The following is a 56,579-nucleotide window of genomic DNA, read 5'->3' as shown; positions in this document are numbered from 1 at the left end:
GTTCACATAGTTGCCGACCTGCAGGTCATCGACCTTGGCCACGATGCCGTCATCCGGCGCATACACCGTTGCGTAGGAGAGATATAACTGCGCTTCGTCGAGCTGCGCCTTGGCTTCGCGAACGCTGGGATGACTGTCGACTTCGATATTCGGGTTGCCGTTCAAGGCGACCACGGTGCTGGCGATTTGCTGTTCGATGGAGGCAATGCGTTGCCTTGAGACTTTGACGTCGGTATCGGCACGTTCGTAAATGGCACGGGAGACGAACTCCGAGGCCACCAGCGCCTTCTTCCGGGCAAACTCTCGCTGATCGAAATCGGCTGATTCCTTGGCCGATTGCAATTCAGCCTGCTGTTGCCGGTAGCTGGCCTTGAGCCCGTCGATGCGCAGCCGTGCCACGCTCAGCTGTGCTTCGGCACGGTTGACGGCAATCTGGAAGGGCTTGGGGTCGATACGGAACAGCACCTGGCCCTTGTGAACCGGTTGATTGTCCTCGACCGCGATTTCGATCACTTGCCCGGAAACCCGTGCGTTGATCGAAGCTTTTGCCACCCGGGCGTAGGCGTTGTCGGTCGAAACGAAAGGCTGGCCGGCCATGTAATGGGTGTAACCCGCTACCGCGAAGAGGGCGGGTACGCCGAGCATCAGCCATGGGCGCAGTTTTTCCTTGAGCGACTTTTTGGCCGGTCCTGGGTGTTCAATGGCTTGGGAAGCCGGGATGTCGAACTGTTTAGTCATGATCGAATACACCTTTAACCGGGAAATCGGGCTAACAGCTGCAAAAATCGCCTGTGGCCCTAACGTTGATAATTGCCGTGAGAAAGCCAACCGGTGGGCAGTGGGGAGGGTGGCTCCGCTGCCGCTGTTTCGTCGCCGCAATACCCGGTTCGAGCTTCGCTTCAACAAACCTGACGCCGAGGAACTTTTGGTTCCTTAATTTTGTGCGATGGTGTAAGAATATCCCTGCACTCACCTTCATTCAAGGATTTTGTACGACATGGCACAAAATAAAGTTCCAGAGGGAAAAGGCCGGGGCCGGCCTCGCGCCTATGACCCGCAGACAGCGCTGCAGCAAGCGCTTGGTGTGTTCTGGAGCACCGGTTATTCCGGCGCTTCGCTCGACAGCATCGCCACTGCGGCAGGCATGAATCGCCCAAGCCTCTATGCGGCGTTCGGCGACAAACACTCGCTGTACATCAAGGCGCTTGAGCAGTATTGGGAGTTCGCCGTGGCGTCCATGCACGAAGCGTTGACGGACCCCGCACTGACCTTGCGCGAGGCGCTGACGCGGTTTTATGAGGGGCAGTTGTCGATTTACTTTTCGGGCGAGGGCCAGCCCCGTGGCTGCTTCGCCATCGGCACGGCGACAACCGAAGCGGTGGAGGACCCGGAAATACGCGACGTTCTTTCCGATCGTCTCAGCAGGCTCGATGCCGATCTGGAAGCGCGTCTGCGGGTGGCCATTGATCGCGGCGAATTGAAAAGCGATGTCGACACCGGAGCCCTTGCCGTTCTCGCGGCGTCCCTTCTGCACAGCATTTCGATTCGTGCCCGGGCGGGCAAATCCCGCGAGGAGTTGACGGAGCTGGCACGCAATGCGGTCAGCGTGATCTGCGGTGGGTGAAGGACTTGAAGATATTCTGGCCGAACACCTTGCCGTGATTTTCTGCGGGATCAATCCAGGCGTGACGGCCGCCACCCAAGGGCATCATTTTGCGGGTCGCGGCAATCGCTTCTGGCGCACACTCCATCTCGCCGGTTTCACGCCGCAGGAGGTGCGTGCGGAAAACGACCGGACGATCCTGCAGTACCGATGTGGTTTGACGGCGGTGGTGGAACGGCCAACGGCGCGTGCCGATCAGCTGTCCTTCCATGAGTTCACTGCGGCCGCTGCGGCCTTCGAGCAGAAAATCACGCGCCATGCGCCACGATTCGTGGCGTTTCTCGGTAAGGCGGCGTATTGCGCATTATCGGGCCAGCGAGACGTTGCCTGGGGGCTCCAACCCAAGACCTTCGGCAATGCCGCGGTCTGGGTTCTGCCCAATCCCAGTGGCCGAAATCTCGCGTTCACCCTCGATCAACTGGTGGAGGCGTACCGTCAGCTCAAATTGGCATCAGGTATATGAACCAGGCAAGGAGCTCCGCGTCGGTTTTCCGCCATCTACTCAGCCGACGAACGTAACAAGCTTTGACAGGCGGGAGACGGCATCGAACAGTGGGGTTTCTACAGGCCGCAGTGAGGGGTAAAGGCAACTTTTTGTGGCGACTTGAGCGTTATCGCTTCTCATGTAACCTACGGAAATCTTGATGTTTGTTTTCGAAACCATCGCTAACTTTCGAGAAGATAACAATAAAGTTATTTGAGAGCGTTTCTTGTTGCTGAGGAATGCTCGAGGCGGGGCGATGGCCGGGCAAACAGTTCATTTGTCTGGCGACGGAGCAGTTTGTTCTGTCGATTATTTGACGCCATTCTCCCTCGGTTTTTATTTATATTTATTATCGTGACGAGCTATTGACGTACTGGCTATGTGCTTATACGCTCAATTCAAGCCGAAGAAAAATACCTCCATCCAAAAAAAGAATCACCTCTGTGCAGGGAGGCTCTCCTATGCGTCCGACACTTGTCATTAAATCCGTTTTGGCTCTGATGCTCGTTAATGGTGCGGCGGTTTTTAATGCGCAGGCGACCACTTTTGTCAATGAATATAATCGCATGAGTAACGCTTGCGATACATTAAGGTCGCAAGTCGGAGCGGGTCCCGAAGAGGCTTCCGGTAGCGAGCTACTTACTTTCGGAAACGGCCTTGGCGTGCCTTCATTGGTTACCGATGTCTATTTCGATGGCACTCAATCGGCTAAATTCAGCAGTGTCATTCATCATTCCGGCTCGGCGGAAAGTGTCAACGTTTCATCTTGCGACGGTTTAATGACGGCGAGTGCCAACGACCGGGTCGCGGTAAACTTGACTAGCCAGGACACGGGTTTGACCGGTGTTTCTGATCAGCCGAAGGCAGTACCGTTATCGGCGGTCGCCTGGTTATTTTCTTCCGCGCTATTTGGTTTCATCATGGTTGCGAATCGACGGAAAGTATAAGTTCGGTCGGCCCTGCTGCAGGGTTTGATGGGGATTTAGTTGAAGTCGATTTACTGAATCTAAATAGCGTTTGATTAGTTGAACGTGATTCCGGTTAGTTGTTCTGGATAAATTACATGGGGGGCGGTGGTGCGGGTGGGGGCCGTTTTTCGCTAAGTAAAAATGGCTGGCGACTATAACGCAATAAAATTGACGAAGTTGCTGTGGGTTGATTTGTTTTGTTGTAAGTTGTTGTTTAATAAAAAAAAATTTCGCTGTCTGAGGTAGTGTCAGATGAAATTATCCGCCGATAAGCTCGATCCGATTGCTCTCTTATGTTTTTTTGGACATAAGAGGGAAGAGCGTGATTTGACTCCGCTTTTGTGTGAAACTCCTGGCAAGGCTACTTAGGCGGAGGGATCCCGATGTTGCGTTTACTGCTACCTGCGCTCTGTGCGCTGTCTGTCTGGTCAGGCATTACCACTGCCAGCGAAAATAACGCGGCTTACCTTCTCAATCCAGGGGACGTCGTTTTTGTTTCCGTTTGGCGAGAAGACACGCTCAAGGAGGAGGTGCACGTACTTCCCGATGGCAGCATCAACTTCCCGCTGGTGGGGCGAGTCGCAGTAGCCGGGCTTGATACATCGGCCGTCGAAAAACTGATTGCGAAAAAACTGGAAGAGTTCATACCCGACCCGAACGTCAGCGTGGTCGTGCGTGATCCCAAAGGCAATCTCGTCTATGCCCAGGGTAAAGTGATGAAACCCGGGTCGGTGCAGTTGGCGGGGCCGACGGCGGTACTGCAAGTACTGAGTATGGCGGGCGGGCTCGACAAATTCGCCGACAAAGATGGCATCAAGGTCGTGCGGAACAAGCAGGTGCTCCCTGTTCATTACAGCGATCTGATATCCGGGCGTGACATGTCCACCAACTATGAACTCCAGGCCGGCGATACGTTGGTCGTGCCTTGACCTTGCGCGACGTATTGGGGTTAAGCTTTCTTATGCTACGAACCACCGGGGCTGCCACAGCCATTCTCATGTTGCCGTATTCGGGGGTGGCCTATGCCGCCACCTGGCAATCGTCAATCGCATTGCCTTCGACCGTCGAGTACGACAGCAATCCGGTACTTCTCGGGGACGACGCCAAAAAGGCCGTGACCCGCACGATCATCGCCCCCGATTTCAGCCTCGTCGGAACCTCTGATCTTGATCAGTTGCGCATCGGTCTCGGATTGAATGTCGTTCGTTCCTCTGACACATCCATCGTTCGTGATCGTGAAGACCCGAAACTGTTGCTGGGCTGGCAGCGAGATACCGAAAAGGGTGCCTACGGGCTGACGGCGAGTTATGTCGAGAGCTCGACCCTCTCCAGTGCGGTTCAGGAAACCGGCGTGATTGCGACCGATGGCACGCAGAAACAATCGACGCTGGGCGGCAACTGGCGTACTGCGGTCACGGAGAGAAGCTCGCTGATCGACGAGGTTGAATACACGAACGTCGATTACGATATTGGTTCGCTGACCCCTTATGATGAACTGTCGAACCAATTGAGCTGGAATTACACCTGGAGTGAACGCGTCGAGCTCTTCACGCGTTTGTCCGTGCGACGCTATGAGCCCAAATCGGGTTCCGGGGTGGCCTCCTCAAACAGCTACACGCCAACGACCGGTTTTAACTACAAGATCTCCGAGCAGCTCGAGGTCTCGGCGTATGTGGGGGCCAACCAGGTTTCGGACAGTAACAGCGGCCCCACCGGTCAGGGCGGGTTCAACCTGCACTATGCCGGTGAGCGTTTTGACACGACCCTCGACGCCAGTCGCAGCACGATCGCCAACGGTAATGGTGGCTTCGTCGAGTCGAATAATCTGCGGGGTACGTGGAGCTACTCCATCGACGAGCTCAGCCGTACCGGCATTGATACCTCGTGGCAAAAAACCAAGGGGCAATCGCCGAGCACCCTGCGCAACTTTAATGTCTGGGCCAGTCGAGAGCTCTCGCCTTTTTGGGTTGCGCGCCTATCCTACACCTACAAAGAACGCCTGCAAGACGGCTTGCCGGATGCCAGCGCCAACATCGTCGGGTTGACTTTGACCTATAGTTATCCCGAACTCTGAAACCCAGCTGTGTGAGTATTTATGGCCTCTGAATACGAAATGTCGGTCAACGACTACATAGCAATACTCAAGCACCGAGCGGTGCTGGTAATCGTGAGTATCGCGGTGATTTTTGCCGTGAGCGTGTTGGTCGCGATGTACATCCCTCCTGTCTATCAGTCATCCGGCACGATTCTGGTCGAGTCTCAGCAGATTTCGCCCGATCTGGTGGCGGCGAATAACAATACCTTTGCCGACGAGCGTATCGAAGTCATTCGCCAGCGCGTGATGACCCGCGAGCACCTGGAAGGGATCATCGACAAATACAATCTTTTTTCCTCGGAAAGCCGGCGGTTGAGCGTTACCGAAAAGATCGAAGAGATGCGCAATGCAATCAGCGTTTCCTTGGTCAGTGCTGCCGTGAAGGGGCGCGGGGAGGTGACCATCGCTTTCCGCCTGGGCTTTGAGCACAAGCAGCCAGAAATCGCGAACAAGGTTGCCAAGGAGCTGGTCACGCTGTTTCTGGATGAAAACATCAAGCAGCGCACCGAGCGAGCCAGTGAAACGACGGAGTTCCTGACACAGGAAGCGGACAAGCTCAGGGTTGAACTGGAAACCCTGGAGAACCGTCTGGCGGACTTCAAGCAGGCGCACAGTAACGCGCTGCCCGAGCATCAGGAATTGCGCATGAATATGCTGTCGCGCGCCGAAACCGAGCTCAAGGAAATCGACCGTGACTACAAGGCTGCCCGCGAGGAGTTGCGCTTCAACGAATTGGAAGTTTCCGCGGCCAGCGCCGGTGTCGTGAGCAAGCCGGGCGCAACGGGTGCGGAAGCTGAAAAGCCGCAGGATCTGGGCAGTCTCAAGGCTGAGTACACAAGATTGCTGTCGCTCTATACCGAAGCGCATCCCGATGTGCGCGCCGTCAAGCGCAAGATAGCCGCACTTGAGGCCGCTCAGGGGCCGGGGGCGAATGCGGTGAGCTCCGTCAGTCTGGAGGTGGCCAAGGCTCAGGCCCGTGTCGCCGCTTCGGAAGCGCGCATCAAGTCGCTGGCCGACCAAAAGCGTGAAATCCTTGCCAAGATAGACGCCTACGAGGCGCAGATTCTGGAGACGCCGCAAGTCGAGCGCGGCTTGGTCACGTTGATGCGCGACCATGACAACGCTCGCAAGAAGTACGAGGAAATTCGCACCAAGGAAATGGGGGCGAAGATCTCCGAAAGCCTGGAGCAGGAAAACAAGGCCGAGCGCTTTGTGCTTCTTGAGGCGCCGTTGATGCCCGAGAAGCCCGTCAGGCCCAACCGCAAGAAAGTCGTTGCCATGGGCTTTGTGCTCGCCCCGGTAGGCGCTGGTGCGCTGGTGATGCTGCTGGAGATGTTGAATCAGCGTGTACGCGGTGTTGAAGCCCTGACCAGTGTGCTGGGTCGACGCGTACTGGGCACTATTCCCTACATTCACACCAAGGCAGAACTTGAGCGCCGCAAGCGATTGCGAACACTGCTCATCCTCTGCGGATTTGTGTTGATCGCATGCCTTCTGGTCCTTTTGCATTTCTTCTACATGCCTCTGGACCTGCTGGTGTTTAAGGCTCTGGCGCGATTTGAATAAGGAATATAGCCATGGAAATAATCAAGCCCGCGGGCGATAAAGCCGAGCAACCGGCGACATCGAGTCTCGTGACCACATCGACTGGGCATTCCGCAACGCTCAATGCCCTCAGCTACGTGCAAACCAAGGTTGTGCCCTTGAGGGCAGACCATCTTGAGCGCAATCGCATCGTGGCCTACAACAAGAATTCGAGCATGGGCGGGGCTTTCGATTTGCTGCGCACGCAGGTTTTGAAAGCCATGGAAGAAAACGGCTGGCGCACGCTTGCCATCACTTCTCCGACCCCGGACTCAGGCAAAACGGTGTTGGCGATCAACCTGGCGATGAGCATCGCCCACCACACCACCAAGACGGCGTTGCTGGTGGACTTCGATTTGCGGCGTCCGAAGGTGGGTGCCTGCCTCGGCCTTCCGATGGAAAAATCGCTCAATGAGTTGCTGGCCGATGAAGCCGAACTGCAGGACGTGCTGGTCAACCCGACCTTGCCGCGTTTTGTGGTCCTGCCGACACGAGAGCCGATTCCGTTGTCCACGGAGGTGCTGTCATCGCCCGCCGTGAGCCATTTGATCAGCGATCTTCGCGAGCGCTACAACTCGCGTATCGTGATTTTCGACTTGCCGCCGGTGTTGAGTTCGGACGATGTGATTACGGTCTTGCCGAAATTCGATTGCGTTTTGCTCGTGGTCGCCAACGGGATGAACAGCAAGAAAGAGATCGAGGAAAGCCTGCATCATCTGGCAAACGCCAACCTGATTGGCACGGTGCTGAACAAGGCCGAACCCCAAAACCGCTCTTACTACTAGCGCTCACCTTCAGGCGCTCGGCGTTTTGCGTCAGCGCCTGCTTTCAATGCCAGGGATGCTTGCACTCCCAGTTCCAGGCGTGCGTCACAATCTGCTCAAGCGTGGCAAATCTCGGTGTCCAGCCCAGCAGGGTATTGGCCCGTCCCGGATCGGCCACAAGACGTGGTGGATCGCCGGCACGGCGTGGTGCATCGTTGACGCAGATATCCTGGCCAGTCACCCGGCGCGCGGTGTCGATCACTTGTTGCACCGAGAAACCCAGGCCGTTGCCGAGGTTGAACGCGGTACTGGCTCCCCCCTCCAGCAGGTAATCCACGGCCAGTGCGTGAGCCGCGACGAGATCGGTAACGTGGACATAGTCGCGAATGCACGTGCCATCAGGGGTGTCGTAATCGCGGCCATAGACGGTGATCGATGTGCGCCGGCCCGAGGCGGCTTGCAGGATCAGTGGCAGCAGATGGGTTTCCGGTTCATGGCGTTCACCCAACTGTCCTTCAGGATCTGCCCCGGCGGCGTTGAAATAGCGCAGGCAGACCGACTTGAGACCGTATGCACGGTCAAAATCTTCAAGCGTCTGCTCCACCATCCACTTGCTGCGCCCGTACGGGTTGATCGCGGCCTTGGGGTGTTCTTCGTCGATGGGTACGTACACCGGGTTGCCATACACGGCGGCGGTCGAAGAGAAAATGAAATGCTTGACCCCAGCACGCACCATGGCTTGCAGCAGTGTCAGCGTGGCAGCGAAGTTATTCTGATAATACTTGGCAGGTTCAGTGACGGATTCGCCCACCTGTATAAAGGAAGCGAAGTGGAACACGGCATCGAAACGGTGCTCCGCAAACAGAGCGTCCAGCGCCTGCACATCAGCGATGTCCAGTTCAACCAGTTGCCCGCCCGTCAAGGCGCTGCGGTGGCCCGTCGAGAAGTTGTCGGCCACCACCAGATCGTGGCCCGCAGCCAGAAGTTGCTTGACCATGTGTGAGCCGATATAGCCCGCGCCACCCACCACCAAAAATTTCATCCTGATCTCCGAACTCCTGGAAACTATTTCAATGCAAGCACAGATTGGAACGTCAGCGCGTTTCAATTGAGCACTATGTTAAGTAATTTAGCCGTTGAGTTGCATTAACAGGGTTTGGCCGTGCTTTGCCCTGTGACGCCTTGCTCAAAAACAACCTGTCCAACGCCTGGTTTTATGAGCGACGGCGAATGGAAATGGCTAAAGGCGACTATAGTACGTTTTGTGTCATTGAGTACGCACCTGTTGTTGAGTTGTTGATTGATCTCTTGCAATCGCCCAGCCTGGGCAGGCGAGCGATTGCTGCGGGGCATGGGATCCGAGGGCGTTGATTACATCTCCCTTGGGGCGGCAAGTGAGTATTTCACGAGAATAATTATAAAATGAAAAAAAACCCAAAAATTGCCGAATGCTCATTAAAGGTGTTAAAGGCCGAATGGCCGAATGGCCGAATCTGGTGCTGTGGGCCTTTTTGCTGTCGCCGCTGACCATTAAACTAATCACGAGTTATCGATATTCGAAAATTGACTTGCTGGTTTTCTACACGATTGCCATGTCGGTGTTATGGCTGTTGGCTATTCGGTTTGTTTCGTCCAATCAATTCAGGGTCCACGTCATTCTGTTGCCGTTCTATCTGGTCGCGACGGTTGATCTTTTTCTGGTGTTGAATTTCAACTCGAGATTGACAGCGGCTTACGTGTTCGTTGGCTTGACCAATTACAAGGAGGCGAGCGATTTTCTGCCGACTTATTGGCGGTCCATCAGTATCGCTCTGCTGATTTTCATAGTGTTTTACGGGGTGGGATTGGCAGGGCTGTACAAGCGCACGTTGTACAGGAAAAACGGTATTTTTCTTTTGGTCTTTAGCGCCTTGCTGCTGGGGTATGGGGCGTATTTTTATAAAACCGTCAAGATGAATTCTTTCGGGAAATCTGCGGTCATGGATCTCCTGGCAAAAGATCAAAGCATACCCATAGGTTATTTGTCGCAATTGGGGCTGACTGCAGACTTGTATTCGAACTCGGGGACATTTATCCAGCGACGTCGAGAACATGAAGTGAACATCACCCGCCTGTCGGATCAATCGAATATCGACACCGTTGTGTTCGTGATTGGCGAGTCATCACGGCCACACAGCTGGTCGCTCTATGGCTATGACAAACAAACGACCCCCTATCTCGACAAACAGACGGGGATTTTCAAATTCAAAAAAATGTGTACCACGGCTCCCTATACTTCGTACGCGGTTCCTTCAATGCTGAGCCTTGATCCGATATCGGATTGGGACACTATTGCGTCGACAAAATCATTGGTGGGTATCTATCGTGCAGCCGGGTACATGACGTATTGGTTGTCTGTACAGGAAGTGGATAGTTTTGGCGGAATCATTCCGAACATCGCTGCAGAAGCTCAATACCGTCAATATTTTTAGAGGAGTTACGACGGCGCATTGATTTCGGAGTATGAAAAAATACTGCAGAAAAAAGACACGGAAAAGAAAGCCATATTTATTCATATCAAGGGGAGCCATTTCGAGTATTCACGTCGATACCCGGCAAGCTTTGATCAGTTCAAGCCTGCAACAAACAGCATGAAGGATAAAATTACCGCCGAGTATGACAATACTATCCTGTACACGGACTGGCTCTTGAATGCGTTTATTGGTGCGTTGGAGTCAAGCGGGAAAGCTGCTGTCCTGTTTTATGCGTCGGATCATGGTGAGAATATGATGGATGACAGTCAAGGGTTATTGGGGCATGGGATTGGTAATAAACATGATCTCTCGGTGTCGGCATTTATCTGGGCATCGCCCAATCTTTCAAGTCAGCAATCCCTGACGCTTTCAAAACTGAAGGACAGGGAGAGTCAGAAGATCAGCATATCTTCCTTTCCACATACGCTTTTAAATATCACGGGTGTTTTCACGGATAAGTATAAAGGCTCGGAAGACTTGTTAAGTGATGAGTTCATGCCGTCTCAATGTCCACATCTGCTCGGCGCAGGCTATGTACCATCGTTTGACTTTGACCGCCTTTGAACAGTCCTGATTGAACAACGCCGCAAGGCTTTGTTCAATCAGGTTGACTGGCCGATTATTGGCGGGTGGAGGAGGGGGATGCGGCTGTCTCGACAGGGTTTGACTTCGCGTCGCCCTTTCTCAAAAACAACCAGTTCGACGCCTGCAAGCCGTCGAAGTTGATCTTGTAGTGCCCATCGGCATAGGTCGCGGGCAGCTTCTTCATTTGCCCCATGATGCCTTGAGTGAACAGTGTCAAACCCTGCGGCGCCTGGAGGGTCAGCGTGCCCTCGAGGGGCTCAACGTAAAACGGTGTTTTGTCGTTGTCTTGGGGGATGGCCCGAGTGCCCAGGGATATCATCAAATTCTGCGACCGGCCCAAAGGTGCTTCATCCAGACTCTGCACCACCACGCTGGCGTTGAGGGTCTTCACTTGAACCTGAATGTTGCCCAGGCTGATCGACTCGCCGCCGATCCAGCCGGTAGCGGCCTGGGTGCGCGGCGTATTGATGGTGTAGACACCTTGTTTCCAGTTGCGCTTGAGTTCACCCGTGTCGGTCGTGGATTCGTTGGCATTGGCGTCCAGCAGCGACTGCCCGGGGTCATGAAACACCTGCGCATTGCTCGGGATAACGCTCTGTTGCAACCAGGGCAATTCCGGTGTCGGCGGCATCGCGATTTCCAGCTTGCCTTTCTCCATGGCGGTGCGCAGTAGAGCAGAGTTGGCCGGTGTGATCATCTGGTTGAACAGGGTGCCTGGCGTCGGCGCAAAGACATAGGTCGTCGTTGCTTCGTGAACGTCTGCACGGCGATACAGCAAGGCGGCGGCAGGCAGGGTGGCCAGCATTGCGGGGTCGTTATAGGCGTGCCAGTTGCTGGCGCTCATCCCTTCGCCGCCCAGTGGCTCCTGGCTGTAGGCATATTGCATCAGTGCATCCCAGCCTTGGTGGCTGGCGGTGCCGGCGATATAGAGTGGCAGCGAGTGACGGTCTGGCGTCGGGAAGGGCTCGTTGTTCCACTCGGTGACGGTCAAGGGCTTGCCCGCGACCTGGCCGGCGGCGATCCAGTTCACGATGCCGTCGCTGTACAGTGGGTTTTTTTCTATCTGCCCGGCGCCGCCGTAGCTGTGGACGTCGATGACGTCGCCGACGGTAAGGGCGGGCAGGGAGTTCAGGCTGTTGCCGCCCCAGGTGCTGGTCGTGGCGATGGGGACTTTCACCCCCAAGCCACGCAGGTGCTCGATCATATCGACGTTGAAACGTCGTTCCAGGTCGTTCAGGAACAGCTTGGAGGGACCAGGCTCCCAGGAGCGCCAGGTCTGGTCTGCGGAGAGATTGTGCTGGTTGGCAAAGGCTTTGGCCTCCGCCATGTAGACGCTGTTGTGCTTCGGTACGTTCTTGTCTGGTAACAGGGCGTTGCCAAAGTGGTGGGTGAGGTCGTTTTCGTTGGTGATCAGTACGGCGGCGATCGCCGGGTCGTCTTTGTAGGCCAGGCCGGTGTAGGGGTTCACATGGGTCAGGTAGTCTTCGGTAAAGCGCTTCATGGCTTTCTGAATGGTGAGATTCACATAGGCATAGCCCTTGAGATAGGCAAAGTTCTGCTCTTCTTTCGGCAATTCATCGAAGCCGTAAATGTTGTCCTTTTCCAAAAGAGCTCGCTGGACGTGCATATCGAGCCACACATAAATGCCTTCGTCTTTCAGGCACTTGATCCACCAGTCGATTTTTTTCAGCGACTGCGGGCTCAGTTCCTGGGTGCTGCGCGTGATCCGGCTGTCGCCAAAGATGTTCGGGAGCACCCACGGCGAGTCATGGTGGTGCAGTCGTACGAGATTGAAGCCCAGTGCCGACAGCCGTTTGGCCTGCAGCTTGATGGCATCGTCTGGCGTGGCGAACAGCGTATAGGCCGACAGGTTGGTACCCCAGAAGCGCGCCGGGGTGTTGTCCGCAAATAGCAATTGTTCGCCGGAGGCTTTGACGAATCCGCGCTTGCCGGCAGGTTTTTCCTCGGCATTGAGAAAGGACAGATCGACCGGCGAGGTTTTCCAGTCGAGCTTGTCAGTGGGCCAGCTCTTGGGGTCCGTCAGTCCGAAGCGCTCGCTACTGGTGGGGCCGATCGCCACATCGCCGGAAACGCTCAAGGTGGCGGTGAACTCCTGGCGGCCAGGTTTGATCGTGTTCTTGTAGAAAAAGGCACGCACCTCCGATTGATCGCCCGGTTCAAAGTACACGCCTGCCAGCGCGGGCTCGAAACGCATTTCGATGCGTCGCCCCTGCGCATTGCCCCAGGACCAGCCGCGGTTGTCGGGCAGCAAAGCGGGCGGGCCCATTTCTCCCGCGAACAGTGAGGGGTCGAAGTTGAAGACGATGCCGCCACCGGACAAGTCCGACTTCATGCTGCGAGCATCCAGGGCAAACTTCCAGGTCAACGATTGCGGGTCTTGCTTCTGAATCTGCGCATTCAAGTCGAAATCCAGCGCGGTGTTTTTACCCGCGAGGGTGTACCGATAAGGTCCGTTGGTCTTGAATTCGGTTTGCAGATACGTCCAGTCCCAGCTCCTCCCGAAGAACGAAAATGTCGTGGTAACCGCCGGGCTGCCACCGCGCATCAGCGTGGGCAGGCCGTTGCGCTCATCCACACTGGCGACCCAGCCCGACGCCCAGGTACGAAGCGGCCAAATAGCGAAAAACAGCAGGAACGCGAGCAGTATCCGGGAACGTCGGAGCAATGGGATCATGGGGCTACCTGAGTTGGAGATGGGCACTCGCCGTGACCGCCGTCGAGGTCTGCCTGAGTCTGCGGGCCATCTGCGCGTAGGCCACGCCCAGTCCGGCTATCGACCAATACACCACGGGGATGACGGTGATACTGCTGACGGTCACGATGGTGATCAGGATCCCGGCCAGTGTCGCCAGGAGTGCACGCCCAAGTCGGCGTGCCTCTTCATCTTTGTTGGAGAACGAGCGCATCCCTTTGCGGATGCCAAGCAGAACTGCGGCGAAAAAACACACGAACAGCATCAATCCAATCAAACCCACCGACAGGGCTATGCCGATATAGGTGTTCACGATATCGATGATCCCCTGACCCTGGGTCAAGGACTGCATTTCCGGTGTGCTGCGGTAATCGAATGAGCCCAGCCAGGGGTTGCGCTGTATAACGATCACGGCGTTATCGATCAACTGTTGCCGATACGTGATGTTCTCGGTCTCCACCGTGCCGATGAAAGGAAGCAGATCGAGCACTTTTTGTCCGCCCGGTACGACGGCCAGCAACGGAAGGGCTAGAACTCCGGCGAGCGCCAGCAGCATCAGGCGTTTGACGGCCTTGCGACCGGTGCCGATGAACACGACGATCATGACGGCGGTACCGACCCAGGGACCCCGCGACAGCGGCGCGTACAGCCCACCGGCGAGCAACAGCGCGCCCAGGCCTCTTTGCAGCCGACTGCGTACATCTTCCTGCAAGTACAGGTACATCCCGCAGGCCACGCTGATGACGAAGCCCAGCGCAATGGCCTGTCCGGTGGTGACGCTGGCGCGTAATGAGCCGCCGCGAGTCAGGTAAGTGGACATATCCCATTGCATGCCCAGGGCGTTGTTCAGCCCGCTGTAGAGCAGCCAGTTACGGGAGTATTCGAAGAGGCCAATAAGCGACATCACCATGGCGGCGAGTACAAATGCAAACAGAGCGTCCTTGAAGTCGCTGAGGGTCCTCAGCGCTCGGCTGGCAACGTAGTAGGGCAGAAACACGTCGATGAACAGATAAAGCGTCTGGCGCAATGCGTCGGTGGCGGTCGTATCGCGCAAATAAAGCAGGCTTGTCAGCACGATGTTGGCGGCCAACAGTTTGTCAGGCCAGGTGCGCCCGAAAGGAAGGGTGTCCGGTCGCCGGCGCAGCGCCAGAAAAGCTGGCAGCAGCACAAAAAACGCCAGCAGGCGAACATGGTTAAGGACAAAGAAATAGTTGACCACGCCGAAGCCGGGAATCTCCGCTCCCGATGGCGGCATGAGAAACAGCAGCATGAAAAACAGCGCGACAGGGTTACGTTCGCGTTTCTGCGCGACGGTCAAAATGATCGCGGCGATGCCGGCGTACAGCCAGAAACTGTGCGCAAAAAAGGCCAGTAGCGTCAATGCGAACCACAGATTGCGCCGACGCGTGAAGTGTCGGTCGGGGATCAGGTCTTCTGCCGGCCGGCGCGCCATGAAAAACACAACGCCGGCAAGGACCAGAATGACGATTAACGCTCGTAAGTGCTCAGGCATGGGCGATTGGACTTATTGATTGATGAGCGAAGGCTAGTGGAATGGCCAAATGCGACTATAGTACCTTTCGTGCCATTGAGTCCGGAGTTGATGTTATGTCGCTAGCTGATTTCTCGCCATCATCCCGCCTTCGTGGGCGAGCAATCTCTGCTGGGGTCTGGAATCTGGGGGCTCTGGTCACATCACAAGTCTTCCGCTTGGGCGGCAACCTGATAATGGCCCGTCTGCTGATGCCGGAGATGTTCGGCATCATGCTGATCGCCATCACCGTTTCGCTGGTACTGCATTTACTGTCCGATGTCGGCTTGCGCCAGAACATCATTCAGAGCCCGCGTGGCGACGATCCGGTGTTTCTCAATACCATCTGGACCGTGCAAATCCTGCGTGGCTTTATCCTCTTCGCTTCAACGCTTGCGCTCGCAGCCCTCGCCTGGTTTGCGCAGAGCCTCAATCTTTGGGCGGTCAATTCCACCTACGCCGCACCCGAGTTGCCGCTGGTGTTGGCCGTGACCGGTTTCTCGGCAATCATCGTTGGTTTTCAGTCGACGAAAGTCGACCTGGCAGTGCGCGCCTTCCAGCAAAAGAAAGTGGTACTCACCGAGTTTGCCTCCCAGGTCGTCGGGCTGTTGGTCATGCTGGTGGTCGGATACCTCACCCGGTCCATCTGGTCGCTGGTGATTGCCGGTCTGGTGCAATCGCTGGTCAACACGTTGCTGGGGCATATCTGGTTCGAGGGCCCGTCCAACCGTCTAAGGTGGGAACGTGCTGCGCTCGATGAGTTGGTCGGCTTTGGTCGCTGGATCCTGTTGTCATCGGCGGTGGGCGTGCTGGCCATGTACGGCGACCGTGTCTGGTTCGGTGGCAGCATGACGGCCAGTGAACTGGGCGTTTACTCTATCGCCGTACTGATTTTGGGAGCCGTTCAGCTTGGGTTGCAAAGGATAGTCGGGGCGGTGGCTCTGCCAGCCTTCAGTGAGGCTTCAAGAACCCATGACACCGCACGGCTCCACGCGTTGTACTTCCGCTTGAAGATGATGTTCGATCTCGCCTGCCTGTTTTTCTGCGGACTGTTCCTGACCGGCAGCCCACTGCTCATCAGGGTTTTGTACGATGAGCGTTACGCCCAGGCCGGCGACATGCTGGCGATCCTCTCACTCTCCTTTTTCACCATGCGCTACCTGGTGGCGAATCAGATCTGGATTGCCTTGGGGCACACCAAATACCAGGCCATGGACAACATTATTCGCGTGGTCTCGTTGTGGGTGCTGGTGCCTTTGCTGCTGGCCATCGGCGGGGTCAAGTACGCGATCTGGGGGGTCGCCCTGCATACGTTCCCTACGCTTATCCTGGTGTTTTACGTGAACTATCGTCTGGGGTTGTTCAGCCTCAAGCGCGAGCTTGTGGTGTTGCCTATGCTTGCTGTGGGGGCTTTGTGCGGGGAGCTATTGACGGGCCTTGCCAAGTGGCTTTGATTTGATCTGTCTCTCTTGTTGAATCCATCGCTGTGGCACGACGTCGCCATTGAGGTATCGATGGTTGGCGCCAATGAATTGTGGCCTTGGTATGTAGTTGAAATTCCAATGCAATCTCGATGTCGTGGAGCTTTGAATCATGAGAGAAACTGATTTGAATACCTCTGTGATGGGGCGCAGAGGCTTCCTTCAGGCGTTTGCCCTATTGAGTCTCGGGGGGCTCGCTTTTGGATTTTCCGAAGCGGTTGCCCGGCCTGCCGCCGCCAAATCGGAATTTGTTGTGATCAACGGATGGGTGTTGCCTGCCCAGCATTTTCGGCAAGCACAATCATGATCAAAGATTACCAATCGCAGAAAGAACTCCGCGATCACTATGACATCTGCATTATCGGCGCAGGGCCGGCCGGCATTACGCTGGCCTTGCGTTTAGCCGGTAATGGGCGGCATGTCGTGCTTATCGAAGGCGGTGGGCACGAGTATTCACCGGTTTCGCAGAATCTCTACCAGTGCCCGTCGACAGGCCTTGAAGTCTACGCACAGGAAACACGCCTGCGCTTTCTGGGCGGTACCTCCAATCACTGGGCCGGACGATGCCGTCCATTCGAGCGCTCGGACTTTGCCGTGGGTCCTCCCGTGGACCTGCCCGGCTGGCCCATCGCGTTTTCCGAGATCGAGCGCAATCTGGCGGCGGCCATGGAGATTGTCGATCTCCCGCCGAACTCCGGATTCAAGGCAATCAATGCCAATCTGGATGGCAAAGACTTCGAAGCTGACCGATTCCTGCTCAGCCCGCCAACGCGATTTGCACAGAAATATGCCAAGGAGCTCAATGAGACCGAAGGGCTCGATGTCTTCATCAACTGCAACTGCGTCGACCTGGAGTTCGATAGCAAGACCGGCCGCATCGAGACGATCCTCGTGTCGGACTACCAGTTGCATCATGAGCGAGTCAGGGCCAGGCACTTCATTCTGGCAACGGGCGCGATCGAAAATGCCAGGCAACTGCTCAACAGTGAGTCCCTTTCCGCTGGCGGTATCGTAAAGAAGGATGGATTTGTCGGCAGATGCTTCATGGAACATCTGAACGTGGAAATGGGCACTTTCATTCTGAAGGACGGGCAGGGTACCGATGCCCGGCAGTACTTCACGACGGATGCCTTCGTGCAGGAACACGAATCGGGAAAGGGCAATGTGACGGCCTCGCTTGTATCCGAGGTGAAAGCCTATGGGCGAACGGCGGCGATCAAGGACTTTTTCGAGAATCTCATCTGTGACATCGGGGCGGCGCGCAAGATCGAGTTCATTACCAAATTCGATTGCCCGGGGGACGGGGTACTCGGCACGCTGATCGAGCAATTCCCCAACCCCAATAGCCGCATCGTGTTACTCGAAGAGCGCGATGCGTTGGGCGTGAAAAAAGTTAACATTCACTGGGAACTGACCCCGGTAGACAGAAATACCGTCAAGTCCATAGGGCTCGAAGTGGCCAAGTGTTTTGCCGACACGGGGCTGGGTTTCGTCAAGCTGGATGCGTGCGTTTATGACGTCGATTTGCCGCTGAAGGTCAATCCCCATGCCCACCATATGGGGACCACACGGATGGCGGCCTCGCCTGAATTTGGCGTTGTCGACGAAAACTGCAAGGTGTTCGGGGTCGAGAATCTTCACGTGGCGGGCAGCAGCGTCTTCGCTACCGGCGGTGCCTGCAACCCGACGATGCCCCTGCTGCAACTGGCGCTGAGGCTGGCCGATCATCTCAACCAGGAAATGGGCCCCGCAGTGGGAAGGTATTCCGGAACAGGAGAGTTTATTGATTTTCCGAGTTGATTTTTTAGGAGGGGGCTACGCTTAGAGTAGTGGTAATAAAGAATCAGGGTGTATGAACCCTGGCACAGATGTATATCGCTGAATTTGAGGCTGACAGGATGATTGGTCTACTAAAACGCGCTATTGCTCATTACGCCAGAACAACAGGGCGTGGCACCTCACTCTATAAAAAGTTTTGTAAACCTGACGGGTATGAATGGGCCCAGCACATGGGGCGATGGGGAGGACTGCACTCCGTCGGCAAAGGCGCCTGGATCAACCTGGGGTGCAACATCACCGACCCGGCGATGCTTCGACTCGGTGACAACGTAGGTTTATCCGACTGCACAATATTCGGCCACGATGGCATCGTCCATGTCATCAACGCGCGTGACGGAACGAAGCTCGACTCTGTCGGCGGCGTCGATATCCGTGCCAATTCCTTTATCGGCCACGGTGCCATCGTCATGCCGCGCGTAACGATTGGTCCTGATTCGGTGGTGGCCGCCGGCGCTGTTGTATTGAGAGACGTTCCGCCCGGGATGGTGGTCGGGGGGAATCCAGCCAGGGTTATCTGTACGATGGAAACGCTGGTGAAAAATATCAAAGAGCGTTGCGCCGAGTACCCATGGATTGACCTGATCGAGAATCGGGACGGTTTGTTTGACCCGGAACTGGAACCGAAGCTGCAGGCGATGCGCGCAGAGTATTTTTTTGGCGAACAACCCAATGGTTAGTGCCGACCTCGATGTATTGGTCGTTAACTACAACACAGCCTCTTTGTTGCAGCCGATGTTTAATGCGTTGCGTCAGTCAAACGACACGCAACGCACGCGTTATCTGGTGGTGGACAATGCCTCTGCGGATAATTCGCTGGAGCGTCTGGCCAGTGTTTGTCCAGAGGCATTGCAACTGGCCAATCATACGAATGTCGGTTTTGGTCGTGCCAACAATCAACTCGTTGAACACCTGCAAGGCAAGTACGCGTTGTTGCTCAACACCGACGCCTTCGTTGCCGCCGACACCCTGAGCAAGACCCTCGAATACATGGAGGCTCATCCGGATTGCGGGGTCCTGGGCGTTCGATTGGTCGGGCGTGAGGGTGATTTGCAACCCTCCTGCCGCTATTTTCCGACGCCGTTGAATGTCTTCCTGGCACGCACCGGGCTGGAGCGTTTTTTCCCTGGCGTGAAGAAGGTCGACGACATGACCTGGGACCATGACTCGGTACGTGAATGCGACTGGGTGCCGGGGTGTTACTACCTGATCCGACGCGAAGTCATCGATAAGGTTGGCCTGTTCGATCCGCGCTACTTTCTCTATTACGAAGAGGTCGACCATTGCAAACGGGTCAAGCAGGCGGGCTGGAAAGTGGTGTATTACCCGCATACCACCGTGGTGCACATCGGTGGTGAAAGCGCCAAGTCCGTCGACGAGCTCAACACGGCCAGTCGACAAATTCCCAAGTTGCAAATCGAAAGCGAGCTGTTGTATTTCCGCAAACATCACGGTTTGTCCGGGCTGGCCGGGCACATGCTGCTGGTCAGCCTGGGCGATCTGATTCTGGCGCTCAAGGCACTGTTGAAGGGACGCGGCCGTGCCGCCATCGGGGCATGCTGGCAGCATGCGCGTGTGACCTGGGCGCTGCTGGGTGAAACAAAACTCGCAACCCAACCAACACGGTAGATAAACCATGTTCGAAAACATACGTGCGGACTTGCGTGCATATGCGGGTGATTGGGCCGCCCAGGGTTTCTGGGTGATGTTGGTTTATCGCTTCGGACGCTGGCGCTACGGCGTGCGTCCCGCGCCATTGCGCAAAGTATTTTCCTTTATCTACAAAGTGCTCTTCAAATTCGTGCAGATCATCACGGGCATTGAATTGCCGTGCGAGGTGGTGGTCGGGCGCAACTTCGTCATCGACCATTTCGGCGGCATCGTGATCAGTGGTTATGCGCAGTTCGGCGATGACTGCCGTATTCGCAACGGCGTGGTCGTGGGGCTCAAGAACGTCAACGATCCGATTGCCCCGGTGTTCGGCAACAATGTCGACATCGGCACCGGTGCCAAGGTGCTGGGCAATATACGCATTGGCAACAATGTGGTGATCGGGGCCAATGCCGTGGTGCTGATCGATGTACCGGATAACTCGATTGCAGTGGGGGTGCCTGCGACGATCAAGACCCGGCAGGGCGCACCCGCCAGGGAATGCTCTTGAACGCCATGGCCACCGGCATCGGCGTCGTTGTGATCGGTCGCAATGAGGGGCCGCGATTGCAGCGGTGCCTGGCTTCGCTGCTCGGTATGGCGCAGCAGATTGTGTATGTCGATTCCGGCTCGACCGATGGTTCCGTGGAGATGGCGCGCGGGCTCGGCGTCGAGGTGGTTGAGCTGGACATGGCGATTCCCTTCACCGCTGCGCGTGCGCGCAACGAAGGATTCGCCTGCGTGCAACGTTTATTGCCGCAAGTGCGTTATGTGCAGTTCGTCGATGGTGATTGCGAGGTCGTCGCTGGCTGGCTGCCCCGGGCGCAGGCCTTTCTGGATACGCAGCCGCAGGTGGCGGTGGTCTGTGGACGGCGCCGTGAACGTTATCCGCAACATTCGATATATAACTTCATGTGTGATCTGGAATGGGACACGCCGATAGGCGAGGCCAGGGCGTGTGGTGGCGATGCGCTGATGCGGGCCGACGCCTTCACCTCGGTGTCTGGATTTCGTCCGGATCTGATTGCCGGTGAAGAGCCGGAATTATGTGTGCGACTGCGCGCCAAGGGCTGGAAAGTCTGGCGTCTGGCTGAAGAAATGACCTTGCACGATGCGGCCATGACTCGCTTCGGCCAATGGTGGCGGCGCACCCTGCGCGGTGGTTACGCCTTTGCCGAGGGCGCTTTTTTACATGGCGCCACGCCGGAGCAGCATTGGCGGCGTGAGTCGCGCCGTGCCTGGTTCTGGGGGTTGGGAATCCCGCTGGCGACGGTGCTTGTCAGCCTGATGGCGGGATGGTTCGGGCTGTTGGTGTTGTTGGTTTATCCGCTGCAAGTCGTGCGCCTGGCCCGTCGAGGTCAAGCATCGACGGGCAAAAAATGGCTGCTGGCTTTCTTTCTCGTACTAGGGAAATTTCCCGAAATGTTCGGGCAAATAAAGTTTCTATTGAACAGATTCGGCGCCGGCAAGTCGGCGTTGATCGAATACAAGTGAGACTTCTATGAGTGATTGGCTGGCACTGAAAAGCATGTTTTCGTTACATGCCGGGTATTCCCCCAGGGCGTTGAAAAACAAACTCAAGATGCTGGTGCAGGTGGCGAAGAACCGGGCCGAACTGAAGTTGTTTTTGTCGCGCATGTCGAGTGCTCTGGGCGAGGCGGGTTTCAAGCGACTCGGCGCAGATTGCCTGGGGGTGGTTCATTGGCCCTACATCAGTAAAAGCTGGAGTGCCGGGGACCGACTCGGGGTATTGGCCTCGCATTACGAAGTGGTCACAAAAAGCTGTCCGCAGTTATTGCTCTATGGGCGGGACGACAGGCTGGTACTGAGCGATCTGTCGGCGTTTTCTGCCCATTGTTCCCTGGTTCTGGATCGCCCGATCTGGTTCATGCGCGAAGGGGAATTGGTGCTGAACCTGTTTCAGGAGGATTTGCGCATCGCCTCGATCGCTTTCACCTTGTGTCGTGTGGAGGGTGCGCTTTGTCTGTTCATCGGCGCGGTGCAGGGGATACACAAAGGCGTCGAGAGTGAAAAATCCCTGGGCATCTACAGGGACCTGACCAAGGATTTCGAAGGCCTGCGACCGAGAAGCTTCTTGATTGAAGTCATCAAGTACATCGCGACCCATATCGGCGTCCAGAAAATGTATGCCGTCGGCGATGGATACCGTCACCATCGTCATCCGTATTTTGGCGCCAGTAAGGCTCAGGAGCTGTTGGCTGATTATGATTCGATATGGTTGGAGCATGGTGCCACACCGTCGGAGCGCGAAGACTTTTTCGAGATACCCATGGCCCCGTCCAGAAAGCCGCTTGACGCCATAGCCTCAAAAAAACGGGCCATGTACCGCAGGCGATATGAGCTTCTGGACAGCACCTTTGCGCAAGTGGATCAGGTACTGAAAGGTTGCCATGCAGCGAATCGCGCTCAAGGTTCCTGCACCACGGCGCAAGTACCTGCCGTCACCACCCTCCGTACTGACCACTGAGCCGGGTTCCCATGCGCATCGCTTATTTCATCAATCAATACCCCAAGGTCAGCCATAGCTTCATCCGTCGCGAGATCCTGGCCCTGGAGCGCCAGGGTTTCGAGGTACAGCGCGTGGCCCTGCGGGGCTGGGATGCCGAATTGGTGGATGCCGAAGACGTGTCTGAACGCGATAAAACCCGCTACGTGCTGCAGGACGGCGTCAAAGGCTTGTTGGCGCCTGCGCTGCAGGTACTGCGCGCCCAGCCGCGACGCTTCTTTTCGGCGCTGGGGTTAGCGCTGCGCATGGGGCGGCGGGCCGATCGCTCCTGGCCTTACCATCTGGTCTACCTGCTTGAGGCGTGCCGCCTGCTCACCTGGTTGCAGGCGTTTGGCGCCAGGCATGTGCACGCGCATTTCGGCACCAACTCCACCGAGGTGGTGATGCTGGCCAGCGCGCTTGGCGGGCCGGCGTACAGTTTTACCGTGCATGGCCCGGAAGAATTCGACAAACCGCAGTTCATTCATTTGGGCGAGAAAGTGCGGCGTGCAGCGTTTGTCGCGGCCATCAGCGCTTATGGACGCAGCCAGCTGTTTCGCTGGGTGGATCATGCACATTGGTCAAAGGTCAAAGTGGTGCATTGTGGACTGGAACAGGCGTTTCACAATGTGCCGGCGGTGGCCGTGCCGTCCGCGCCCCGGCTGGTCTGCGTAGGGCGCTTGTGTGAGCAGAAGGGCCAATTGTTGTTGCTTGAGGCCGCCCGCATCCTGGCGGCACAGGGCGTGGCGTTCGAGATCGTGCTGGCGGGCGATGGTGAGATGCGCGAGCAGATCGAAGCGCTGATCGCACAGTACCGATTGCAGGCCCAGGTGCGAATCACCGGCTGGATCAGCAGCGATCAGGTGCGCGCGGAAATACTGGCGGCGCGGGCCATGGTCTTGCCGAGCTTCGCCGAGGGTTTGCCGGTGGTCATCATGGAAGCCATGGCCTTGCGTCGGCCCGTTCTGACGACCTACGTAGCGGGCATTCCCGAGCTGGTGCGCCAGGGCGAGAACGGCTGGTTGTTTCCCGCTGGCGACGTCGACGAGCTGGCGGCGGCGCTGGCCGATTGCCTGGCGCAACCTGCCGACGTCTTGCAACGCATGGGCGAGGCGGCGTATCAACGGGTGCTGGAACGACACGATATCGATACCGAAGCCACCAAGTTGGCTCACCTGTTCAGGGCGCAAGCATGATCACCTTGTTTAATTGGCTGTTCAGCGGACTGTTGATCCTCATCGTCCTCCCGGTGTGCGTGCTGTTCGTCCAAGTGTTGCTGGCCTGGCTGCCGGCGCGGACGCTGCCATCGGCGAAATCCTCGCGGCCACGGGTCGCGGTGTTGGTGCCGGCGCACAATGAATCCTCGGTCATCGTCGCGACCTTGAAGACGATTGGGCCGCAGCTATTGGAAGGGGATCGCCTGCTGGTGGTGGCGGACAACTGCTCCGACGACACCGCCGCGCTGGCACGGGCGGCGGGCGCCGAAGTGGTGGAGCGCAGCAATGACCGGCAACGGGGCAAGGGGTATGCGCTGGACTTCGGAGTCCGTCACCTGGCGAGCGTCGCGCCGGACGTCATCATCATTGTCGATGCCGACTGCCAGATCAGCGATGGCTTTGTCGAGCGCTTGGCCACCTGCTGCATCGACTCGGGCCGACCCACACAATCGCTGAATCTCATGCGTGCTCCCGCAGGTTCCGGGCTGAAAGTGCAAATTGCCGAGTTTGCCTGGTGCGTGAAGAATCGGGTGCGCCCGCGAGGTTGGGCCCGGCTCGGTTTGCCCTGCCAATTGATGGGCACGGGAATGGCTTTCGCCTGGCGGGATCTGCCGCTGATCGATCTGGCCAGCGGCCACATTGTCGAAGATCTGAAGATGGGCCTGGATTTCTGCCGGAGCGGCAAACCGCCGCTGTTTTGCCCCGATGCGCTGGTGACCAGTTATTTTCCGCGCAGCGAAGAGGGCCTGACGACTCAGCGTACGCGTTGGGAACATGGCCACTTGGGGGTAATCCTGGGTGATACGCCCAAGTTGTTGGTGGAGTCGATGGCCAAGGGAAACGGAAATCTGCTGGCCATGACCCTGGACTTGCTGGTCCCGCCGCTGGCCCTGTTGACGTTGGCCCTGGTGGCGGCATTTGGTCTTTCATGGCTGGTCTTTCTCCTGGCCGCAATCCTGGCGCCAGCCTTGATCGCCACGACCGGGATGTTGCTGTTGGCAGCGACCATCCTGCTGGCCTGGAGCCGATTCGGTCGCGAGATCATTTCTTTCTCCGCCTTGATGTATGCGCCGTTCTACGCAGTGAAAAAAATCCCCTTGTACATAGGCTTCTTGCTCAAGCGCCAGGTTGAGTGGGTGCGTTCCAAACGGGATGACGACTGATGCGCGCCCTGGCCTGGTTGCACAAATGGCAGACGATTATCCGCACGCTCAGGGTGGTCGATGATGATCAGGATGAACATGGACTGATCGATGCCTTGTGCCGTCCCGAGCGGTCGACAGTGCTGGGGTTCGTCAACGCCCACGCGATGAACCTGGTGGCGACCAACGCCGACTATTACGCTTCGCTGTCCGCTGCCGACGTGTTGTTGCGCGATGGCTCCGGCATGGCCATTCTCTTGCGCAGACTCGGCCTGGCACCGGGACTGAACATGAACGGTACGGATTTCATTCCGAAAATACTGGCGGCCTATAAAGGTCGGCGCGTGGCGTTCTGGGGCACCGAACAAACGTATCTGAACAGCGCTGTGCAGCGTAGCGAGTCGCTGTACGCCGTAAACGTTGTTTCGGCCCACCACGGTTTTTCCGAAGTGGAGGCCTATGTCCAGCTTGCCCGGGAGTTTCAACCAGAACTGATTGTTCTGGGCATGGGCATGCCCAAGCAAGAAGCCGTTGCGGCGAGACTGGCGGCCAGCGGAGTGCCCTGCCTGATCGTGTGCGGCGGGGCGATTCTGGATTTTCTCGGCGGCAAGGTCAGCAGGGCCCCCCAGTGGATGCGCCGCCTCGGTTGTGAGTGGGTGTTCAGGTTGATCAGCGAACCCAGGCGACTGTTCACGCGTTACGTGGTGGGTAACCCGATGTTCCTGCTGCGAACCCTGGTATTCCGAGAGAGGGCGGCCAGCTGATTGGCCAGGTGTGGGGGCAATCCGGGGTGGAGGCCGGTGTAAAAACACCCGGCGCAAAAACACGGCAACGAGGCCATCACTGCCTTGCAAAACCCGGGCGTAGCATCTTTACTCCTGAGGGTATTCCCGACTTGTCGGACTATTTGGGGTTAGTGTCTTCATTAACGCTGTGCCAGAAAAATCTCCTCGAATATCTTGATTTCCTGAAAGGGGGGGGCTGGTGGTCGAACTCTCGTTACGAGTCTTCATCTAGCTACTTGCAAACTAATTTGACCTTCCCTCGACCTGTGCCAGTGAGCCAATGAAAGAATATATGGCGTCAAAAATACGCAAGCTAATATCTCCTTCTTTACGCTTCGAGCTAAGGAGAACCGTTTCGTGGCTGCGGGACATACTAAGTCGGGCATGTTTTTGGCGCTGGGAAATTGTCAAATTCAAACTACGGCAAGAGAGTTCCTTCAACGTCCTCTATATCGGCAGGAAAACCCAGCGTGAATTCGCCAAAGTGCTCTTGGGGACGGACGCTCCAGACGCGGATAGCCAATTAAAACCCGACCCGTCAAACCCGACGGTTTTGGTCAGTGAAATACCCACTCCCGGCGCATTGCGCGTGCCCCAGTACCTGAGTGCCATTGTGCCGCTGAGCAGGTCACTCGATGAAATCACCGCGCGCTACAACACCGAGCTGCGTCGCAACCTGCGCAAGAATCGCCTGCGCTATCGCATGAAACAGGCGCTGAACGACGATGAGATTGAATGTGCGGATCAGCAAATGCTTCAGCCCTACGCCAAGGCCAGGCATGGCTCGGCGGCGGCGCAGATAGACACGCACGAGGTTCGCAGGGTGGCCAAAAATGCCGGCCGGCTGGATCTGGTGCTGCTGGAGAACGACGTTGTCGCTTGCCATCTGGGGTGTGTCATCACCAAGGGAGGCAAGCGTTACTGGAGCACGATCCGGTTTGGTTACCCTGAAACGGTGTATTCCGACGCCAAGAAACTACGTGAGGTCAATTCAATTACCACCTTCATGGCGCTCGAATGGGCGATTGAAAACGGTTTTGACTATTACGATATCGGCATTTGCCTGGCGCGTCCGGACGATGGACTGCTTGAATGGAAAAGAAGGCGCGGCGGGGATGTCAATACGCTGGGTAACAACGGTTATATGTTTGTTCGACTACCTAAAGTGGGCTCGCCGACATTTCTTTGGGAAACCCCGCTATTTGCAGTCGAAGGCAAAGAGTTGACGCTACATCTGGGACTGCCTGACGGGCCGAGTGATGAAGAAATTGCAAGCCGTTATCGTGAAATGGGTTTTGGTGGGTTGTCCAAAATATACCTCCATTGTGCCAGGCCGCCACAAGCGCCGCTTCTCGACACCTTGCGCGGTCGTTACAGTCATTTGAAGTCGCCACCCCGAATGGAATGCGTTATATCCGCCTGAATGGATTCTAAGTAAGTGCAGTTTGACGTGTTGGATATAAGCGCTATTTCTGTATAAGTACATGAGAGTTGAATTCATATGTCGGATATAGATGCAGTCGCAAAGGGTGGTCCGGCGAAGTGGAGTCTTGCTGCGTATAAACACATGTTGAAGACGCGCCTGACACGAAAACCGTCGCTCATGCTGCAAAGTGTCGCCGTCAAGACATGGGAAATTGCCCCCCGTGAGATGGCGATCGCTCCGCCTGCGTTTTTCCTTCCCAACCAGCTCGAGCGTGTGACGGGATGGGCTGGGGATCTTTTTTATCCCTTCGAACATCCCCGCCGCACCATGGAAGGGATCGGCGAGGTTGAACATGGCCCGACGCGTGGCTACCTGCTCAAAGATGCCTGGTTGATCGACGGTGCGCTCTATAAGGGCAATGCCAAATCCTGGCTGTCGCCTCGCTCCGGATGGTTGCCCAGGATTCGCGTGGAAAACGAAATCGATCGCGGCGCGCTGTATTGCACCGCCGGCGGGAATAAATGGTTTGGCTCATGGTTGATGGACGACTGCATCACCTATCCGATGGCCTGCGAAGAAGGCGTGCCGGTGACCACGGCGACGTCTGACAAACTCGTTTCCACTTCCAGGCACGGCATACTTCACGCCCCCGGCTATGAAGACTGGCTGGGGATGACGCCGGTTCGTTTACGCAATGCGTTTTTCCGTGAACTGGTGATCTTTGACGACCTCAGCCAGAACCGCCACAAGCACCGGCGCTTTCGCGCGATGGGCGACAAGTTGCTGTCCCACGTAAACGCCAGCGCTCACCCCGGGGTGTTCATTCTGCGCGGTGACAAGGGAGAGCTGCGCTTGCTGCGCAATGAGCTGGAGCTGGCTGAACGCCTGCGCGACCGCAGGGGTTTTCGCATCATCGATCCGGCGAAATCCGATGTACCGACCATTGTGGCGGCCTGCGCCGGGGCAAGAATCGTCGTGGGCATCGAGGGCAGTCATCTGATCCATGGCGTCAACGTACTGCAGCCGGGTGGTTCACTGCTGGTGCTGCAGCCACCTAATCGTTTCCTCTGCTTTTTCAAATACCTGACGGACCGTGACCAGCAAAACTTCGGATTTGTGGTGGGTACCGAAGAGGGCAATGGTTTCAGTATCGACGCCGATGAGGTCGAGCGAACGCTCGACCTGTTTCCGGCAGGCACATAGTGCGGCTGGCCAGCGAAGCTGGCCACGCCAATCAATCACACCCCTCGCAACTCCAGATCGCCCCGGTCTTCAAGTCTGGCTAATAGGCATGCTTGCCGGAGAAGGCCAGCACAGTGCGCGCGAGAATGGTGAAGTCGAGCCAAAGCGACCAGTTGTTGATGTATTCGATGTCCGAATCCACCCGCCGGATCATCTGCTCGATATCTTTCGTCTCTCCCCGAAACCCACGCACCTGAGCCAGACCGGTAATGCCCGGCTTGATGTTGTGGCGCGCAAAGTAGTCCGAGATGTCGGGCGAGTATTGCGCATCGTGTGCAATAGCGTGCGGTCGCGGACCCACCAGCGACATCTCGCCCATCAACACGTTAAACAACTGTGGAAGTTCATCCAGGCTGGTTTTTCGAATAAAGGCGCCCACTCTGGTTTTGCGCGGATCGTTCTTTTCGGCTTGCTTGACGACGCCTTCATCCGGCTGATGGACAACCATGCTCCTGAACTTCCAGATACGAAAGGAATCGCCGCTCCAGCCCATGCGCTCCTGGCGAAAGAACACCGGTCCCGGACTGTCGAGCTTGATGGCAATGGCGACTAACAACAGCACCGGCGCTGCGAATAACAGGATAAGGAACGCCAGGACTTTATCTTCGAGATTCTTCAGAAACAGCCGCAGCCCCATCAGCGGTGTTTCAGACAACGTCAGCACGGGAATCCCGGCAATTTCACGCACACTGTGATTGATCAAGCGCAGCGAAAAGATATCCGGCACCCAGTTCACGGAAATGTGCTTATCGAACAGTTTTAAGTAAACGTCCTTGATGACGTGCGAACCATCCAGGGGCGTAACGAAATACACGGTGCGAATGGCGTGTTGCACGACCAGCTCATCAAGGTCGGAAATATGACCCAGTATCGTCAGGCGTTGCGCACTCTTTGATCCATCCTTTCCCTGATCATCGCTTCCCCCGATCAGGACCGAGCCAACCACCCGCTCACCCAGCCAGGGGTTGTTACTGATTTTCTGGTGAAGGAAGTTGGCCAGCTCGCCCGTGCCGATGATGAGCGCGTTGTCCCGTTGCGCGGGGTGGGCCAGGAACTTCTTCTGTAACTCGCGGGTGGCAAGGTGCAAAAGCAGTTGAGCGAAGTAGCCAATCACAAACAACTCGGCCACCAACAGGCGCGAATATTGTTCGCCGGTTTTAGTTAGAAAGGCCATGGCAACCAGAAAACAAAAAGCGGCGGTCCATGCCTTGAGCAACTTGAAGGCTTTGACGGCGAATCCGACATTGCTTCGGTAAATCGCATAATGGTCGTATACGACGGCCAACGCCCCAAGCAGTAACAGGACCATGATGACATAGGCCTGCGAGACGAAGCCGATGTGATAGTTGATCAAATACCACGCGACACCGGTCACTGCGAGACCATCGAGACCGGCCTGAATAACGATACTGGTGCTGCTTCTTCGCTGAAGTACGGAACGGCTAGTGTTAGGCTCAAATATCATATTTAGACCTCATTGCTGCCCCCCATCGCGCTCACTGATAACGCGACTCAGATCAAAACTGCCCTCGTTCGAGAGCGTTTGCGTGCGCGTCACCAAAAGCTTCCCCCGCTCGTGGTATACCACCTTCTGTCCCGAATGCTGACCTGGGACCGAATGTGACAACGCGTGGTATCACTTTAGCAGTACGCTGGAATCCTTCACGCAATCGTCGCAGTTTTATAGCACTCATTTGTGAAGGAATCCGCTGGTCGACGGGCCGCGCTTGCTCAATGGCCATGCACGGCATGTGCCGCCGGTTCGGGTGGCTTCGTAGCGGGAGGGGAGGCGCAGACAGGCGGCTCTTCGGTACCCGGGGGGCGCGGGTCGAATGCCGTTCGGAGGCGAAGGGGGCATGGCCCCCGATTTGGCAACTGAGGTTACTTCACATCTGCCGTCAATTGTTCATGCCGTCTTCAATGGCGATGCCTTGCGCACGCATTTTCTTGATCAGTTCAGCACGGGTGCCGGGGAGGTTGAGCATGGTCTGGGCGCGCAGTGCCGCCACTTCTTCGGCGCTGTAGGGCTGGTAATCCTCCGGTGTGCTTTTGCCGGCCAGGCCGTCTTTGCGCATCAACCAGTTGAGCAAGTCCGCCAGTTGCGCATTGTTCAGCGCCGACTGCGACATGCCCGGCACGCGCACCAGAAACTCGCGGCCACCGGGAACTTTCAGAAAGTTACCGACAAACCCCGTCATCCGGGGCGTGTCGTTGGCCGCCGATCCCATGCCGTTGCCCAGGTGGCAGCCGGCGCATTGCAACTGGTAATTGACGCCAACGCTGTAACCGGCCTCGGCGATGGGCTTTTGCAGTTCTTCGTTACCCGGAGCGTGACGTTGCGCCGGGTTGGGAATGGCGCGGGCATGAGCGAGCGGGACGCTCAGGGTGCAGATGAGACCGAGGAGTAGCAACTTGCGCATTGAGGGGCCTCTCTTGTTTTCGTGGCCTTGAACACGATCGTGAAAAAAACCGCCGATTGCCCGGGCAACCGGCGGTCACGCGCGTGTCAGACCGCCACGCCGCGGATGATCGAAACGGTGCAGTGGTAGATGTGCGATTTGGCGGCCAGGCACCAGTTCACATCGTTGTTGTTGAACGGGCGGTAGGCCGGTTCTTCACTGTCGTTACGGGTACAGGCGCACTGGGCACAGCTTTGCTTACCGCAGCAGTCGTTGTACGAAATGATGTAGTCCTTGCCGTCGGCCGGGTTGCGGCAGGTGCCGATCCAGGTCACTTGCGAGGCTTCGGTACCCGGTGGGCAGGAGGTCACCGAACCCCCGCAGCAGCTGCACAGAAAGCCGTCGATGGAGCAGTAGCGCCAGTAGTCGCAGGTGTTCGGATCACCGGGGTCGCCGGCTTTCGGGTCGGTGGCGGCCAGTGCCTTGCTGGTGCGATCCAGTGGCAACAGCAGGGGCAGGGCGGCACCGGCCACCATCAGCGAGCCCATGCGCGACAGCAATTTGCGGCGCGAGGTGGTGTCGGCGACACGGCGAGTCGAGCGCTCGAACAACAGATCCAGCAGTTTCATAAACGTCTCCCTGCCTTATCAGTGGCTATGGCCGTGGCTGTGGTCGTGATCGTGGGAATGCGGTTGGGCATTGAGGTACTGCTGCAAAGTGGCGTGCTTCAGGTGTTCCACTTCGAACAGGCTGTCCAGGTGCTCGCGGGAGTTGACCAGACCTTTGGCGCGCAGGGTGCCGGCCTTGTCGATCAGCGCGGCGTAGGGCAGCTTGCCGATCTGGTAAGTCATGCCGACTTCCGGACCGACCACGTAGGTCGCGTCTTCGAGTTTGTGTTCGCGAATCAGCGCTTGCTGGGCGTCCATGTCGCCATCGCTGATGAACACCACGTCGAGCGTACCGGCCTGTTCCCTGGCAATGGATTTGATCGCCGGCAGCAGCGACTTGCAGATCGGGCAGGTCGGCGAGAGGAAGAACAGCAGTTGCGATTTTTCACCGGCGTAGCCGAAGTTCACCGGGCGACCCTTACGGTCGGTGGCGGTCACTTGCGGCGCGGCTTCGTTGACGGCCACGCCTTTGTCGACCATCAGTGCACCGGCCGGGGCCAGGCGACCGTGCAGCACGCCAATCTGACGAACCAGGCCCATGACGACGAACGCCACGGCCACCAGCAGAACCCAGAGCAGAACGTTGGAAACAATCAAGCCTTCCATTGGATCACCTACCAATCAATTTGAGCAGAAGAGGGGAGTTCGCCAGCAAGCCATCGGCTGCGGCGTAGATGAGCAACGCGACAGCCGCCGCGGCAACCGTTACAAAGCCATCGAACAGCGTCATGTCGCGGGCAATCGGCGCGACACTGGCCAGCAGCGCCAGCACCACCAGCACGCTGTTGCGCAGCAGCAGGACCGGACGCAGCGGTTGCGCCTGGTCCGGGCCGGCACAGCCGCAGTCGATGTCGCGACGTCCGCGCCACAGGTTGATGCCAATGGCTGCGGCATACAGCGCCAACAGACTGGCCGCGCTCAACGCGGCCCAGCCACGGCTGACCGGCAGCAGCAGCGCGAAGGCGATGGCCAGTTCCAGCAGCGGGACCAACCGGGCGACCGGGCGCACCAGCGAGTCGGGCAGCAGTTGGTAGTCGGCCAACTGCCTGGCGAAGCGCGCGGGTGCTCCTACCTTGTGGGTCGCCGCACTGGCCAGCAACACCGCGATGGCGAGTGCGCTGGCAATGATGAAGATCGGATCTGAGTGCATGGCCGAACCTCTTAGTAGCTCATGACCTGAGTCGCGGTTTTTGCGACTTTTGCCATGCTGCCGGTGTGTCGGTTGGTCTTGAGATCGAAAATCTGCAAGCCGCCTTCAACGTCGGTGCCCAGCAGCAGCGGTTTGTCGTCGCCGGTGGCCTGCATGCTCCACACCGGTGCCGGTGCTTCCAGGGTCGCGATCTTCTTCTGGGTCTTGAGGTCGTAGGCCCAGATGAAGGTGCTCGGGTCTTCCCACTTCATGGGTTCGTGAGCGTCATGCATCAGCACGTACAAACGGTTCAGCTTCGGCGCGACCGCCATCAACTGCCAGCCGCCCGGCGCCCAACCGGCCTTCTTCTCGGCATCGGTGACCAGCGACCAGCTCGGCAGGAGCTTCGGTGTATCGCCGGAGAAATCCACTGCGCGCACGGTGCCGGTCGTGGTGGTGAAGTAGTAGGTGTCGCCGACGTTGACCGCGCGCTCCACCAGTTTTTCCGCGTTGGGGTCGAAGAACGGTGTGCGGTTGCGCGCGGTTTCCTGGCCCTGGTCGTTGAGGGTCACCACCTGCAGGCTGCCGTCGCCGCACAGCGAGGCGAAACGGCGTTTGCCAACCGGGTAGTTGAGCACGCAACCCGGAATCGCGATTTCCGTGGCGACGGCCTTGGTCTGGGTGTCGACCACGGTCACCGAGGTCGACGGGGTGAAGTTGTAGACGTAGACAAAACGGTCATCGCCGCTGGTCTTCAGGCCGTAGCGCTGGGTCAGCGACTCGGCCCGCTTGTTCGGAATCAGCACCTCCCAGGCGGGCGACAGGGTCGAGGTGTCCCACGCGGTCAGCACATCAGTGCGGGTGCCACGGGTGCCACGGGAGTACCAGATGTCGGCGCTGTAGATCAGCTTGCCGTCATGGCTCAGGGTCGAAGGCGCGGCGAAACCGGTCGGCACCATGCCCAGCACGCGTTTCTGGTCCGGGTCGACCACGGTGACACGGCCGGCGACGAAGCTGTCGAACTCGACATCGACGACGAACGCCCGGTGTGCTTCAGCGGGGAACGGCAACACGGTCTGACCGATGGTGTCGGCGGGCAGGTCCGCACGGGCACTGTTCAAACCGAGTACAAGCAGGCTCAGGCCTAGCGCTGACTGTACGGAGATCCTGTTTGTTCGCATAAGGGGAACTTCCTGAATTGTTGGTAACGCGGATCGCGGGTGAGTGGGCAGATTCTGACGATTGAATAGTGCCTCGCCCGGCAACCCCGGGAATTGCCCTGCCTGCCAAGTGTTTGTGTATCTGTGCCAGTGTCACGGACACGCCACAAAACCGGGGTATGCGATCCCCTGTGGCGAGGGGGCTTGTCGGACCGCCGCAGCGGCCCGCAAGGTAGTGTTGGTATTGAGAGGTTTGTGCGTCAGGCGAGGGGAAGGGAGAAGGTGAACACCGCGCCACAAGGCGCCTGGTTCTGCGCCCAGATATCGCCCCGATGCCGGCCGATGATGTTCTTGCACAGCGCCAGGCCAATGCCGTTGCCGCTGACCTTGGACGAGAAGAAACCGTCGAACAGCTTCTCCTGCGCCTGGGCCTGAATCCCGCGTCCGCAGTCTTCGATGCGCACCAGCGCCACGCCCTTGTCGGCGCTGGCATGGATGCGCAGCAAACGCCGCTCCAGCGGCAGATCGGCCATCTCTTCAATCGCATTGAAAGCCAGGTTGAGAATCACCTGACCGATCAGCACCTTCTCGCAACTCACCCGCAGCGGCTCGGGCGAGGTCACGACTTCCACGCGTACCAGGCTCGGGTCGGCGCGCAGGCTGATGAAATACTGGGTTTCGCGTAGCAGTTCGTTGAGGTCGATCAGCTCTTCGCTCTGCTCCAGCTTGACCACGTAATCGCGCACGCTCTTGATGATCACCGACGCGTGCTCGATCTGCCGCACTGCGCTCTGCAACCCCCAGGCGACCCCTTCATCGGCGTCGGCGGCTTTGCCCAGACGGATCACCGCGCCTTCGATGAAGTTACGGGTGGCGGCCAGCGGTTGGCTCAGTTCATGGGCAATCGCCACGGCCATTTCACCCATGGCGTTGTAGCGCGCCAGGTACTCGAGTTTTTGCTCGCTGACCCGCCGCGCTTCTTCGGCCTGCACCTGCTCGGTGACATCGCGGAACAGCAGCAGGTGGCCGACCAGATCGTCTTCGATTTCGATAAAACGGCAGGTCGCATCGTGCCAGCGCCATTCGCCGTCACGCCGTTGCACTTGGTAGTGCACGCTGAAGGGCGCGTGGTCCGGCGTGACGTTGGCCAGTTGTTGCAGCAGTCGCTGACGCGAAGGGTCGTCGCACCAGGCCAGGAAGTTCTCGCCGAGCAAACTGTGCACGTCGCTGTTGAGCAAGTGTGCGGCGGAGTCGCTGAGAAAGCGGATGTCGCCCTCGGGCCCGAGCACCGCCACGCCTTCGGCCAGGTCCTGCATAAAGGCCTTGAGCCGGCTTTCGAAGCGCTTGAGATCGCGCTTGACCTTGTCCTCCCTGGAGATGTCGCGGAACTGCACCATCAGCACATCGCGATCTTCCAGGTGCACCAGGGTCGCCACCGCCTCGGACAGAATCTCCACCCCTTGCTTGGAGCGATAGCACCACTCGATGGCGCGCTGCCCGGTGCGCGCGGCGCTCTCGAGCCAGCGCAAACCCACCGAGCGCCGGTACTTCGGTGCATCGCGGGTCATGTCCGGCGCCTTCAGCGGGGTCAGTTCCTCCAGGGTAAAACCCAGCGCCGCCAGGGCGGCGGCATTGGCCCAGAGAATCTCCTTGGTGTGCGCATCGTGAAGAATGATGCACAGCGGCATGGCTTCGATCAGCGCATAAAAGTCGTTCGGTTTTGGCAAATACATCACACAGCCCTTGGCGGCAGAGGGTTCTGATCGGCGAAGTCAGAAGTATGGCTTTTTATACCGCCTCGCGCCCATGGATGCGCTCAGAGGTAACCGGTGTCGGCCTAGGGGTTTTCTTTAGGCGGGGGGCTGCACGCACCAATAGTTGCGCCGGGGTGGGGTTTTTACACTGGACCGCAATGCAAGGGTGAGCACGCCGACCCCGTGTAGGAGCGAGCCTGCTCGCGATGGTCGTCAACGATGACGCTTGAAACCTGACACCCCGTGGTGCTCTCAGGTTCTTCGCGAGCAGGCTCGCTCCTACGGAGAGGCTGCCGCCCTGCCAACAATAAGCAAAAACGGAGAAAGCCCATGCTGCGTTCAGCGGTCGCGCAACAAGACGCTCTGCCAGGCGTTGACCAGAATGTCGTCGAGAGCCCTGCCTTTGCGCAGGTGCTGGAAGAAGTGCGTCAGCGTCGCAGCGAATTCGACAGTCTCTCCCACGTGCCAAGGGACATGATCGAGCGCTTCAAGCAGGTGGGTATTTACCGCGCCGCCACGCCGAAATGCTATGGCGGCGATGCCCTGGCGCCGGCACTGTTCCTGCAAATGATCGAACGCATCTCCGAGGCCGACGGTTCCGCCGGCTGGGTCGCCAGCTTCGGCAGTGCCGGCGTCTACCTCGCTGCATTGCCACCCGAAACCCTGGCTGAAATCTATGCCGACAGCCCGGACCTGGTGTTCGCCGGCGGCTTGTTCCCGCTGCAACCCGCCGAGGCGGTAGAGGGTGGTTGGCAGGTCAACGGCACCTGGAAATTTGCCAGCGGCTGCAAGGGCGCAGACTTGCTCGGTGTGGGTATCGGCGCTGCAGGGGGCAAGCCGCGCACCGCCGTATTCCGTCCGGACCAGGTCGAAATCGTCGAGAACTGGGACGTGGTCGGCCTCAAAGGCACCGGCAGCCATGACCTGAGGGTGACCGACAAGCGCATTGATGAGCGCTGGACCTTCATCCGTGGCGGCGCCGCGACCGTCGACGAACCGTTGTTCCGCTACCCATCGATTGCCTATGCCGCGCAAGTACTGGCGGTGGTCAACCTGGGCCTGGCCCGTGCCGCCCTCGACGAAGTCAGCCGTATGGCCGGCGGCGGTGGCATCACCGGCGCTCCGAAACTGGCCGACCGCGCTTATGTACGCATCGAGATCGCCAAGGCCGAAGCCAAACTCAGCGCCGCGCGCGGTTTCTTCTACGGGGCCACCGAACAGGTTTGGCAATCGATCCTGGCCGGCAACCCGGTCACGCCCGAGCAGACCAGCCTGCTGCGCCTGTCGGCGATCCATGTTTCCCAGGCCGGGGCCGACGTAGTGCAAAGCGCCTACAGCCTGGCCGGCACCACCGCCATTTACCTGCGCCATCCGCTGCAACGCTACCTGCGCGACTCGATGGTGGTGACCCAGCACGCCTTCCTCAGCGAAGGGCTGTACGACGGTGCCGGCTCGGTGTTCCTCGGCGTGCCGCCGTTCCCGGGCTACATCTGAACCCATTTTTCAGAGCTCTCCCTTTCAAGGATCAAAACCCATGACCCAGACCACTCAAGAACCCTTGCGCGTCGTCTTCTGCATCGGCATCACCCAGAACTTTTTCGACCTGCCCACCGGCGAAGGCCTGAGCGTGTGGAAAGGCTTCAGCCAGATGATGGGCTCCCTGGGCGCGATGCCTGGCATCACCGTGCTCGGCGCCATGGACGATGACCGCCTGATGGTCGGCCCGTCCACCACCTCGCCCTGGACCGTGTACATCATGGCCGACGTCGACTGCCACCAGTCGGTGATCGACGCCTGCAACCTGTTCCGCACCACGCCAGTCGGCGAATACAGCCTGTGGCGCTACGCCAGGGTCGAAGCGCGCATCGGTCGTCCGCTGACCATTCCCGACGCGGCCAAGGTGTAAGCCATGGACGAGGCCTTGCTGCAGCGTCTGGTGACGCTCGAAGGGGAAAGCGCGGTACGTCGCTTGATGGCTCGCTACATGGACCTGTGCGATGTGCCGAGGGCGGTGACTCACGTCAGCGAGCTGGCCCGGCTGTTCACGGTCGATGCGATCTGGGAAGGGGTTGGCAGTGTCACCGCACAGACCTTTGGCCAACACCAGGGTCGTGAAGCCGTGGCCGCGTTTGTCGGCGGTTACCTGCCACCGTCGGAGCACTTCCGGCTCAACCTGCATTACCTCACCAGCGAGTCGATTGTGGTCGACGGCGGCACGGCGAAAGGGCAGTGGATCATGCAGCAGATTTCCACCTACGCCGATGGCCGCAGCGAGTTGTTCGGCACTCGGTTGAACATCGATTTTCGCTGTGTCGACGGTAGCTGGCTGATCGCGCATTTCCGCACGCAACGGCTGTTCAATATGGAGCTGAGTGCATGAGTACATTCATCAGCGAATTCCTCCTCGGTGGCAGCGGCAAACGCGTGGCCATCAAGGATTCCATCGACATCGCCGGCCATCCGACCCGCTCGGGCAGCCGTGCATTCGCCGATGCACCCCCGGCCACGAAAAACGCCGAGGTGGTGGACGCGATTATCAATGCTGGCTGGCAGATCGTCGGCAAAACCAACCTGCACGAACTGGCCTTTGGCGTCACCGGCATCAACGACTGGACCGGTACGCCGATCAACCCGCAAGCCCCTGACCGGGTGCCGGGTGGTTCCTCCAGCGGTTCGGCTTCAGCGGTCGCGGCGGGCCTGACGGACATCGCCATTGGCACCGACACCGGTGGTTCGGTGCGGGTGCCGGCGGCGTGCTGCGGGGTGGCCGGGCTAAAGCCGACTTATGGCCGTGTCAGCCGAGTCGGTGCGCATCCGCTGGAGTCGAGCCTCGATTGCGTCGGGCCGTTCGCCAGGCGCATGGACGACCTGATCGCGGCGATGCAGGTGATCTGCCCGGGCTTTGAAGCGCAAAGCTTGCCGAACGCCAGTGCAAAGGTCGCTTTCCTGGAAGTGGGCTGCGATCCGCACCTGCAAGCCAGCCTCGGTGCCGCCGCCGACCGCGCCGGATGGCGTCGCGGCAACCTGCGCCTGAGCGAATTCGAAGCAGCGTTCGCGGCCGGCCTGACGGTGATCAATTTTGAAAACTGGGCCGCGTTCGGTCATCTCACCGGCAAGGGCCTGATCGGCGCGGATGTGGAAACACGTTTGCTGGTCGCCAGCCGCACCACTCGCGAAGAACTGGCCCACGCCGAAGCCGTGCGCACGCGCTTCACGCAACAGGTGGACGCCGCGCTGGAAGACTTTGCAGTGCTGTTGTTGCCAACGCTGCCGACCTTGCCGCCGACCCTCAGCGAAGCCCGCGCCGGCAGCAAGACCGTGGCCGGCATGACCCCGCTGGTACGACCCTTCAATCTCAGCGGTCACCCGGCGCTGACGGTGCCGGTGGAACTCGATGGCGGCGGGCTGAAAGTCGGCCTGCAAATCGTTGGCCGCAAAGGTCAGGACGAACTCGTCTGCGCCTTCGGTGCGCAGCTGCAACAGAGCATGGCCGGCGAACGTCCAGCCCCAAGAAATCATAAAAACAAGCCATGAGGAGAACCGCATGAGCACTCATGAATACCGGCTGATCGCAACGTCGAAAAGCCCCGAAGACCTGGTCCAGCACGACCGCGTCGATGTCTCGCTGTACAACGACCCGGCGCTGTTCGAAGCCGAGCTGGACAAGATTTTCTACCGCACCTGGGTGTGGGTCGCCCACGAAAGCGAAGTGCGCAACGCCGGTGACTTCAAGACTGCCACCATTGGCCGTCGGCCGGTGATTGTCGTGCGCGACAAGAAAAACACCATCAACGTGCTGGAAAACCGTTGCCGGCATCGCGGCGCCACCGTGTGCGAGAAGCACAAGGGCAACGCCACCGGTTTCACCTGCCCGTACCACAGCTGGTCCTACGGCCTGGACGGCAAGCTGCGTGCGCTGCCGTATCCGGATGGCTACGAAGGCATCCTGGAAAAATCCGAACTGCCGCTGACCAGCCTGCGCGTCGAGAGCTACGCCGGCATGGTCTTCGCCAGCTACAACGACGAGATCGAACCGCTGGAAGACTTCCTCGGCGGCGCCAAACACTGGATGGACCTGTTCATGAAGCAGGGCGCCGGTTACCCGATCAAGACCCAGGGCGAACACAAGTTCAGCTTCAAGGGCAACTGGAAGATCCAGCTGGAAAACACCACCGACGGCTACCACTTCCCGATCGTGCACAAGTCGTTCATGTCCTCGGTGGATGAAGAAACCTCGGAAATGCTCTCGTTCATGACCGACGAGCAAGCCGTCACTCACTCCCTGGGCAACGGTCACAGCGTGATGGTGATGGTGCCTGAGCACGTCGACCTCGATCACGACGACGGTACTGAACAGCTGCAGGAGCGTTTCGCCCACGTCACCGAAGCGCTGTCGAAAACCATGCCGCCCGAGCAGGTACGCCGCATCGTGCGCTCGCTGCACGGCGCCGGGTTCAACCTGAACCTGTTCCCCAACGTGGCGATGTCGATGTCGTTCTTCCGCGTGCTGCGCCCGGTGTCGGTGACGGAAACCGAGATCCGCCACGTCGCCCTCGGCATGGACGGCGGCCCGGAAATCGCCAACCGCGAACGCATGCGTATTCATGAACACTTCCAGGGCCCGTTCGGGTTCGGCAGCCCCGACGATGCCGAGGCCTGGGACCGCGTGCAGCGCGGCTCATATGCCGGCGTCGACGCGCCGATCCTGGTCAACCGCGGCCTCAATCGCGAAATCACCGCTGAAAACGGCGACAAGGTCAGCCACGCCACCGACGAAGGCGGCATGCGCGGTGCCTACGACATGTGGAAAAGGATGATGAGCCAATGAGCAATCACGACACCCTGAACGGCTTTTCCGGCCCGTTGGCCCAGGCCATCGAATTCATCTGGCGCGAAGCCGAACTGCTCGACCACAAAAACTACGCCGAGTGGGCGACCTTGTGGAGCGAAAGCGGCAAGTACATCGTGCCGATCGACCCGGACACCGAGGACTTCGAAGCGACCCTCAACTACGCCTACGACGACGCGCGCATGCGTGACTTGCGCATCGAACGCCTGACCGCCGGCTACTCGCCGTCGGCGGTGGACGCGGCAAAAACCATCCGCACGGTTTCGCGTTTCCGTCTGGTGGAAGCGGCCGGCGACATCGTCGATGTCAATTCGGCGCAGTTGCTCTACGCCTACAAGCGCGGCGTGCACACACCGTTCGTGGCCGACCTGAACCACCGTATCCGTTTCACCGATGGCGTGCCGACCCTGGAGCGCAAAGTGGTGCGGCTGATCAACTCCACCGACAGCCTGAGCGCGCTCGGCTTCCTTTTGTGAGGGCAACAGCATGAGTCGAGTAGCCCTTGTAACGGGTGCTTCGCGCGGACTGGGCGAGTGCATCGCCCGCCGTCTGCATGGCGCGGGGTATCGCGTCGCGCTGGCCGATGTGCGCCTCGACGGCGTGCAGCAGCTGGCCACCGAACTGGACGGCAGCGGCGCTACGGCCCTTGCCATCGAGCTGGACGTGCGCAGCAAGGCGGATTTTCAGCGGGCCCGTGACTTGCTCGCCGAGCGTTGGGGCGGCACCGACATTCTGGTGAACAACGCTGGGGTATCGAAAGTCGCGGCACTGATGGACATCACGCCTGAAGAGTTCGACGAGTCAATGGCGATCAACCTGCGCGGCACTTTCGTGGCCTGCCAGGTGTTCGGCGCGCATTTCGCCGAGCGTGGCTTTGGCCGCATCGTCAACATCGCCAGCCTCGCCGGGCAAAACGGCGGCACCGCCACCGGCGCGCATTACGCTGCGGCCAAGGGTGGCGTGGCGACGCTGACCAAGGTCTTCGCCCGCGAACTGGCACCGCAAGGGGTGACGGTCAACAGCATCTCGCCCGGTCCCCTGGACTTGCCGGTGGTGCGCGAAACCGTGGCCCCGGAGCGCCTGGAACAGATCCTGAAAATGATCCCGGCCGGCACGCTAGGCGACCCCGCGTACATCGCCGACAGCGTGCTGCTGTTGATTGCCGATCACGCAACCTCCGTAACCGGGGCGTGCTGGGACATCAACGGCGGCTTGTTCATGCGCTGATTGTTGCCGCGCCCCGATCTTATGGCTGGCAGTTGACCCTTGTGGGAGCGAGCTCGCTCCTACAAGGAGTAACCAAGCCACAGTGTTAAATCAAAACAACAGAATTCAGGTGACCCAATGATGAAGGTGAAGATCGAAAGGATCGTCGACGAAGCGCTGGATATCCGTTCCTTTCGCCTCGTGCGCAGTGACGGCCAGCCGCTCGACACCTATGAGCCGGGTGCCCATGTCGACCTGACCGGGCCGACCGGGGTGACCCGCCAGTATTCCCTGTGCAGTCCGCCGCAGGACCGCCGCGCCTATCTGGTGGCGGTGAAAAAAGAGCCGCAATCGCGCGGGGGTTCGCTGGCGCTGCACGAGCAGGTCGAAGAGGGCATGGAGCTGGAAATGGGCGCGCCGCGCAACCTGTTCCGCCTCGACCCGAGCGCCACCGAACACGTGCTGTTCGCCGCCGGTATCGGCGTGACGCCGCTGCTGAGCATGGCCTATCGACTGGCGGAAAGCGGCCAGCCATACCGCCTGCATTACTTCGCCCGCTCGGCCCGGTACGCCGCGTTTACCGAACTGCTGGCGACGAATTTTGCCGAACATGTGCAGTTCCACTACGGCGTCGAGCCGGGGGATCTGGACGGCGCATTGAGCGAGTGCCTGGACCGTGCCGGCAATGCCGCCCACGTCTACACCTGTGGCCCGGCACCGTTCATGAACAAAGTGGTGGAAGTGGCGGCGCGCAGCCGTTCGGACGACGCCATTCACCTGGAGCACTTCGCGGCGGACCCGGCAGCCAACAGCGCCCCGGCCGGCAGCTTCGAAGTGGAACTGGCCAGCTCAGGCGTGGTGCTGCAAGTACCGGCCAATAGCAGCCTGGTCGATGTGTTGCAGGCCCATGGTTGCGACATCGACACCGAGTGCCGCGAAGGCATCTGCGGCACCTGCATCGTCGAGGTGCTCGACGGCCTGCCGGAGCACCGTGACAACTGCCTGTCGAACAAGGAAAAGGCTTCCAACAAGCAGATTTGCGCCTGTGTTTCCCGGGCACTTTCCGCTCGTCTGGTATTGGACATCTAAGCGCTTTCTTCACTGGAAAGCAGACGCCGGAGCCTGTTGAATGGCGCCCGGCGACCATCGAGGGAGGCGATGGCAGGAAAACGAAACATGTTTACCGAACCGCTCGACGAAGCGGCCGGAAATAACAACAAAAAAGTGAGGCTTTGCGGACATGATTACAGCATCGGCGGTGCGCAATGAGGCGTTCGAAAGTTGGTTGAGCCAGGTTAACCAGGCGTGCGGGCGCTTCGATGCCCGTGCGCTGGACACCGATTTTTATGGCGAGTTGACGGAGTTTCGCAGCGGTGCGATCAAGCTCAGCGTCGTCGACATGGCGCACGTGCACCTGTATCGCACCAGCAAGGATGTCAGTGTCAGCAGCGACGGGCACTACTACGCAGTGTTCCAGATGCGCGGCAGCTCGCAGCTGGAGCAGGGCGACAACCGTGCGCAACTGGGCTGTGGCGACATCGCCCTGATCGACGCCTGCCGCCCGAGCGACATGACCTACCACGAGGACTCCCGACAGCTGTCGCTGATCCTGCCGCGCCAGGTGGTTGAGCGTGGCTCGCACTTCACGGCGGTCAATTGCGCCACGCGCATCGCCGCCAACAGTCCACTGGCCGCGATGGCCAACAAGCTGGTACTGGAAACTCGGCAGCAGGAAGGGCTGGACATGCAGCAAAGCGAAGCCGTGCTCGACGCCCTGGCCAGCCTGCTGTTGCCGGGCATCAGCGCTCACGACGGCGGCAGCGACGCCCATGAACGGCAGTTTCGCAAGATCATCGCCTTTATCGACCAACACATCAGCGACGAAGAACTCTGCCCGGAACTGATTGCCCGCGAGGTGGGCGTGTCGGTGCGCGGCCTGTACCGCATGTTTTCCAAGCGCGGGCTGGTGGTGGCGCAGTACATCAAGCACAGGCGCCTGGACTTCTGCGCGGAAAACCTGCGTCGCAGTGCTGTCGAGCAAAAGCTGTCGGCCCTGTGTTATGCCTGGGGTTTCTCCGATTCCAGCTACTTTTCCTCGGCCTTCAAATCCCGCTTCGGCGTGTCGCCGGGGGCTTATCGCAAGCGCTATAGCCAGAACTGAGCACAGGGTGGCATTTGCCATCCCTGTTGCATGGGGGGGGCTTCGCTGGCAAGCCAGCTCCCACAGTGGATTTTGGCGCGACACAAATTTTGTTTTCATCAGAGAGCCCTGTGGGAGCTGGCTTGCCAGCGATGGCGGCCTGGCCGGTGTGCCTCAGTGCCGCACCGGCTCATCCACCGGCAAATGCAGCACCTCGCGTACCAGCATGGCGATGCTGGTCACGCCCATCTTTTCCTTGATCTTGGTGCGGTGCACATCCACGGTTTTCACGCTGATGTTCAGCTCCCGGGCGATCACCTTGCTGGCCTTGCCATCGATCACCAGCATCAACACTTCACGCTCGCGACTGGTCAGCAGCGCCAGCTTGCCTTGCAGGTTCCGGCGCTGCTCCTGATCGGCCTGGGCATGCACGGCGGTCTTCAGCGCTGCCTGGATGCGGTCGATCATCTGCTGCGGGTTGTAGGGCTTCTCGACGAAGTCCAGCGCGCCATTCTTCATCGCCGTCACCGACATCGGAATGTCGCCATGGGCCGAAACGAAGATGGTCGGCAAGGTGCTGCCGCGCTGGTTGAGGATTTCCTGCAACTGAAAGCCGCTGGTCTCCGGCATGCGCACGTCCAGCACCAGGCAGGCCGGCTGCTTGGGGTCGTACTGGTTAAGGAACTCTTCGGCGCCGGCAAAGCACTGCGCCTTCACGCAGACCGACTCCAGCAACCAGGCCAGCGACGTGCGCAGGTCTTTGTCGTCGTCAACGATGTAAACAATCGGTTTGCGGGTTTCCATCAGGGCTGCCACGAAAGTTTCTATTTATTGTTTTCGCACGCGAGCACGCGCGGCGCACATCGGCCCATCTTTTTGGAGCCAGTGTGCAGAATACTCACTGTCACCGGCCGTGACGATAAAGAAACCACCTAGTCGACTAGCGGAAAGCCCACCTCGGCATGGGGATCGTCAGAATGGTTGTGCCGCGTGCCGGGCCTTAGTCTTGTTCCATCACCTAAGGGCCGCCGGATGGCGGTCCTCCCGAGAGGAGGGGCATCGACATGGCCGACCTGAGCCAGCAGCAAATCGACTTTCGCAACGCCATGGCGCAGCTGCCTGCGGCGGTGAACATCATCACCACCAACGGTCCTGGCGGTCGTTGCGGCATCACTGCCAGTGCCGTGTGCTCGGTAACCGATTCGCCGCCCACCGTGCTGGTGTGCGTCAACCGCAACAGCGCCACCCATGATGTGTTCCGCACCAACGGCCACTTGTGCATCAACGTGCTGTGCGGTGAACAGGAAGAGCTGGCCCGTCACTTCGCCGGCATGACCAAAGTGCCCATGGCCGAGCGTTTTGCCTGGGACCTGTGGGACGACGGCACCGCCGATGTGCCGGTGCTGCGCGATGCCCTGGTGCAGCTGGAAGGGCGGATCAGCGAGTGCAAGGAAGTGGGCTCGCACTCGGTGATGTTCGTTGAGCTGACGAAGGTGGGCGTGCGCGAACCACGGGACAGCCTGGTGTATTTCAACCGCCTGTTTCATCGCGTGGAGCATGCCGGGGCGCATTGCTGAGACCGCGTTATCGTTCAATCGCGAGCAGGCTCGCTCCCACAGTTAATCGTCGTCGTGCACAGGTCCTGTGTTCGCTGGAGATCAAATGTGGGAGCGAGCCTGCTCGCGATGGCGGATTGTCAGTCGCCGGTGATGTTGCATGTGAAGTCCTCATCGCTGGCAAGCCAGCTCCCACAGGGTTCTCCGGTGAACACAAAATCTGTGTCGCGCCAAAATCCATTGTGGAAGCGAGCTGGCAACGGGCCGCGTTCCGACGATGACGGTATGTCAGGCAACACCGATGTCAAATGCGGAAGCTGCCCACCAACTGATTCAACCGCGCAGCCTGTTGCTCCAGCTCGGTACAGGCGCGCAATGTCGATTGCAAATTCTCCACGCCTTTCTGATTCAGGGTGTTGATCTGCGTGATGTCGACATTCAAGGCCTCGACCACGGCGGTCTGTTCCTCGGTAGCAGCGGCGACGGATTGGTTGACGTTGTCGATCTCGCCGATGCGTTGGGTCACGCTGCCCAGACGAGTGCCGGCCAGGTTGGCGATGGTGACGCTTTCTTCGCTGTGCTGCTGGCTCTCGGTCATGGTGACCACTGAATCCCGTGCGCCCACTTGCAGCGCTTCGATCATCTGCTGGATCTCCAGCGCCGAGGTCTGGGTGCGCCCGGCCAGGCTGCGCACTTCGTCGGCAACCACCGCGAATCCACGGCCCGCTTCACCCGCTCGCGCCGCTTCGATCGCGGCATTGAGTGCCAACAGGTTGGTCTGCTGCGAGATGCCCTTGATCACTTCGAGGATCTGCCCGATGTTTACGGTCTTGTCGTTGAGCACCTCAATGTTGGCGCACGATGCACTGATCTTGCCGGACAGCGCGTTCATCACTTCAATGGTGCGCTCCACCACTTGGCGACCGTCCTCGGCCTGTTGCCGTGCGGCGGAGGCTTGCTGCGAGGCGTCGGAGGCGTTATGCGCGATTTCCTGGGCGGCGGCGCCCAGCTGATTGATCGCGGCGGCCACGCTGTTGGTGCGGGTGGACTGATCGTCGAAATTGCTCAGCGATGAATGGGATGCCTCCAGCACCCGCCGCGCCCCCTCGTTGACGCCAAGGGCTGCCGACGACACCTCGCGAATCGAGTGATGAATGCGTTCGACGAAGCGGTTGAACGCGGTGGCCAACTGGCCGATCTCATCCCGGGATTGCACGGCCAGGCGACGGGTCAGGTCGCCTTCGCCGAGGGAAATGTCCTCCATGACCCGCGTCAACACTTGCAGCGGCCGGGTGATGCGTTGCGCGGTGTACCCGATCAACAGCAGGCCGAGCAGGGCCGAGCCGCCGCCCAGCAGCAGTTCCAGTGCGGTGCTTTTCACCCCTTGGGCATCGAGTTGCTGTTGCAGGGTGGTCACCGGTGCCAGCAACACCTCCTGCGGCACACCCACCAGCACACCCCAGGGCGCGGCCCCGGCAATCGGTGACAGCGGTTCCAGGACCTTGATCTGCTGCGGATCGACAAACACCTTCGCCTGGCCCTGGCGCAAGGCGTCCATGACCTCGGCATTGTCCATTGGCTGACCCAGGCGACTGACGTCCTGACTGTTGGCGGAGATCACGCCGCGGGGGCTGACGATGCTGATCTGGCCGCGGCCGTCGAACAATTGCAGCGCACTGGTTTGACTGTTCTTCTGCAGCGCGGCGAGGTTGATGTCGAGGCCGACGACGGCGATGACTTTGCCGTTTTCCAGCAGCGGGAAGGCGACGCTGGTCACCAGTTTGCGGCTGCCGGATGCTTCGTCGAAGTAGGGCTCCAGAACGCACGCCTGACGGGTGTCGCGGGCACAGGTGTAGAAGGCGTTGTACGGTGCACCGCTGGGGCCTGGCTCCGTGTTGGCGAGCAGGCCTTCGTCACCGATCACCGCTTGCAGTTCGCCGGGTTTGCTTTGCACCCAGTAGAGCGAGAAGCGTCCGGTTTCGTTGCTGCCCAGATCCGCCTGGTTGGCGAAACCGGCGTCGGCACCGTCCAGGGCGTCCGGCTCGAAAATGACGTAAAGCCCGAGCAGGTCGGGCTTGTCGATCAGGGCCTGGTGAAGCTGGGTGCTCAGCTCCTGGCGCAGTTGTGGGCGGGTGAGGTTCCCTTGATGCTGGAGTTGCCTCAGATAGAGCAAATACCGCGACAACCCCTGGCCAAATTCGTGGGTCTGCATGAAGGTGCGCTGCACCTGCATGGCCTGCACCTTGCCCAGGGCCTGCATGTGTTCCCTGGCTGCATCGGCGAGCATTTTGCCGCTGGCCTCGGCCACTTGCTGGCTGCTCTGGTGAGTCTGGTACAGCGAAAGCCCCATCAGCAAACCGACCACCAACAGCAGGCAGAGGCCGGCGAGCAGGGTGATTTTGCTCTGGATCGTGAGGAATTTTTTCTGCATGGGAAATGCCTTTTTCCTGGTGGCGAAACCGATCCCCTGTAGGAGCGAGCCTGCTCGCGATGGACGTCAACGATGACGCGGGCTGTCTGAATGCCCGTGGTGCTCGGGCCTCCATCGCGAGCAGGCTCGCTCCTACAAGGTTCGCGTCAGAACGTCGTGGCGAAAATCACCTGGCCATAGACGTTCTTGTCGTTGTTGCCCAACTGCGTACCGCCCTGGTCGGCGCTCTTGTCCGGCTGGAACAGGCCGATCAGCGGCATCACCGTGAGGTGGTCGTTGACGTGCCACTCGGCGTACAGGTCTGTTTCGTGGCCATCGGTGTTGCCCAGGTCGCGGTCGATAGTGTCGTAGTTGAAGTACATCGCGCCGAGGTTCAGGTTCGCCAGCGGCGAGACGGTGAACTTGAGTTGCTGGATGCGCGAGTTGGTGTTGAACGGGCCGGCGTAGTTGCCCGCCACTTCACCCTGGAACCAGGTGCCGAAGCCGCGACTGAAACCGTAGAACAGGGTGTCGTAGCCTTCCGAGAAACGGCTGTAGCGGTAGCTGGCATAAGGCGTCCAAGGTACGTCGGAGAACGTCCAGCCGGCTTCCAGGTACCAGGCGTCTTCGTTGGCGGCGTGGGGTTTGTCCTGCCTGGCGTATTCGCCGGAGAGGAAAAGGTCCTTGACCCCGGCATTGCCCGTTGCGCGCAGGCTGTAGGTCTTCATGCCATCGCGCTCCAGTTGCGCCGGGGAGGCGTACTGTTCGTCGACATCGGTGGTGTCGATGTAGGTCAGGCCGACAGTGCCGGCTTCCGACACGTGTTCCAGGGTGCCAACATACATCTCCGTCTTGGCCTGGGCGCGGTTATCGGATTTGAGCCACATCAGGTCGCCTCGCCAGCCTTCCTTGCCGCCGATACGCAGCACGGCGGTTTCGTCGAACGCCTTGCGCGCGGCCAGCCAGTAGGCACCGCCGCGATTGAATTCGCCGTCGGCCAGGCCCTTGCCCATGTTCAGCGCGTCACCATCAATCAGGAAACCGTCGCCGACCACGATGTTCTGGCGACCGAACGACAGGTCGATACCGTCCGCACCCAGGACCGGAAACAGATCGCTCGAGCGCCAGCCGAGGTAGGCGTCTTCAAACTTTGTGGTGCGTTCCGAACCGTCGCTGAAACCGGCAGCATCGCCGTCGCCCCAGGTGCCGGAACTGAGTAGATTCGCCGCGCCGTAAGTCGTGCCGGCACCGGCCAGTCCTTTGTCGAAACTCAGGCCGTACTTGATGTAACCCTCACGCCACGACGACGAACCTTCATCGAGACGGCCCGACAGGGCGTAGTTTTCCTGGCTGTGGAAAATGCCGAAAACCGCTTCCAGGGTGGCGTTCAGGTGACTGTCGCTATCGGCGTAGAGTTCATAGGCTCCGGCCTGACCTGCGCTGATCATCAGCGCGAGGGTAGAGAGTCGAAGCAAGGGGGACTTGAGCATGGCGTGACATCCGTTCTTGTTCTTGAGCGCAGGTTTGCGGTCTTTTTAGATACTAAGGTCCGGTTTTCTTTTGCCCTTTTGCCTGTTTGCCAAATAGTTGGCTGTGCTTGCCAGATTGCATGGCAAGGGTGATGGCATGGAATTCTTGCTGCTTCGTTTCCCTGTGGGAGCGAGCTTGCTCCCAAAGGGAAAAGCAAACGTGCATCCGAGCGATCTGGCAGAACCGCCAACACAACTGGCACGCAGGGCAAAACCTGCGAATCACCGACCACCGACAATCCTGATCAACCCTGCCGGGGCACCGTTGCCCCGGCACTTTCAGAGTTGGCGTTCGCCTGCTGGCGAATGCGTGGATTTTCAAGGTCGTTTCCTATGTTCAGCTCCCTGCGTTTGCCTCTTTTCGGATTGTTGTCTTTGACCCTGGCCCAGGCGGCGTTGGCGGCCGATTGCGCCCCCGATCAACGCCACGGCGCCGAGGTGTTTGCCAATGAATGTGGGGTTTGCCATTCGGTGACCAAAGGCGCGACCGGCATGATGGGGCCGAACCTGGCGGGTGTGGTCGGGCGCAAGTCCGGCTCCTTGGAGGGCTTCAACTATTCGCAAGCCATGCGCAACAAAAATATCGATTGGCAGGCCGAGAACATCGCGCAACTGATCACCCAGCCTCAGGCCTACGTGCCTGGCACTTACATGCCTTACATGGGCCTGGCTTCGGCGGACGATCGCCAGGCGGTCGTGTGCTTCCTCAAAGAACAACACTAAGCGGCCGGTTTCCTGGCTGATCCAACCTTCACACCGAACGGTTTTATTGAAAGGTGAATTATGAGCAACGTTGAAATCCTGCCGCAGGTGGCTGCATTTATCGAACGCCGCCACGGTTGCTTCATTGATGGTCAGTGGGTGTTTGCCGAGGGCGACAGCATTGCCGTGGTCAACCCGGCCACCGGGCAGACCCTTTGCGAAACCCTCGATGCACCGCCGGCAATCGTCGAACGCGCCGTGCAGTCATCGCACAAGGCATTCAAGTCCGGGGTCTGGTCGGCACTGCGTCCGGCGGATCGCGAGCGCATCCTGCTCAACTTCACTCGCCTGGTGGAGGAGCACGCCGAAGAACTGGCGCAACTGGAAACCCTAAGCCAGGGCAAGTCGATCAACATGGCCCGCGCCCTGGACCTGAACGCCACCGTGGAATTCATGCGCTACATGTCCGGTTGGGCGACCAAGATCGAAGGGCAGACCTTCGACGTGTCGATCCCGTTGCCACCGGGTGCCAGGTTCACCGCCTTCACCAAGCGTGAGCCGGTGGGTGTGGTGGTCGGTATCGTGCCGTGGAACTTCCCGCTGCTGATCGCGGCCTGGAAACTGATGCCGGCGCTGGCCACCGGTTGCACGGTGATCATCAAGCCGGCAATGGAAACCCCGCTGACCGCCATGCGTCTGGCGGAGCTCGCGCTGGAGGCCGGCATTCCGGCAGGCGTGTTCAACGTCGTGACCGGTGGCGGTGCCTCGGTCGGTGGCGTGTTGACCCAGCATCCGCTGGTGAGCAAGGTCTCGTTCACCGGTTCTACCGCCGTTGGCAAAAGCGTCGGCGTGGCGTGCATGGCCAACATGACGCGTTTCTCCCTGGAGCTGGGCGGCAAGAACCCGATGATCGTGCTCGCCGATGCCGACATCGAAAAAGCCGTGCAAGGGGCGATCCTCGGTGGCCTGCTGAACAACGGCCAGGTGTGTGCCGCAGCTTCGCGTTTCTACGTGCACCGCTCGATCCACGACCAATTCGTCGAAGCCCTGGCGGCGGCGGTGTCGGCCATGCCGATGGGCGCGGGCATGAACTGCGACGCGGCGATCAACCCGCTGGTCTCGCGCAAGCAGCAACAAAGCGTGCTCAAGCACATCGAACTGGCCCGTCAGGAAGGTGCGCGCGTGGTCTCGGGTGGCGAGCTGGTGGAAGGCGACGGCTTCTTCGTCCAGCCGACGATCCTCGCGGACATCGACCACAGCATGGCCGTGGCCCGCGAAGAAGTCTTCGGCCCGGTGCTGGGCGTGATGCCGTTCGACGATGAAGAGGCCGCGATCGAACTGGCCAACGACAACCGCTATGGCCTGGCCGCCAGCCTGTGGACCAACGACCTGAGCAAAGCCATGAATCTGGTGCCGCGCATCGAAGCCGGTACGGTCTGGGTCAACGCCCACGTGCTGCTCGACCCGGCGATGCCGTTCGGCGGGGTCAAGCAATCGGGCATGGGCCGTGAGTTTGGCCGTGCGGTGATTGAGGCCTACACCGAGCTGAAATCGGTGTGTATCGCGCATTGATGCAAGGGGCGCCTGCGGCGTGATCGGGTATCACGCCGTCGGTGGCGGTTTCGCCAGTTCAATCCCGGCGGCGCCCAGTCGCTTGAGTATTTCAAACAGCAATTCGCTCTTGATCGAGCCGACCGTGCGCGGGCTGGCGACGTAACCGGTGATCGTCAGCGTGATGCCTTCGGGTTTCAGCTGGCTGAAGCGCACGAACGGCGCCGGTTTTTCCAGAATGGATTCGTGCTCGCAGAAGGTGTCGTACAGCAAGTTGCGCACCTGCTCCGGGTCGATGTCCAGCGGGAAGGTCAGTTCAAGTATCGCCACGCCTTGGGCGCTGCCGCCGAGGGTGACGTTGCGCAGGTTCTGCGAAATCAGCTGCGAGTTCGGCACGATGACAATCGAGCGGTCGGCCAGTTGTATTTCGGTGGCCCGCACATTGATCCGGCGGATATCGCCTTCAACCCCGCTGATGCTGATCAGGTCGCCGACCTTCACCGGGCGTTCGGTGAGCAGAATCAGGCCGGAGACGAAGTTCTTCACGATCTCTTGAAGACCGAAGCCGATCCCCACGGACAAGGCGCTGACGATCCACGCCAGGTTGGTCCACTTGACCCCCAGCGACGACAGCATGAGCAGGATCACCAGGGCATAGCCGATGTTGGAAAACAGGGTGCTGAGTGAGGCGCACATGCCCGGGTCCATTTCCGTTTTCGGCAGCAACTCGTTGTCCAGCCAGCGGCTCAGGGTCCGTACCAGATAGATGCCGATCAGCAGCGCCAGCAGGCCGTGCAGCAGATTGGCCGGGACAATGTTCAGTTTGCGCAGGCCGTCGCCGCCAAGCATCGCCAGTATGTTGTTTGCCAGTTGGTCGAGGGTCGAGCCCACCCCGCCCACCAGCAGCGAGATAAAGCCGATCAGCAACAGCGCGGCGCGGCCGACGCCAGACAAAATGACCGAGATCTGTTCCAGGCGCGTATCGCCAATGCCGAGCAACTGCTTGAGCGTTTTGCCGGTGGGTTGCCGAGGTGAAAACAGATATTCGCAGCTGTCCTTGAGCAGCTGTATCAGCAAATAGAAGCCGGAAAAAATGATGAACAACCAGACCAGTTCGTAAGTGATGAAGCGCGACAGCGACACGTAGCCAATGAGCAGGGCGAACAGCGAGGCCACGGTCGCGATGCTGGCGAAGGCATACACCACGCCAGCCAGCGTCCGGCCCGCCTCAGGCGCAGCGCCGGCCACCACCATGGCCCGCCGGGTTCTGTTGACCCGTAACAGAATCGAACCGATCAAGGATGAGATGATAAGTGCGACCAACCCACGGACCGTGATCACGACCTCGGTGCTCATGCCGGTGGCATTGGTCATCTGGGCCAGTGACACCGTCACCAGCAAGACGGCAGCCAATCGCCGGGGATAGGGTTTGATCGCCAGTGCCACCTCGTCGGCAATGGCCGGCAGCCGCCATGACGGATGTTGGGTGGACAACAGCGCACGGCTCAATCCGGTGATCATCACGCAGGTGTAGACGATTTTTTCGAATTCCTCGGAAAACCCTGCCAGTTGCGGTGTCAGCGGCAGTTCGCGGGTGAGGGCAAAAAACAGTACACGCAGGGCGATAGCGGCGGTCAGCACCGTGGCGACGACCGACGCGAGCGCAAGGGCGCTGCGGCGCAGGCGTCCCTCGGGCATGCGGTGTATGCACAACCAGGTCAGTCCGCGTTCGGCGAGCCGACGGCCGACGCCCCACAGGACCGCGGCGAATATCACGAGCACGCTGGTCAAAAGGCGCTTGCCCGGTTGCCAGACCGAATGCAGCGTGTCGCCCGCCTGCTGTATGAACTCGACCAGCCGTTGCCGGTCGTCGGCAGGTGGATTGAATAGCGGGACCCAAAACCAGGGATTGAGGATGCTCAGGGTGCGTTGGGTCACTTCGGTTTCCAGCAGGCTGCGTCGAATGACAGCAATCTGGGTGAGCAATTCGGCGGCACTGGCTTTGATCGCCGCCAGGGTTTTCAGTTTGTAATCGACTTTGTTCTTTTGTTCGGTGAGCACAGCCCTTTGGCTAGCGATATCGGACTTCTCCAGTGCGGCCTCGGCCAGCGGAGCAGGGCTCAGCACCCCCAGTTGGGACTGTAATTGCACCTGTTCGGGCAACAACAGTGCCGACAGGCGATCAGCCTCCTTGATCAGCGCCTGAACCAAATCTTGCGGGGCTTCCAGTTGGTTGTAATTGCTGACCTGAGAGACCTGTTGTTTGAGGCTGTTGAGTTGGCCTTGCAGCGCCTCCAGATCGCTGTCGGACACCCTGGCGACGGCGCTGCTCGCGCCGGCGCCCGGGACATCGGGCATGGGCGCCGCCGACAGCATCGCGCCGCTCGACGCCAACAGCAGGAAAACGATGAACATCACGGACTTCAAGGCATTGCGCATAGGCGTGCTCGACCGGTGTTGAGTCAATTAGCCTATGAGGTTAGGCCATGACGCGCACGTTAGAGCGTTGTTTGGTCGGATGTGGCGAAGGAGTCAGCTCCCTCGCCACAGCTTGGTGTTGGGTCTGGACCGTTCAGGCTCAGGCCAGCATCGACATTAAGCCGCCCTGGCGATCCAGTTTGGCCAGGTCGTCGAAGCCGCCGATATGCGTGTCGCCGATGAAAATCTGCGGCACGCTGCGCCGGCCACTGCGGCTGAGCATTTCTTCGAGTTTGCCCGGCTGGGTCTGAATGTTGATTTCCTGCATGGAGATGCCTTTGCTTGCCAGCAGTGACTTGGCACTGCGGCAGTAAGGGCAGGTGTCGGTGGTGTACAGGGTCACAGTGTTCATGCTCGGTTCTCCGCTCTGGAACTGGCTCAGGCATCGATGGCCGGGAAGTCGATATCGGTCAGCGCGACGTTGTTCAGGTAGTTGGTCAGCGTCTGCGAAGCCACATGGGCAATCACTTCGATGATCTTGCCGTCGTCGATACCGGCGGCGCGTGCCGCAGCAATCTGTTCGGCGCTCAAATGGCCGCGACTTTCAGTGATTTGCTGTGCCAGCAGGGCATAGGCGTCGAGCTTGCCTTCACGGGCGCTCAGGATGTCCTGGCTGGACAGACCGGCCTTGCCGGCAAACAGCGTGTGGGCCGCCAGGCAGTAGTCGCAACCGTTGACCTGCGACGTGGCAAGAAAGATCGCTTCCTTTTGCGTTGCGCTCAGGGACGTCTTGCCCAATGCCGCCGAGTTCTGCACGTAGGAGGTGAGTACGGCGGGGGCGTGGGCCAGGACTCTGAAAACGTTGGGCAGGAAGCCGATTTTCTTTTGCACGCCTTCCAGCAGAGGGCGGGTGGCGTCGGTGGCGTGTTCGAGGCTGACAGGGGCAATGCGGGTCATGATGATTCTCCGAGGATTCTAGCGCGACAGGCGCTGGGTACGGAGTTCATGCTAAAGATCTGGGCTGGTCTATTGGGTGCAAATCGTCGACGATATGCAACAGATCGTCCAGAACTGCCTTCGGGAGCCCCCCATGGATCGCTTGTCCACCTTGCTCACGCATTTCGGCGTCAATGCCGGCACCTTTCACAGCGGCACGTTTTGCGGCACCTCGGCTTTCGATGGCAGCCAGTCGTGCGGTCATCTGCATTTGCTGCAGGCCGGGGAGGTCGTGCTGAAACTGGCCGATGAGCGAGCGCTGAAGATCACCGAGCCGACGCTGATCTTTTTCCCCCGGCCGTACCGTCACCGCTTGTCCGCCACGCAAGCATCGGCCACGCAGTTGGTTTGTGCCTCGCTGAACTTCGATGGCGGCTCCGGCAATGCCCTGGCCGGCGCATTGCCGGATTACATGGTGCTGAAACTCGATGAAATCCCGACCCTGGCCAGTACCCTGGAATGGCTGTTCAACGAGGCTTTTGACGGCACCTGCGGGCGTGAAGCAGTCATGGACCGCTTGTTCGAGCTGCTGGTGATTCTGTTGCTGCGGCACATTCTGAGCAGCCGCAATCAACAGCCGGGCATGATGGCCGGTCTCGCCGATTCGCGTCTGGCACGCCCCCTGAACCTTATGCACGAAGCCCCCGGCAAGGCCTGGAGCGTGGCGGAACTGTCGGTGGCGGCCAACATGTCGCGGGCCAGTTTCGCCGAGCATTTCCGGCGGGTGGTCGGGCAGACGCCGGTGGATTATCTGGTGAGTTGGCGCATCAGCCTGGCGCAGAAGCGCTTGCGCGAGGGCAAGCCCATTGCCCTGATCGCCGAAGAGGTCGGTTATGAAAGCCCCTCGGCTCTGGCCCGGGCGTTTCGGCGCAAGACCGGGGTGAGCCCGCGGGAATGGAGGGGGTAAACGCTGATGATCCAGTGCAAGCCTGTCGACGAGCCTGTCGCCGCCGACGATGGACGACGAGTCCTGGTCGATCGGCTATGGCCGCACAATTGGCCCAAGGCCCCGGCTTCGTTGCACGCCTGGCTGCCCGACCTTGCCCCCGCGATTGATCTGCACAAGCGGTTCACTGCCGGCGAGCTGGATTTTGTGCAGTTTGCGGCGGTGTATCGGCAAGCATTGGCGGCGCAGCCGGCGCATTGGTGGGCGCTGCTGCCATTGGCCGAGACAAGCACGCTGACCCTGGTTTTCACCGCCAAAGACCCATTGCAAAACCATGCGGTCGTCCTCGCCCAATGGCTGGAAGAGGCGCTTGATCGGTCTGCAGGCTCCAGTTCGCCCGTGTGTTATCGGGATGAGTTTCCGGATTATTGAGCGGCAACGTGTCTGCCCCCACGCCAGGCAGCCATTAAAAAAAGCAGCCCTCAGGCACCGATAACATCGTTTCTCGGGGGCGCGGCTTTTCAATATATTGGCCGCCAGATCCGGTGAGTGACTCAACATTCGCCGCCCTCAGTGCGAGTAGTCTTTATGAATAAAAAACCAGGCAGCGCGGCGTTGGTAAATGCGGGTTCGGGGACCCGCGCAGTGTGGGGCGGAGAGCAAGTCAGGCATCCCTACAATGCCACTCAAACCCCGATCGTCGTCAGTGCTGCATATGGTTACGACGACATCGACGTCTGGTACGACGTCGCTTTGGGCAAGGCACCGGGCTTCATTTACAGCCGCATGGGCAACCCGACGGTCGAGACCCTCGAGGCAAAAATTCGCGAGTTGGAAATGGCCGAGTCTGCCGTGGCGTTCAGTAGCGGAATGGCGGCGATCAGCAGTGTGCTCTACACCTTCCTGGCCCATGGCGATCGGGTCGTGTCGACCAAGGACAGCTATGGCGGCACCAACAAGATTTTCGAAGAGTTCCTGCCGCGTACCGGTGTGGAGGTGACGTTGTGCGAGACGTTCGATCACGAAGAAATCGAACGCGAA

General features: G+C 59.2%; 53 protein-coding genes and 1 pseudogene (2 of these 54 cut by a window edge). 37 read left to right on the top strand and 17 right to left on the bottom strand.

Annotation, left to right across the window (positions count from 1 at the left end; all coding sequences use genetic code 11):
• Positions 1–738: the 5' portion of an HlyD family secretion protein gene (locus JQF37_RS26365; protein ID WP_130208883.1), read on the bottom strand. It extends 381 nt beyond the left edge of the window; only the first 738 of its 1,119 coding nucleotides appear in the window; its start codon is at positions 736–738; its stop codon lies off the left edge, out of view.
• On the opposite strand from JQF37_RS26365, the gene JQF37_RS26360 reads away from it, so the two are divergent.
• From JQF37_RS26360 to JQF37_RS26325, 8 genes are all read left to right on the top strand, one after another.
• Entirely contained in the window at positions 737–937 is a 201-nt protein-coding gene (locus tag JQF37_RS26360; protein ID WP_130208882.1) for a hypothetical protein, read from the top strand. The genes JQF37_RS26365 and JQF37_RS26360 overlap by 2 nt on opposite strands.
• A 60-nt stretch (positions 938–997) precedes the next feature.
• Positions 998–1,624 (top strand): TetR/AcrR family transcriptional regulator, encoded by a 627-nt coding sequence (locus tag JQF37_RS26355; protein ID WP_103405407.1) that lies wholly within the window; start codon positions 998–1,000, stop codon positions 1,622–1,624.
• Positions 1,617–2,126, top strand: a complete 510-nt coding sequence (gene mug / locus JQF37_RS26350; protein ID WP_130208880.1) for a G/U mismatch-specific DNA glycosylase — start codon at positions 1,617–1,619, stop codon at positions 2,124–2,126. Before JQF37_RS26355 ends, mug begins: the two co-directional genes overlap by 8 nt.
• Before the next feature lie 482 nt (positions 2,127–2,608).
• Positions 2,609–3,094: a hypothetical protein gene (locus JQF37_RS26345; protein ID WP_130208878.1), complete on the top strand. Its 486-nt coding sequence runs from the start codon at positions 2,609–2,611 to the stop codon at positions 3,092–3,094.
• Between the two features lie 404 nt (positions 3,095–3,498).
• Positions 3,499–4,044: a polysaccharide biosynthesis/export family protein gene (locus JQF37_RS26340; protein WP_047530453.1), complete on the top strand. Its 546-nt coding sequence runs from the start codon at positions 3,499–3,501 to the stop codon at positions 4,042–4,044.
• Positions 4,045–4,076: 32 nt separating this feature from the next.
• Entirely contained in the window at positions 4,077–5,189 is a 1,113-nt protein-coding gene (locus JQF37_RS26335) for a hypothetical protein (RefSeq protein ID WP_130208932.1), read from the top strand.
• 21 nt (positions 5,190–5,210) lie between these two features.
• Positions 5,211–6,776 (top strand): Wzz/FepE/Etk N-terminal domain-containing protein, encoded by a 1,566-nt coding sequence (locus tag JQF37_RS26330; protein WP_130208876.1) that lies wholly within the window; start codon positions 5,211–5,213, stop codon positions 6,774–6,776.
• A gap of 11 nt (positions 6,777–6,787) precedes the next feature.
• Positions 6,788–7,579: a CpsD/CapB family tyrosine-protein kinase gene (locus tag JQF37_RS26325; protein ID WP_130208874.1), complete on the top strand. Its 792-nt coding sequence runs from the start codon at positions 6,788–6,790 to the stop codon at positions 7,577–7,579.
• A 43-nt stretch (positions 7,580–7,622) separates the two neighbouring features.
• Here JQF37_RS26325 and galE read toward each other — a convergent pair whose 3' ends face one another.
• Positions 7,623–8,600, bottom strand: coding sequence for a UDP-glucose 4-epimerase GalE (gene galE / locus JQF37_RS26320; RefSeq protein WP_130208872.1), 978 nt, complete (start codon positions 8,598–8,600; stop codon positions 7,623–7,625).
• Between the two features lie 406 nt (positions 8,601–9,006).
• On the opposite strand from galE, the pseudogene JQF37_RS26315 reads away from it, so the two are divergent.
• A pseudogene (locus JQF37_RS26315) lies at positions 9,007–10,635 on the top strand (phosphoethanolamine transferase).
• A gap of 55 nt (positions 10,636–10,690) precedes the next feature.
• Here the strand turns inward: JQF37_RS26315 and JQF37_RS26310 are convergent.
• Both JQF37_RS26310 and JQF37_RS26305 read right to left on the bottom strand, forming a co-directional pair.
• Entirely contained in the window at positions 10,691–13,351 is a 2,661-nt protein-coding gene (locus JQF37_RS26310) for a glycosyl hydrolase family 5 (protein ID WP_130208870.1), read from the bottom strand.
• A gap of 4 nt (positions 13,352–13,355) precedes the next feature.
• A complete protein-coding gene (locus JQF37_RS26305; RefSeq protein WP_130208868.1) occupies positions 13,356–14,882 on the bottom strand; it encodes an O-antigen ligase family protein in 1,527 nt (508 codons plus the stop codon).
• Positions 14,883–14,977: 95 nt separating this feature from the next.
• Between JQF37_RS26305 and JQF37_RS26300 the strand changes: the two genes are divergently transcribed.
• From JQF37_RS26300 to JQF37_RS26240, 13 genes are all read left to right on the top strand, one after another.
• Complete coding sequence (locus JQF37_RS26300; protein WP_130208930.1) at positions 14,978–16,354, top strand: oligosaccharide flippase family protein; 1,377 nt, start codon at positions 14,978–14,980, stop codon at positions 16,352–16,354.
• A 139-nt stretch (positions 16,355–16,493) separates the two neighbouring features.
• The gene (locus tag JQF37_RS26295; protein WP_130208866.1) at positions 16,494–16,688 is read left to right on the top strand and encodes a hypothetical protein; all 195 of its coding nucleotides are present in this window, start codon (positions 16,494–16,496) and stop codon (positions 16,686–16,688) included.
• The gene (locus tag JQF37_RS26290; protein WP_130208864.1) at positions 16,685–18,181 is read left to right on the top strand and encodes a GMC family oxidoreductase; all 1,497 of its coding nucleotides are present in this window, start codon (positions 16,685–16,687) and stop codon (positions 18,179–18,181) included. The genes JQF37_RS26295 and JQF37_RS26290 overlap by 4 nt, the downstream gene beginning before the upstream one ends.
• Before the next feature lie 98 nt (positions 18,182–18,279).
• Complete coding sequence (locus tag JQF37_RS26285; protein WP_130208928.1) at positions 18,280–18,897, top strand: acyltransferase; 618 nt, start codon at positions 18,280–18,282, stop codon at positions 18,895–18,897.
• Positions 18,890–19,846, top strand: a complete 957-nt coding sequence (locus tag JQF37_RS26280; RefSeq protein ID WP_047530430.1) for a glycosyltransferase family 2 protein — start codon at positions 18,890–18,892, stop codon at positions 19,844–19,846. The genes JQF37_RS26285 and JQF37_RS26280 overlap by 8 nt, the downstream gene beginning before the upstream one ends.
• A gap of 7 nt (positions 19,847–19,853) precedes the next feature.
• On the top strand, positions 19,854–20,378 hold the full coding sequence (locus JQF37_RS26275; protein WP_103405020.1) for a serine acetyltransferase: 525 nt from the start codon (positions 19,854–19,856) through the stop codon (positions 20,376–20,378).
• Positions 20,379–20,383: 5 nt separating this feature from the next.
• Positions 20,384–21,361: a glycosyltransferase gene (locus JQF37_RS26270; protein WP_130208926.1), complete on the top strand. Its 978-nt coding sequence runs from the start codon at positions 20,384–20,386 to the stop codon at positions 21,359–21,361.
• A gap of 7 nt (positions 21,362–21,368) precedes the next feature.
• A complete protein-coding gene (locus JQF37_RS26265; RefSeq protein WP_130208862.1) occupies positions 21,369–22,355 on the top strand; it encodes a VirK/YbjX family protein in 987 nt (328 codons plus the stop codon).
• 11 nt (positions 22,356–22,366) lie between these two features.
• Positions 22,367–23,569 (top strand): glycosyltransferase, encoded by a 1,203-nt coding sequence (locus JQF37_RS26260; RefSeq protein ID WP_130208860.1) that lies wholly within the window; start codon positions 22,367–22,369, stop codon positions 23,567–23,569.
• Positions 23,566–24,753, top strand: a complete 1,188-nt coding sequence (locus JQF37_RS26255) for a glycosyltransferase family 2 protein (RefSeq protein WP_130208858.1) — start codon at positions 23,566–23,568, stop codon at positions 24,751–24,753. The genes JQF37_RS26260 and JQF37_RS26255 overlap by 4 nt, the downstream gene beginning before the upstream one ends.
• Positions 24,753–25,496 (top strand): WecB/TagA/CpsF family glycosyltransferase, encoded by a 744-nt coding sequence (locus JQF37_RS26250; RefSeq protein ID WP_130208856.1) that lies wholly within the window; start codon positions 24,753–24,755, stop codon positions 25,494–25,496. Before JQF37_RS26255 ends, JQF37_RS26250 begins: the two co-directional genes overlap by 1 nt.
• Before the next feature lie 301 nt (positions 25,497–25,797).
• The gene (locus tag JQF37_RS26245) at positions 25,798–26,940 is read left to right on the top strand and encodes a hypothetical protein (RefSeq protein WP_130208854.1); all 1,143 of its coding nucleotides are present in this window, start codon (positions 25,798–25,800) and stop codon (positions 26,938–26,940) included.
• A 78-nt stretch (positions 26,941–27,018) separates the two neighbouring features.
• On the top strand, positions 27,019–28,146 hold the full coding sequence (locus JQF37_RS26240; protein ID WP_130208852.1) for a glycosyltransferase 61 family protein: 1,128 nt from the start codon (positions 27,019–27,021) through the stop codon (positions 28,144–28,146).
• A gap of 79 nt (positions 28,147–28,225) precedes the next feature.
• Here JQF37_RS26240 and JQF37_RS26235 read toward each other — a convergent pair whose 3' ends face one another.
• The 7 genes from JQF37_RS26235 to JQF37_RS26205 all read right to left on the bottom strand — a co-directional run bounded on the left by JQF37_RS26235 (position 28,226) and on the right by JQF37_RS26205 (position 35,274).
• The gene (locus tag JQF37_RS26235; protein WP_130208850.1) at positions 28,226–29,650 is read right to left on the bottom strand and encodes an undecaprenyl-phosphate glucose phosphotransferase; all 1,425 of its coding nucleotides are present in this window, start codon (positions 29,648–29,650) and stop codon (positions 28,226–28,228) included.
• A 433-nt stretch (positions 29,651–30,083) separates the two neighbouring features.
• Complete coding sequence (locus JQF37_RS26230; RefSeq protein ID WP_130208848.1) at positions 30,084–30,605, bottom strand: cytochrome C; 522 nt, start codon at positions 30,603–30,605, stop codon at positions 30,084–30,086.
• Positions 30,606–30,691: 86 nt separating this feature from the next.
• Positions 30,692–31,213, bottom strand: coding sequence for a methylamine dehydrogenase light chain (locus JQF37_RS26225; RefSeq protein ID WP_130208846.1), 522 nt, complete (start codon positions 31,211–31,213; stop codon positions 30,692–30,694).
• Positions 31,214–31,231: 18 nt separating this feature from the next.
• Entirely contained in the window at positions 31,232–31,858 is a 627-nt protein-coding gene (gene mauD, locus JQF37_RS26220) for a methylamine dehydrogenase accessory protein MauD (protein ID WP_130208844.1), read from the bottom strand.
• 4 nt (positions 31,859–31,862) lie between these two features.
• Positions 31,863–32,402 carry a MauE/DoxX family redox-associated membrane protein gene (locus JQF37_RS26215; protein ID WP_130208842.1) on the bottom strand — a complete coding sequence of 180 codons (540 nt, stop codon included), beginning with the start codon at positions 32,400–32,402 and terminating at the stop codon, positions 31,863–31,865.
• An 11-nt stretch (positions 32,403–32,413) separates the two neighbouring features.
• Positions 32,414–33,562, bottom strand: a complete 1,149-nt coding sequence (locus JQF37_RS26210) for an amine dehydrogenase large subunit (protein WP_130208840.1) — start codon at positions 33,560–33,562, stop codon at positions 32,414–32,416.
• Between the two features lie 239 nt (positions 33,563–33,801).
• Positions 33,802–35,274, bottom strand: coding sequence for an ATP-binding protein (locus tag JQF37_RS26205; RefSeq protein ID WP_130208838.1), 1,473 nt, complete (start codon positions 35,272–35,274; stop codon positions 33,802–33,804).
• 351 nt (positions 35,275–35,625) lie between these two features.
• Between JQF37_RS26205 and JQF37_RS26200 the strand changes: the two genes are divergently transcribed.
• The 9 genes from JQF37_RS26200 (at position 35,626) to feaR (ending at position 43,511) form a co-directional block, all read left to right on the top strand.
• Complete coding sequence (locus JQF37_RS26200; protein WP_130208836.1) at positions 35,626–36,789, top strand: acyl-CoA dehydrogenase family protein; 1,164 nt, start codon at positions 35,626–35,628, stop codon at positions 36,787–36,789.
• 40 nt (positions 36,790–36,829) lie between these two features.
• Positions 36,830–37,201, top strand: a complete 372-nt coding sequence (locus tag JQF37_RS26195; RefSeq protein WP_130208834.1) for a hypothetical protein — start codon at positions 36,830–36,832, stop codon at positions 37,199–37,201.
• Between the two features lie 3 nt (positions 37,202–37,204).
• Entirely contained in the window at positions 37,205–37,675 is a 471-nt protein-coding gene (locus JQF37_RS26190; protein WP_130208832.1) for a nuclear transport factor 2 family protein, read from the top strand.
• On the top strand, positions 37,672–38,829 hold the full coding sequence (locus tag JQF37_RS26185; protein WP_130208830.1) for an amidase: 1,158 nt from the start codon (positions 37,672–37,674) through the stop codon (positions 38,827–38,829). Before JQF37_RS26190 ends, JQF37_RS26185 begins: the two co-directional genes overlap by 4 nt.
• Positions 38,830–38,839: 10 nt before the next feature.
• Positions 38,840–40,123: an aromatic ring-hydroxylating dioxygenase subunit alpha gene (locus JQF37_RS26180; RefSeq protein WP_130208828.1), complete on the top strand. Its 1,284-nt coding sequence runs from the start codon at positions 38,840–38,842 to the stop codon at positions 40,121–40,123.
• The gene (locus JQF37_RS26175) at positions 40,120–40,620 is read left to right on the top strand and encodes an aromatic-ring-hydroxylating dioxygenase subunit beta (RefSeq protein WP_130208826.1); all 501 of its coding nucleotides are present in this window, start codon (positions 40,120–40,122) and stop codon (positions 40,618–40,620) included. The genes JQF37_RS26180 and JQF37_RS26175 overlap by 4 nt, the downstream gene beginning before the upstream one ends.
• A 10-nt stretch (positions 40,621–40,630) precedes the next feature.
• Positions 40,631–41,371 carry an SDR family oxidoreductase gene (locus JQF37_RS26170; RefSeq protein WP_130208824.1) on the top strand — a complete coding sequence of 247 codons (741 nt, stop codon included), beginning with the start codon at positions 40,631–40,633 and terminating at the stop codon, positions 41,369–41,371.
• Positions 41,372–41,488: 117 nt separating this feature from the next.
• Complete coding sequence (locus tag JQF37_RS26165; protein ID WP_130208822.1) at positions 41,489–42,439, top strand: PDR/VanB family oxidoreductase; 951 nt, start codon at positions 41,489–41,491, stop codon at positions 42,437–42,439.
• Positions 42,440–42,590: 151 nt separating this feature from the next.
• The gene (feaR, locus tag JQF37_RS26160) at positions 42,591–43,511 is read left to right on the top strand and encodes a transcriptional regulator FeaR (RefSeq protein ID WP_130208820.1); all 921 of its coding nucleotides are present in this window, start codon (positions 42,591–42,593) and stop codon (positions 43,509–43,511) included.
• Positions 43,512–43,664: 153 nt separating this feature from the next.
• Here the strand turns inward: feaR and JQF37_RS26155 are convergent, their stop codons facing one another.
• Complete coding sequence (locus JQF37_RS26155; RefSeq protein ID WP_130208924.1) at positions 43,665–44,294, bottom strand: response regulator; 630 nt, start codon at positions 44,292–44,294, stop codon at positions 43,665–43,667.
• A 260-nt stretch (positions 44,295–44,554) separates the two neighbouring features.
• Between JQF37_RS26155 and hpaC the strand changes: the two genes are divergently transcribed.
• Positions 44,555–45,067, top strand: a complete 513-nt coding sequence (gene hpaC, locus JQF37_RS26150) for a 4-hydroxyphenylacetate 3-monooxygenase, reductase component (RefSeq protein ID WP_130208818.1) — start codon at positions 44,555–44,557, stop codon at positions 45,065–45,067.
• Between the two features lie 283 nt (positions 45,068–45,350).
• Here hpaC and JQF37_RS26145 read toward each other — a convergent pair whose 3' ends face one another.
• Together JQF37_RS26145 and JQF37_RS26140 are read right to left on the bottom strand one after the other, a co-directional pair.
• Positions 45,351–47,477, bottom strand: coding sequence for a methyl-accepting chemotaxis protein (locus JQF37_RS26145; RefSeq protein ID WP_130208816.1), 2,127 nt, complete (start codon positions 47,475–47,477; stop codon positions 45,351–45,353).
• 146 nt (positions 47,478–47,623) lie between these two features.
• Positions 47,624–48,946, bottom strand: coding sequence for a hypothetical protein (locus tag JQF37_RS26140; protein ID WP_130208814.1), 1,323 nt, complete (start codon positions 48,944–48,946; stop codon positions 47,624–47,626).
• Positions 48,947–49,318: 372 nt separating this feature from the next.
• Here JQF37_RS26140 and JQF37_RS26135 point away from each other — a divergent pair, with 372 nt between their 5' ends.
• Together JQF37_RS26135 and JQF37_RS26130 are read left to right on the top strand one after the other, a co-directional pair.
• The gene (locus tag JQF37_RS26135; RefSeq protein ID WP_130208812.1) at positions 49,319–49,708 is read left to right on the top strand and encodes a c-type cytochrome; all 390 of its coding nucleotides are present in this window, start codon (positions 49,319–49,321) and stop codon (positions 49,706–49,708) included.
• 60 nt (positions 49,709–49,768) lie between these two features.
• On the top strand, positions 49,769–51,259 hold the full coding sequence (locus JQF37_RS26130; RefSeq protein ID WP_130208810.1) for an aldehyde dehydrogenase family protein: 1,491 nt from the start codon (positions 49,769–49,771) through the stop codon (positions 51,257–51,259).
• A gap of 30 nt (positions 51,260–51,289) precedes the next feature.
• On the opposite strand, the gene JQF37_RS26125 is transcribed toward JQF37_RS26130, so the two are convergent.
• From JQF37_RS26125 to JQF37_RS26115, 3 genes are all read right to left on the bottom strand, one after another.
• A complete protein-coding gene (locus tag JQF37_RS26125; protein WP_130208808.1) occupies positions 51,290–53,677 on the bottom strand; it encodes a DUF3772 domain-containing protein in 2,388 nt (795 codons plus the stop codon).
• A gap of 139 nt (positions 53,678–53,816) precedes the next feature.
• Positions 53,817–54,068 (bottom strand): glutaredoxin 3, encoded by a 252-nt coding sequence (gene grxC, locus JQF37_RS26120; protein WP_130208806.1) that lies wholly within the window; start codon positions 54,066–54,068, stop codon positions 53,817–53,819.
• Between the two features lie 26 nt (positions 54,069–54,094).
• The gene (locus JQF37_RS26115) at positions 54,095–54,613 is read right to left on the bottom strand and encodes a carboxymuconolactone decarboxylase family protein (protein ID WP_130208804.1); all 519 of its coding nucleotides are present in this window, start codon (positions 54,611–54,613) and stop codon (positions 54,095–54,097) included.
• Positions 54,614–54,746: 133 nt separating this feature from the next.
• Between JQF37_RS26115 and JQF37_RS26110 the strand changes: the two genes are divergently transcribed.
• From JQF37_RS26110 to JQF37_RS26100, 3 genes are all read left to right on the top strand, one after another.
• Positions 54,747–55,559, top strand: coding sequence for an AraC family transcriptional regulator (locus JQF37_RS26110; protein ID WP_130208802.1), 813 nt, complete (start codon positions 54,747–54,749; stop codon positions 55,557–55,559).
• A 6-nt stretch (positions 55,560–55,565) separates the two neighbouring features.
• Complete coding sequence (locus JQF37_RS26105) at positions 55,566–55,970, top strand: DUF488 family protein (protein WP_130208800.1); 405 nt, start codon at positions 55,566–55,568, stop codon at positions 55,968–55,970.
• Positions 55,971–56,126: 156 nt separating this feature from the next.
• A protein-coding gene (locus tag JQF37_RS26100) for a cystathionine gamma-synthase family protein (protein WP_130208798.1) crosses the window boundary here: on the top strand, positions 56,127–56,579 show its 5' end (the start). Its footprint extends 825 nt past the window's final position; the window shows 453 of its 1,278 coding nt (coding positions 1–453); it begins with the start codon at positions 56,127–56,129; the stop codon falls past the right edge of the window.

This window comes from Pseudomonas sp. MIL9, from assembly GCF_016887925.1.
In the GTDB taxonomy this organism is placed as follows: domain Bacteria; phylum Pseudomonadota; class Gammaproteobacteria; order Pseudomonadales; family Pseudomonadaceae; genus Aquipseudomonas; species Aquipseudomonas mohnii.
This window is presented reverse-complemented; position numbering and strand designations above follow the sequence as displayed.

Excerpts from the sequence above, each read along its gene's own strand:
- JQF37_RS26360 (WP_130208882.1), top strand. The coding sequence starts at position 737 with ATGATCGAATACACCTTTAACCGGGAAATCGGGCTAACAGCTGCAAAA.
- JQF37_RS26355 (WP_103405407.1), top strand. The coding sequence starts at position 998 with ATGGCACAAAATAAAGTTCCAGAGGGAAAAGGCCGGGGCCGGCCTCGC.
- JQF37_RS26345 (WP_130208878.1), top strand. The coding sequence starts at position 2,609 with ATGCGTCCGACACTTGTCATTAAATCCGTTTTGGCTCTGATGCTCGTT.
- JQF37_RS26340 (WP_047530453.1), top strand. The coding sequence starts at position 3,499 with ATGTTGCGTTTACTGCTACCTGCGCTCTGTGCGCTGTCTGTCTGGTCA.
- JQF37_RS26335 (WP_130208932.1), top strand. The coding sequence starts at position 4,077 with ATGCTACGAACCACCGGGGCTGCCACAGCCATTCTCATGTTGCCGTAT.
- JQF37_RS26330 (WP_130208876.1), top strand. The coding sequence starts at position 5,211 with ATGGCCTCTGAATACGAAATGTCGGTCAACGACTACATAGCAATACTC.
- JQF37_RS26325 (WP_130208874.1), top strand. The coding sequence starts at position 6,788 with ATGGAAATAATCAAGCCCGCGGGCGATAAAGCCGAGCAACCGGCGACA.
- galE (WP_130208872.1), bottom strand. The coding sequence starts at position 8,600 with ATGAAATTTTTGGTGGTGGGTGGCGCGGGCTATATCGGCTCACACATG.
- JQF37_RS26310 (WP_130208870.1), bottom strand. The coding sequence starts at position 13,351 with ATGATCCCATTGCTCCGACGTTCCCGGATACTGCTCGCGTTCCTGCTG.
- JQF37_RS26305 (WP_130208868.1), bottom strand. The coding sequence starts at position 14,882 with ATGCCTGAGCACTTACGAGCGTTAATCGTCATTCTGGTCCTTGCCGGC.
- JQF37_RS26300 (WP_130208930.1), top strand. The coding sequence starts at position 14,978 with ATGTCGCTAGCTGATTTCTCGCCATCATCCCGCCTTCGTGGGCGAGCA.
- JQF37_RS26295 (WP_130208866.1), top strand. The coding sequence starts at position 16,494 with ATGAGAGAAACTGATTTGAATACCTCTGTGATGGGGCGCAGAGGCTTC.
- JQF37_RS26290 (WP_130208864.1), top strand. The coding sequence starts at position 16,685 with ATGATCAAAGATTACCAATCGCAGAAAGAACTCCGCGATCACTATGAC.
- JQF37_RS26285 (WP_130208928.1), top strand. The coding sequence starts at position 18,280 with ATGATTGGTCTACTAAAACGCGCTATTGCTCATTACGCCAGAACAACA.
- JQF37_RS26280 (WP_047530430.1), top strand. The coding sequence starts at position 18,890 with ATGGTTAGTGCCGACCTCGATGTATTGGTCGTTAACTACAACACAGCC.
- JQF37_RS26275 (WP_103405020.1), top strand. The coding sequence starts at position 19,854 with ATGTTCGAAAACATACGTGCGGACTTGCGTGCATATGCGGGTGATTGG.
- JQF37_RS26270 (WP_130208926.1), top strand. The coding sequence starts at position 20,384 with ATGGCCACCGGCATCGGCGTCGTTGTGATCGGTCGCAATGAGGGGCCG.
- JQF37_RS26265 (WP_130208862.1), top strand. The coding sequence starts at position 21,369 with ATGAGTGATTGGCTGGCACTGAAAAGCATGTTTTCGTTACATGCCGGG.
- JQF37_RS26260 (WP_130208860.1), top strand. The coding sequence starts at position 22,367 with ATGCGCATCGCTTATTTCATCAATCAATACCCCAAGGTCAGCCATAGC.
- JQF37_RS26255 (WP_130208858.1), top strand. The coding sequence starts at position 23,566 with ATGATCACCTTGTTTAATTGGCTGTTCAGCGGACTGTTGATCCTCATC.
- JQF37_RS26250 (WP_130208856.1), top strand. The coding sequence starts at position 24,753 with ATGCGCGCCCTGGCCTGGTTGCACAAATGGCAGACGATTATCCGCACG.
- JQF37_RS26245 (WP_130208854.1), top strand. The coding sequence starts at position 25,798 with ATGAAAGAATATATGGCGTCAAAAATACGCAAGCTAATATCTCCTTCT.
- JQF37_RS26240 (WP_130208852.1), top strand. The coding sequence starts at position 27,019 with ATGTCGGATATAGATGCAGTCGCAAAGGGTGGTCCGGCGAAGTGGAGT.
- JQF37_RS26235 (WP_130208850.1), bottom strand. The coding sequence starts at position 29,650 with ATGATATTTGAGCCTAACACTAGCCGTTCCGTACTTCAGCGAAGAAGC.
- JQF37_RS26230 (WP_130208848.1), bottom strand. The coding sequence starts at position 30,605 with ATGCGCAAGTTGCTACTCCTCGGTCTCATCTGCACCCTGAGCGTCCCG.
- JQF37_RS26225 (WP_130208846.1), bottom strand. The coding sequence starts at position 31,213 with ATGAAACTGCTGGATCTGTTGTTCGAGCGCTCGACTCGCCGTGTCGCC.
- mauD (WP_130208844.1), bottom strand. The coding sequence starts at position 31,858 with ATGGAAGGCTTGATTGTTTCCAACGTTCTGCTCTGGGTTCTGCTGGTG.
- JQF37_RS26215 (WP_130208842.1), bottom strand. The coding sequence starts at position 32,402 with ATGCACTCAGATCCGATCTTCATCATTGCCAGCGCACTCGCCATCGCG.
- JQF37_RS26210 (WP_130208840.1), bottom strand. The coding sequence starts at position 33,562 with ATGCGAACAAACAGGATCTCCGTACAGTCAGCGCTAGGCCTGAGCCTG.
- JQF37_RS26205 (WP_130208838.1), bottom strand. The coding sequence starts at position 35,274 with ATGTATTTGCCAAAACCGAACGACTTTTATGCGCTGATCGAAGCCATG.
- JQF37_RS26200 (WP_130208836.1), top strand. The coding sequence starts at position 35,626 with ATGCTGCGTTCAGCGGTCGCGCAACAAGACGCTCTGCCAGGCGTTGAC.
- JQF37_RS26195 (WP_130208834.1), top strand. The coding sequence starts at position 36,830 with ATGACCCAGACCACTCAAGAACCCTTGCGCGTCGTCTTCTGCATCGGC.
- JQF37_RS26190 (WP_130208832.1), top strand. The coding sequence starts at position 37,205 with ATGGACGAGGCCTTGCTGCAGCGTCTGGTGACGCTCGAAGGGGAAAGC.
- JQF37_RS26185 (WP_130208830.1), top strand. The coding sequence starts at position 37,672 with ATGAGTACATTCATCAGCGAATTCCTCCTCGGTGGCAGCGGCAAACGC.
- JQF37_RS26180 (WP_130208828.1), top strand. The coding sequence starts at position 38,840 with ATGAGCACTCATGAATACCGGCTGATCGCAACGTCGAAAAGCCCCGAA.
- JQF37_RS26175 (WP_130208826.1), top strand. The coding sequence starts at position 40,120 with ATGAGCAATCACGACACCCTGAACGGCTTTTCCGGCCCGTTGGCCCAG.
- JQF37_RS26170 (WP_130208824.1), top strand. The coding sequence starts at position 40,631 with ATGAGTCGAGTAGCCCTTGTAACGGGTGCTTCGCGCGGACTGGGCGAG.
- JQF37_RS26165 (WP_130208822.1), top strand. The coding sequence starts at position 41,489 with ATGATGAAGGTGAAGATCGAAAGGATCGTCGACGAAGCGCTGGATATC.
- feaR (WP_130208820.1), top strand. The coding sequence starts at position 42,591 with ATGATTACAGCATCGGCGGTGCGCAATGAGGCGTTCGAAAGTTGGTTG.
- JQF37_RS26155 (WP_130208924.1), bottom strand. The coding sequence starts at position 44,294 with ATGGAAACCCGCAAACCGATTGTTTACATCGTTGACGACGACAAAGAC.
- hpaC (WP_130208818.1), top strand. The coding sequence starts at position 44,555 with ATGGCCGACCTGAGCCAGCAGCAAATCGACTTTCGCAACGCCATGGCG.
- JQF37_RS26145 (WP_130208816.1), bottom strand. The coding sequence starts at position 47,477 with ATGCAGAAAAAATTCCTCACGATCCAGAGCAAAATCACCCTGCTCGCC.
- JQF37_RS26140 (WP_130208814.1), bottom strand. The coding sequence starts at position 48,946 with ATGCTCAAGTCCCCCTTGCTTCGACTCTCTACCCTCGCGCTGATGATC.
- JQF37_RS26135 (WP_130208812.1), top strand. The coding sequence starts at position 49,319 with ATGTTCAGCTCCCTGCGTTTGCCTCTTTTCGGATTGTTGTCTTTGACC.
- JQF37_RS26130 (WP_130208810.1), top strand. The coding sequence starts at position 49,769 with ATGAGCAACGTTGAAATCCTGCCGCAGGTGGCTGCATTTATCGAACGC.
- JQF37_RS26125 (WP_130208808.1), bottom strand. The coding sequence starts at position 53,677 with ATGCGCAATGCCTTGAAGTCCGTGATGTTCATCGTTTTCCTGCTGTTG.
- grxC (WP_130208806.1), bottom strand. The coding sequence starts at position 54,068 with ATGAACACTGTGACCCTGTACACCACCGACACCTGCCCTTACTGCCGC.
- JQF37_RS26115 (WP_130208804.1), bottom strand. The coding sequence starts at position 54,613 with ATGACCCGCATTGCCCCTGTCAGCCTCGAACACGCCACCGACGCCACC.
- JQF37_RS26110 (WP_130208802.1), top strand. The coding sequence starts at position 54,747 with ATGGATCGCTTGTCCACCTTGCTCACGCATTTCGGCGTCAATGCCGGC.
- JQF37_RS26105 (WP_130208800.1), top strand. The coding sequence starts at position 55,566 with ATGATCCAGTGCAAGCCTGTCGACGAGCCTGTCGCCGCCGACGATGGA.